Below are 47,782 nucleotides of genomic sequence, written 5' to 3'. Positions count from 1 at the left end.
CAATGCCAAAGCCTACCTGAGCTGGATGTTATTTGATGAGCAGTTCAACTATGTTTCGGCCGATGTTGATCCGGTGGGTGCCGGTAACAAGGAAGTGCACGATAAATTTTTCACCACCAGTCCGGTCAATATAACTAAGAGCGGATATTTGTATATTCATGTCAGCAATGAAAGCAACCTGAGTGTGTTCTTTGACAATCTCGCCGTTACCCATACTCCCGGACCCCTGCTAGAGGAAACGCATTATTATCCATTCGGACTCACCATGACGGGGATATCCAGCAAGGCTATGGGGAAGCTGGACAATAAAAAGAAGTATGTTGGCAATGAATTACAATCAAAAGAGTTCAGCGATGGATCAGGTCTCGAAGTATATGATTTTAATGCCAGGACATATGACCATCAAATTGGGAGGTTTATACAAATTGATCCTTTAAGTGAAGAAGGCGATCAGGAGGGATGGAGCCCATATCACTACTCTTATAATAATCCGGTAACATACAGTGATGCTGATGGGAAGATTCCGATTATACCGTTTATAATCATTGGAATAGGATTGCTACTTTCTTCGAAACCGGCAGTTGCTCCTACAAGAAATGTTTCTGATAATGCCAAGATACAGGAAGCACATAATAATTATTCAACATCAGCTGCGATAAGCTTAATGCCTGCTGCCAAAGAAGCAAAGGTTGCGGCTACGCTGTTTTCGAAAGTAGGCGTTAAGGAATTGGCGAAAACCACATTAACTAAAGAAGCTGCAAAAGTAGCAGGACAAGAAGTTAAAACCACGCTAAAAGAGCAGGCAGATAATGTAAAATCAACTTTAAATGATGGTAAAAACTCGGTCACAATTAAAACGCCTGACAAGCAAATTCGCTATGATCTAGCCGGAAAGGACCATGCTGGAGTTCCAACTCCTCATAAACAAGTTTATAATAAAAATATTTTCAACGGTCAAGTAAGAAGCATTTCCAGGGATTCAAAAGAAGCAATCCCAATGTCTCAAGCTGATCTTAGAATCGTAACAAAATTTTTAGAAAAGCTGAAATCGCAAGAGTAAAATGAATAAAATTGAATTAACCACTGCAGCATTATTTGAACCCTTAACAGAGATTGAATTTTCAGGAATTAATTTGGATTTGCATAATGAATACTCATGTAATAAGATAACAATTGATTACAATGAAGAAATTATAAAGTTTGATTTCAAAGCAGAAAATGCGCAACAAGCTTATCAAAGATTAACTATGGTATTTGAAACGTTTCAAATCGTTGAAATGGTTTCAAAGAAATTAGATTCGAAAACTGTACTTACCCCTGATAATTTCTATCGCGGTAGATTTGAATATGAAGGACAACATCATGAAACTACTCCATGGGGTGTTTTTTTTCATATTGAATTTTACGAAGAATTCTATTTAGATATTTTGTGTAAAAAGGCATACTTAAAGATTGAATAGCCAAAGCCAAAGTTTTCTTTATTCAAAGCAGATGATTTCAGTTATTAAGGAGCTTGATTTGAATCTCCGGATTTTTTCTTTTTCGATTGAAGGATCAATTGAAAAGATGAATCACTTTTTTGGGTGTAAGTTTTATTATTTCTCCAACCAATGCGTGAGCACGTTGTTACGGATCTGCTGGGTATTGATAAATAATCTGGATGATCTGCAAAATGAAGGCCTATCTTGGGCTGGTAGATAAGTTCTTTGACTGGTTTTAAAGCGGCTGCCAGCAAAAGGAGGCATAGCCGAAAACTGTGGTTGATTACTATCCGTTCGGACTCAACATGGCAGGGATCAGTTCCAGCGCCATGGGTCGATTAGATAATAAGTACGAATACAACGGCAAAGAAAAACAGGAGAAAGAATTTAGTAATGGAAGCGGCTTAGAGTGGTATGACTATGGAGCAAGAATGTATGACCCGCAGATTGGGAGATGGCATGTGATTGATCCTTTGGCAGAAATGGGAAGAAGGTGGTCGCCCTATAATTACGCATTTAACAATCCAAATAGATTTATTGACCCCGACGGGATGTGGGCGAGGGATGCAAATGGAAATACAAAAACCGATGACCCTGAAGAAATTGAAGAGTTCATGAAGCAACTTTGGGGTGAAGGCAATGGTGATAAGAAGAAAGAAAAAAGTAATGCACCCAATCAGAACGGAAAGAACAAAAATAAGCTCTTATATTTTATAGGAATTGCAAATGAAGCAGCCAATCTATATGTTCCAGGGTGGTATGCTTCTGGCCAGGCTATTGCTAAATTCAGAGAAGGATCCTATAGAGAAGCTGCTGCTCAAAGCTTAAATTTTGTTGGTGAGTGGGCCTTGGTTTTTATGACTGCGGGGGCAGCAGAAGAATATCTTGTTTCAAGTCATGCTGCAACATTTGCAGCTAATAAGGCCGCTAAGACGAGTGGCAAGTTTCTAAGGCAGTTGAATAGTGTCGAAAGTGTAATTGAAGCAGCTGCACCGACATTTGGCAAGCCATTAAAACACGGAGAATTACAAGGCTTTATCAAGGGTGATGCAAACGAAATTTTCAAAGCAATCACTCATGGTGGTAAAACTATGTCATCTGGTGCAGTCAAAATGCCAGATGGAACATTTATTAAATTATATCAATCTACATCAAGAGGAGTGCATGAATTACATATCAATATGCACTCCCAGATGTACAAAATCCGAGTAAACTAATGAAGGAGTATGATAAGCATTTATCCTTTTATAATGTGTATGCTCATATGCACTTTTCAAGGCTTGTTCCTGAAAATAATTGGGGCAATAAAGAACTTGCGGTGAAGTATTTACAAAAATATTGGTTATCCGAACATGAGTATTTGTGTGTTTGGAAGCCAATACAGGATAAAATTTTTGTTCAAGGCAAAAGTTTGCCAGACTTAGTCTATAATCCTGAATGTGAGGTGATAGCTTTAAGAGGTGGTTGTTTATTCATTGAAGAAGATTTTAGGCAACTGCAAAAAGCGATGGAAGCTTTAGGTGAAAAATATTTTGTAATTATTCAGCATTCACAAGATTTTACAAAAGGCGAGCCAATGTTTAGAATGAAATTTCCTGTAAACATAACGTGGGAAGAACTAACAAGCGGAAACTATATATCAGCTGTTCTTCTTGAAATGAGTTATAATGAATATTTTGTTTTTGGCGCAAAAGGTAATTGGGGCAAGTATTCTGCAAACGATTATGAATATCCTCTTGACATTATAGGCTTTAAACCAGAATTAGCACTTGTTTTTAAAGAAAATTTTTTTCAAACCAAAGAAGAACAAGAAGAAATACAAGAATGGTTGCCACAAAATTATATAGATCTCATAAAAATAGAAGGGAGTGTAAAATAAACTGTGTCAAATTTTGATTTCAAGGAGCTATTTCAAATAATGCAAGGCAAATAACTGTATTGACCCTCTATAAGTTGGAAAGTTTGGGTCCGTAGTTCATAAAGTTCTGGGTCTGACCCACCACACCGGTTTTCACTTCAGTTTGGGAAATATGCTGGCAAACGATTCAGCATTGTTTATGCATTTTCATGGACTAACACTAACCAAAGCTTTGTGCTGCAAAATGTGGCGTTGGTGTATATCATTTGCCTGTTTGTCCAGTTAGATTTGGAAACACCTGCCTTCATGTTGTATAGTTGTCCTATGAAAACGCCATTACTATGCAGATCCAAAGCCCATCAATAGCCGCTCCGAACCTCCTTCGAAGGATGCTCGAAGGACCCTCGAAGGATTGTCGAACCAATACGCACGAAAGGGCATTACCCCTTTCATCAGAACAAACTCGTCTGCCCCTTATCATCCTTCTCCGTCTGCTCCCATTCCATTTCTGTTGACTTGGAAAAATCTGCCAGCTTATTACCGACTGCTTTCCATCCCATAACTTCCACAAAACCGGCAATCTTTATCTTCTGCGTGCGGGCCTGGGTTCCTCTTCCGGTATGTAATAGCAGAACAGGCTTCTCATCAGTTGTAACTACCTCCAGCCTGTTGCCCGCTCCTTCTTTTATGAAAAGGAATCTGCTCTGTAACGTAGTGGTCTCTATCCTGAACCTTTTTACATTATACTGCAGCTTGTCATTATCGAGGTAAACAGCGGTGATCACTTTCTCCGGATTGAACTTCTCTACCAGCAATATCTTCTCCGGATCAAAACGTTGGGTAAGTTCCAGATCAGTAAGCTCATAATTTCCATCGTTATATACCACCAGCAGTTTTTCTGTTCCATCAAAATTACCGAGATAGGTTCCCTTCTGTTCTGTATTGAGCCTGCCGAATTTATCATCAAACCAAAGCTTGATAGCACTCAGTGTTGAGCGTCCGGCTTCCTTTAATTTTACATTCTTGATGGGATACTTTGTAACCTGGTTACCCTGTGCACTTCTTCCCTTGATCTCCAACTCTTCAAAATAGAAGTCAAACTGTTTGTTGCGGGCTGAGCAATTCGGACTCAGTACAATGGTTACACTCTCTGCCTCTCCATTTGCATTGGCAGTGAAATAGTGGATCTTGCTTTTATCATTGCCGCGCGACAGATCATATTCTTTATCGCGCGTGATTCCGGTCACATTGAATCGCTTGGCATAGCTGGTGCCCGTGCCACCATCCACATAGATCATATTATAGGTGGTGCGTTCATCATTCTTCTGGAACACGGCCACATGGATGATATCTTTTCCGATATATACCTTCTCTCCCACCCTCACCACTTTCATTATTCCCCGGCGGGTGAAAGCAATGATATCATCGAGGTCAGAACATTCAAAAGCCAGTTCATCTTTTTTGAGCGAAGTACCGATAAACCCATCTGCCCAGTTTACATATACCTTGGTATTGGCAATGGCTACATGCTTTGCCTGGATGGCTTCAAATGGCCGGATCTCTGTTTTGCGTTCTCTTCCTTTGCCGAATTTTTTCAGGAGGTTCTCATAATAGGCGATCGCAAATTCAACCAGGTTTGCCAGGTCGTGATGTACCTGCTTAATATCTGCTTCCAGGCCTTTGATCTGTGCGTTCAGCTCATCAATATCCAGTTTATATATTCTGCGTACAGGCTTCTCCGTTAATTTAACGATATCCTCCCTTGTAATGGGCCGCTTGAGTTGTTTCTTGAATGGTGTAAAGGCTTTATCAATTGCTTCCAGCACCTTCTCCCATGTTTCATGTTTCTTCTCGAGTTCCTTGTAAATCTTCTCTTCGAAGAATATTTTTTCCAGCGATGTATAATGCCATTTCTCCTGCAGCTCCGCCAGCCTGATCTCCAGTTCTTTTTTCAGCAGGTCGCGGGTATTGTCGGTTGCCGTTGCCAGCAATTCATGTACGCCAAGGAATCTTGGTTTCTGGTCTACGATCACACAGGCGTTGGGTGAAATGCTTACTTCACAATCAGTGAAAGCATAGAGTGCATCAATGGTGATATCGGGTGAAATGCCCGGCGCCAGGTCTACCTGGATCTCCACTTCCGCTGCGGTATTATCGGTAACCTTGCGGATCTTGATCTTACCCTGGTCATTGGCCTTAATTATGGAATCAATGAGTCCGCCCGTTGTTACGCCATAGGGTACATTTTTTATGAGAAGGGTTTTCTTGTCGAATTCCTCTATCAGCGCACGTACCCTAACCTTTCCCCCTCTTTTACCTTCATTGTAATTGGTGATATCCACCATGCCGCCTGTTTGAAAGTCGGGGTAGATCTCGTATTTCTTTCCTTTCAGGTATTTGATGGAAGCCTCAATAAGCTCACAGAAATTATGCGGGAGAATTTTTGTTGATAGTCCCACTGCAATACCCTCCACCCCCTGTGCAAGCAGTAAGGGGAACTTCATGGGAAGGGTAACCGGTTCATTCTTCCGGCCATCATAGCTGAGCTGCCAGTCGGTTGTTTTATTATTGAAGGCCACTTCAAGTGCGAACTTGCTGAGCCTTGCTTCAATATAACGGGGAGCAGCAGCCGCATCTCCGGTTCTCACATCACCCCAGTTTCCCTGGGTTTCGATGAGCAGGTCTTTCTGGCCGAGGTTTACCAGGGCATCTCCAATACTGGCATCTCCATGCGGATGGTACTGCATGCTTTGTCCAATGATATTGGCTACCTTATTGAAACGGCCATCATCCATTTCTTTCATCGCATGAAGGATGCGTCGCTGAACGGGTTTGCACCCATCCTCAATGGCTGGTACGGCTCGTTCCAGGATAACATAGGATGCATAATCAAGGAACCATGTTTTGTACTGTCCATGTACCCCGGTATCGTTATTATAGACTTGTTCGTTTGACTTCCCTTTCAACATTATCCACGCTTAATTTATAGTTCGTATAATTCCAATGGCAATCCATCCGGATCACTGAAAAAAGTAAATCTCTTCCCTGTATAAGGATCTGTCCTGATGGCTTCACAGCTAACACCTTTACTGCTTAAGGATGCAACTTCCTGTTCAAGGTCTGTCACAGAAAAAGCCAGGTGCCTCAGCCCGATGGCTTCCGGCCTCGAAGGCCTTGCTGGTGCGCCGGGAAATGAAAACAGCTCGATGATGTACTGTCCGTTGAGTGCAAGGTCCAGTTTCCAGGAATCCCTTTCCTCGCGGTAATCTTCTGCTATTATGTGAAGCCCAAGTATTTCGGTGTAAAACTTTTTACTCCGCTCATAATCCCCCGCAATGATTGCAATATGATGCACGCTGTTTAACATCTGCTTACCCTTCTGTTTCCACCGTTTGGTTACTATGTTGCTTTACTTCGAAATCTTTCATATTCTTCAATTCTCCCTGTACATCATAATTGCCGCCGGCTATCAGCAACTTCAAGCGCCATAGCATGTATGCATCGCCGGTAGTATGTTTGTTTTTGGAGAGAAACTGGTTAATGATCCTGCTCGCCTTCTGCCAATCGGTCGTAATGAACTTCTGCAAGTCTGCATCATAGAAATCATAATCGGCCTGCACCAGCTTCTTGCCCCCTTCCAGGATCCGCACACCTTTATTTTCATTGGAAAGCCTGGTCCATTCATCCGGATCAACTTCAAATTCAGATAAGGTGATAGGGCGACTTAGTTTTTTTGCTTTCAGGAATTCCTTTGGTGGGATGGTATGCAGCCAGGTAGGGTAAAACAACTGCCCCTTTTCATTCAGGAAAGGAAGGTTATTCAGGTAGAGGATATAGACCCTTCCCTGGAACTCCTTCATGAAATGAAGCAACCAGTAATATCCACTCACATCATGTTTATTCTGTGCAGCCCAGATCCAGATTACTTCATCGGCATCACGACGCATTTTGCCCACTATCTCCGCGGCTGTTTTCAGGTCATCCACTTCACTTGAATCGGCCTTGCCATCATAATCGCCGCCTGCCAGCACTTCGCGCCACCAGGCATTGCGGGCTTCCCTTCCTTCTCCGAGGTAAATATTTTCCAGTGGCCCCACGGCATAATCATCTTTGATCTGCACCACTTCACCCTGCAGACTTTCATCTAAAGCGATGGCCTGCTTCAACACTTCAATATCTGCTTCGTTGAAAACGATATGGATCATGTACTCGACTATTTCTTGTTTTAGATCTTTATTACTTCTTTATACTCTCTTCTGTTTCTTCCACCAGGTCAATCTCCACCTTCAGGTTATCGATGATAAAGTCCTGCCGCTGCGGAGTGTTCTTCCCCATATAATATTCCAGCAATTGCTGTACATGGGTTTCGGGAAGAACCAGCACAGGTTGCTTCTTCATATCAACGCCAATAAAACGGGCAAACTCATCGGGCGAGATCTCTCCCAGTCCCTTGAAGCGGGTGATCTCTGGTTTGCCGCCCAGCTTCTTTATAGCTGCCTGCTTTTCGGTTTCATCATAACAATAGATGGTCTCCTGTTTGTTTCTCACCCTGAACAATGGTGTTTCCAGAATATAGACATGGCCGTTCTTAACGAGGTCGGGAAAAAACTGCAGGAAGAAGGTCATCAGCAATAACCTGATATGCATACCGTCAACGTCTGCGTCGGTGGCGAAAACAATATTGTTATAGCGAAGGTTTTCGATTCCATCTTCTACATTAAGTGCATGCTGCAGGAGGTTGAATTCTTCGTTTTCATATACCACTTTCTTGGTGAGACCAAAACAGTTCAGAGGCTTTCCCCTCAAACTGAATACCGCCTGTGTTTCTACATTTCTTGCCTTAGTGATACTTCCGCTGGCCGAGTCACCTTCAGTAATGAAGATGGTGCTTTCCTGCTGTTTCTGAACGAGGGCCTCTTTGCCTTTGCCGGTAGGTTCTTCGTTATAATGATAGCGACAATCGCGGAGTTTCTTATTATGCAGGTTCGCTTTCTTGGCTCTTTCATTCGCCAGTTTTTTAATGCCTGCCAGTTCCTTTCTCTCGCGCTCACTCTGCTCGATACGTTTCTTAAGAGCTTCTGCCGTAGAGGGGTTTTTATGGAGATAGTTATCCAGCTCCTTTGAAAGGAATTCATAGATAAACACCTTCATACTTTGTCCGCCCTCTTCAACGTATTGTGATCCCAGCTTGGTTTTTGTCTGCGATTCAAATACCGGCTCTACCACTCGGACAGAGATGGCAGCGGTTATACTTGCCCGTATGTCGGAGGCTTCATAATCTTTCTTATAGAAATCGCGGATCACTTTCACGAAGCCTTCCCTGAATGCCTGGTGGTGGGTACCGCCCTGGGTGGTGAACTGCCCGTTTACAAAACTGAAGATCTCCTCGCCATAATCATTGTTATGAGTGATGGCTGCTTCAATATCATTACCCTTGAGATGGATGATGGGGTATCGGAGTTCATCTTCATTGGTCTTGCGCTGCAGGAGGTCGAGTAGTCCATTCTTGCTCACAAACTTCTTACCATTGAACAGGATGATAAGTCCGGCGTTGAGGTAACAGTAATTCCAGAGCAGGTTCTCGATATATTCTTCCTGGAAATGGAAGTTCCGGAATACGGTATCATCCGGAATAAAGTTCACCAGGGTACCGTTGTTTTCTTTGGAGGCTGCTTCCTTGAATTCCTTTACCAGCACTCCCCTTTCAAACTCAGCCGTTTTCTCTTTACCCTCACGGAAGGCTGTGACCTTGAAATAGGCACTCAGGGCATTTACCGCTTTGGTACCCACGCCGTTCAGTCCCACACTTTTCTGGAAGGCCTTGCTGTCATATTTCGCCCCGGTATTGATCTTGCTCACCACGTCAACCACTTTACCGAGCGGAATGCCGCGGCCATAGTCGCGGATGGTTACCGTTTTATCTTTTATATTCAGCTCAATCTGCCTGCCATAACCCATGGTATGTTCATCGATACAGTTGTCGAGCACTTCTTTAAGTAAAACATAGATACCATCATCGGCACTGCTGCCATCGCCGAGTTTACCGATATACATACCCGGGCGGAGGCGGATATGCTCCCGCCAGTCGAGGCTACGGATGGAGTCCTCAGTATATTCAACCTGCTTAATTAAATCTGCCATAATTGTCTTTTTTCAACTCCTTGCCTATCTCAAGCTGGCAAATATAAAGAAAGGACTGCCAGGTTTAAGTCAACTGTTTTTGCACTGTTGTGGATAATCGGGGTACATATGTATAATATTGATAATCAATCAGCTTTGGTTAAGGGTATTTTAAATTTGGGTGCTTTAACCCATCTTGTTTTGCAGCTCGGGGAATAATCTTATTTTTGATGTCCGCCTCGGTTTTTTAAGGAGGGCAACGACCAGATACTAACCCGCAAATGTTGTCCGCTTATGCCGAAGCTACTAACCCATTAAGTGCTGATTTACAACCCGTTATTAGTTTTTAATTGTTGAAAAATTGTAGAGTATGTATAGCTATTCCTTGTTGGAAACGAGTTGTTATTATCTGATCCAGGAGAATGTGGACGGACCGGTGTCATTGATCAAAGTGAACATGCATACAGATTATTGCATGTTTATCACACGATTTGGTGAAACCGAGGTCACGGAATGGAAGAAGAAGCAGGACCCCATCCATGAGATTCTCGAGCTGTTATCAGATGATAAGGTAAAAGAATTTCAGACCACTTATTATAGTGAGGATGCCTTTTACGAGGATGGAGAAGAGTAACAAATGATTTTCTAAAAATTCATATATGGCAACCTATTCCGAACTACAGCCGGGTAATTTTTACCTGGTGAAAGGAGATGCTGATACAGATATCGAAATGATCTCTGTACTGGCACTTACTGATAAATGTATTTTATTAAGAAGTTTCGGGCAGGTTGAAGAAGACTTCTGGAAGCTCCGCACCGATACCATTTTCGAGGTGATCGAGGAGCTGGATTATGACAGTGCCGCTGCTATCCTTTCCCTCTATGAAGAAGAGGAGGAAGAGGAAGTTGAGGAAGGGGTTGAGGAAGACTGGGAGGAAGAGGATGACTGATCTCCTGCCTTTGGTGAAAGATCTTGCTGTCATATCTCTTGCTGCCGACCAGCGGCTGCAGGAGAATGAAGCCTTCCGTGATTTTATCCGCAACTATCCCGGCGATGTGGATGGCATGGTGCAGGAGATCAATAAATCTGTTGAGCCCTTCATCGATTGTACCAGCTGTGGCAATTGCTGCCGTAGCCTGATGATCAATGTAAGCGAGGAAGAGATATTGCCCCTTGCGCAGCACCTGCAACGGAATCCTGAAGAAGTTAAAGCGGCTTACCTCGAAGAAAGCCAGGGAGGACAATTCGTTATCAATACGATCCCCTGTCATTTTCTGGAGGATAATAAATGTTCTGTATATGAATATCGCTTTGAAGGCTGCAGGGCATTCCCTCATTTAGATGAATCTGGTTTCAGCAAAAGGATGTTTGGGCTGCTGATGCATTATGGCCGTTGCCCGATAATCTTTAATGTGATGGAAGAACTGAAACATCGCACTAAATTTGTAATAGAAATCAATCAGCTACCACTATGACAAGGCTTGTATTTTTGCTTTTCGTTGCATTGATGACATGGAGTTGCCAAACAGCTGCGCAAACTGAATACCGCCTCAGCCCTGCTGCCTTTGAAGGAAGGCTGCAGGATAAAACCGTGCAGATTTTAGATGTGAGGACTGCAGGTGAATTTAAGTCGGGTTATATAGCCCAGGCCATGCAGGCCAACTGGCTTGATAAAAAAGAATTTGAAGAACGTACCCGTCATCTTGATAAAAGCAGGCCGGTGATGATCTATTGTGCATCTGGGGCAAGAAGTGGGGAGGCGGCTGAGCTAATGCGTTCAAACGGATACAAGGTTTATGAACTCACGGGTGGATTGAATAAATGGAAGCGGGATGGGAAAAAAGTAACGGGCGAAAAATCTACCAGCCAGATGAGTACCTCCGAATACCAGCAGCTTATTAATCAGCCGGGACTTGTACTGGTTGATTTCGGTGCTTCCTGGTGCCCTCCCTGCAGAAAGATGGAACCCGTGCTGGCTCAATTACAAACAGAGCTGGAAGGAAAATTCAGCCTGCAGAAGATTGATGGCGGCATCAATACAGATGTGATGAAATACATGAAGGTGGAAGGGCTCCCCCATTTTTTTGTGTATAAGGATGGAAAGCAGTTATGGCAGAAACAAGGACTTGTTAGTCTTGATGAATTGAAGCAGGTTCTTCAGTAACGGCGCTGCCATAAAGTTCCCTGATCACAACACTGGCGCACATGCAACCAAAAATGGCTGGCATATAACTGATGGTGCCGATCAGTGATTTTTTGGGGTAAGCTTTTTCTGTTTCAATGATCCTGCTTTGGTCAACTATTTCAGGGGAGAAAACAACCTTGATACCACTTCGGATACCGAGTTTGTTCAGTCTCTTTCGAACATACCTGGCAAGATTGCATTGATGGGTGTTTTCAATTTCCGTTATCGTTACCTGAAGCGGATCAACCTTTCCCCCTGCACCCAGTGAACTCACAACGGGAAGTGCCAGTTCAACACAGCATTGCAGAAACGCTACTTTGGGTGAGAGGGTGTCAATACAATCCACCACAAAATCATAGTCGCCTGCTGTGAGGATCTCGCGAATTCTTTCCCCTTCAATATGTTCACGAATTACGGTGAGGCTGATATCCGGATTGATATCCCTCAATCTTTCTGCCATGATATCCGCTTTGGGCTTGCCGGCAGTTGAATGAAGCGCAGGGATCTGCCGGTTACAATTGCTAAGATCTACTTTGTCGCCATCAACAATTGTCATCCGCCCTACTCCTGCCCTAGCGATCATTTCACTGCATATGCCTCCAACACCACCGAGTCCAACCACCAGCACATGTTTGTTCATAAGACTCTTTACCGGTTCATCACCCAGCAATAATTCTGTTCTTGAAAGCCAGTAAGGAATCATGGTTTGTAGTTTGAGGTGCAAATTTAAGGTTACATTTCCTGATCTCTTCATCTCTACGTAATTTGCCCTTCCTTCATGATCACACAGGCCACTATACAACAGATCCTCAGTCGCATTGATATTATTGATGTGGTGGGCAGTTTTGTTAAGCTTAAAAAGAGAGGAACAAATTACCTGGGCCTCTGTCCCTTTCATAACGAGAAGTCACCCAGTTTCACTGTGTCACCCAATAAGGAGATCTACAAGTGTTTTGGCTGTGGTAAAAGCGGCAATACCATCAGCTTCGTGATGGAGCATGAAAAGTATAGTTATGTGGAGGCCTTGAAGTGGCTGGCGCAACGCTATAATGTGGAGGTGGAAGAAACTGAGGTGAGTGCTGAGGTAAAAGCACAACAACAGGTTGCCGACAGTCTCTATATCCTGAATGGATTTGCGCAGAAGTATTTTTCGGAAGTGCTTTTGCATGATGAGGAGGGGCAGGATATCGGGCTCAGTTATCTTAAGGAGCGGGGTTTCAATGAAGCCATTATTGAGAAATTTCAATTGGGTTATTGCAAGGAATCGCGCAATGCATTTGTGACGGAGGCGCTATCCAAACAATATAACCGGGAGCTGCTGGTTAAATCGGGACTGGTGGCTTTACGCAATGAAGAGCTGGTAGACAATTACCGGGGAAGGATCATTTTTCCTATTCATAATACCACGGGTAAGGTCATTGGATTTGGTGCGCGGATCATTAAGAAAAATGATCGGGCACCAAAATATATCAACACACCGGAGAACGAGATCTATATCAAAAGCCGCATTCTTTACGGGATGTTTTTTGCAAGGCAGGTGATCGATAAGTTTGAGGAGTGCCTGTTGGTGGAAGGCTATACGGATGTGATATCACTGCACCAGGCCGGTATTGAAAATGTTGTTGCCAGTGGAGGAACATCTCTTACTACTGAGCAGATAAGGCTGGTGCGCAAGTACACCAATAATCTGACTATCATCTACGATGGCGATGCAGCGGGCATTAAAGCAGCTTTAAGGGGACTGGATATGGCCCTTGAAGAAGGGCTGAATGTAAAGCTGGTACTGATACCCGACAAGGAAGATCCCGACAGTTATGTAAACAAGGTAGGCGCTGAAGCATTCAGGAATTTTGTTGCAGAGAATAAGAAGGACTTTATCATTTTCCAGCTGGAGGTAGCGTTGAAAGATGCTGGCACCGACAGCCAGAAGAAGGCGGCGGTAGTGAACCAGATGGCAGAAACATTATCAAGGATCAATAAGGCGGAAGATTTCACGCGGCAGCAGGATTATATCCGTCAATGTTCGGAATTGCTGCAAATAGAAGAAAGTGGATTTACCAACCTGGTGAATAAATTTATCCGGGAAAAGGTGAATAAGTTTGAGAGCAAACAGTTTTCTGAACAGGCCTATTCCAATGATGAGATGCCGCCGCCGATGGATTTTGATGGTTCGGCATCTGATGAAGGATTTCAGTTGTTGCTGAAAGATGAATTACAGGAAAGGGCTGTTGTGCGTGCGCTCATTGAATTTGGAAGTATGCAATGGGATGATACAACTAAAGTGGCAGACCATATTTTCAGTGAATGCGTGGAGGATGATCTGTTTGATAATAAGAAATTGCTTGAGGTGATCAATACCTATAAGCTTTGGTATGATGCAGGCCTTGAGCCCACAGCAAAGAATTTTTTCTATCATGAGAACCAGGAGTTAAGTGCGGTGGTGGTTTCACTGCTGGAGTTCCCTTATGAGTTAAGTGATAAATGGAAAGACAAGTTTGAGATGGCGGTCAGTTCAAGAGAAGATTCCTATAAGCAGGAAGTGATCTCTACGCTGGGGTATTTAAAGTTGAGGAAGATCAAAAGAATGATCGATGAAAACCAAAAGGATCTGGGAGTGCCGCACTCACCCGAAGAGCAGCTCAATTTATTGGCTACCCACAAAGCATTGAAAGATATGGAGCGCGAATTACTCCGTCATCTGGGGACGGTTATTGTTCGGTAAGCTTCCTGTTTATTCATGGTCGATGAAGGGCAACGGCTCCTGACCGGTTGGCAGCAATAGAAGCACCACTAAGGCTGTTTTTTCTGTTGGGTGTTCTCTTAAGATTCGCTTTATAAGCCTCCTGCGCCGCTTCATTTTTACCTGCAGCCAGTAACATATCACCAAGTAATTCTCTTGCCGGGATCACCTCTCCTGGTGTGACGGGGTGCTTTCCTGTTTTCTCTTCGAGTTCTGCTGCAGCCTGCATGCCTGCTAAGGCATTTTCTTTATCACCTTCTGCAAATTGGATCCATGCATTTGCCATTTTAACCTGGATCAGTACCTGGTTGGCTTTATATTCATCCCCTGATTTCACCAGTCGGGCATGCTGTTTTTCCAATGAGGTAAGATCTTTTTTTGCAGCAACAATATTGCCTGTATGCACCGCTCCCAAAACCCGTGTGAAATGAAGTATGGCTTTACTCCATGGGTACTTATCCATATCAAATAAAGTTGTGGTAGTGTCAAGCGATGCGGCTTCTTTCCAGTTTCGAAGTTCCAGCACATAACGGGCCGGCATAGCCGCAATCGCATAGGTTGAGGTCTGGCCTTCGGGGAACATACTTTTCATGGAACGGAGATAATCGATTTGTTCTTTTGCCTTCTGTTCCTGTCCGGTTTGCAGATAGGCATAGACCAGGTAATCCATGGCATGAAGTTCCTGGTCATTGTGTGCATTGGCACCAAGTGCTTCTGCATAGCATTTTGCGGCCGCTGCAGAAGCAAGGTTCGATTGTATAGATTCATCCCACAAACCCATGCGGGTGAAAATATGGGAAGGCATATGCAGTGCATGGGCCGATGAAGGCGCTACGGATGCATATTTGCGGGCAGCCTCAAGTCCCAATGGTGCGAGCTCGGGATAATCATAATTATGAATGATATAATGAACAACTCCTGGGTGATCGGGCCTGCCAGGATATAGTTTATTGAGAATTGCACCAGCTTTTTTCTGGTTGGTATAAGTTTTATCACTAGGATCAGCTGTAGCATCAAGGGCTAGGGTGTATAAAATTGCTGCCTCTTTATCTTCAGGGTATTCGAGGTAGATCTTTTCCATTGCCTGTTCATACTGCTTTGCCCTTGCGGCATGTTTAAGCTCTTCATGCCCGTTGAAGAATGTATGGATGGCTTCTATATAGGCTTGTTCCCTTTTATTGCTTCCTTTCAGGTTAAGGGCGATAGAGCTAGCCCTGGCTCCTTTTTGTAATTCTTCTTTATTAGGAGCAGCCCAAAGCGGATGGAAATTGGCCATTGCAATTCCCCAGTAGGCCATAGCGCAGTCAGGGTCATTCTCCAGCACTTTTACAAAAGCTTTTTCTGCCTCACTATATTCAAAGGAGTGAAGTAGGGCAAGGCCCATATTGAAGGTATCGCGTGCCTTTTCAGAACAGGAGAAACTGAAGTCTGTTTTACCAAGCTGGCGTTGGTCGGGGCCGCATAGGACAATATCCCCTCTGCGTAAATTTTCTATACTATTGATTGCATTGGCAGATTCCTGATTCTTACCCTTGCAATAAACAAGCAATAGGCTGATAGATAGCAGCAACAGCCAGATGGACAAGATTGATTTTTTCATTTTTGAGAGATTAAGGTTTACAGTTATCCGGCAACTCTCTCAAAAATGCTTGCAATAAGGAAGAACCTGAGACCGGCTTATTTTTCTGCCGGATTCTTTTTTCCTGCCATTAATTTTTCAACCGTAGCAGAGAGTCGATTCTGTTTTGTTTCTTCTTTACGGGCGCTGGTGATCCATTCAACGTATTCCTTTTTGTTGGTAAAGGAAAGTTTCTCAAAATGTTCCAGGGCCTTTTTATGCTTCTTGAGAGTGAGTTGTTTCTGCAGGGCTTCAGGAATTTCAACAGTTCGATTTTTGAAATCAACACCTTCCGTTTCAGCTGGCAGTCCACCATTAGCGGAAGCCCTGGCCATAGCTTTGATCTGCTCACATTTTTTGAAACGGAGTGCGCTCCAAACTGAATCGAGGGCCACCTGGCGTACACCTTCATAGCCGGCGCTTACCACCATATTCCAGCTACAATCGCGGTTGAGATTAGAAACGATCTTGCTGGTGGTTTTGGGATAGGCGATCCAGAGTTTTGATTCTTCATGGAGAGCAGGGAGAACATCCTGGAGAATACCGTTCAACTGGTTTTCGTTGATGGCAAAAACCAAGGCAAAATCTATCCTCCTGCTCTTCAGGAGTGGGGTAACATTTTTTGCAAAGGTCAGCTTACTGAATTGCTTCTCGATGGATGATGGTAATCCCTGGATTAGCAGATTTTTTTCTTCTTTGTATTGGAGTTTCTCGAATAAAGTCTGCGTCATACCTGGTCTAAATTAACTGAAGAGATAATTATAGCGGGAGGCAAATTTACAAAAATTCGGGCGCTATGGCAATTAAAACCATGAAAAAATCCCACCGCCATGCGATGGGACCTTGTTATATAAGGGTAAATCATTAATTATCTGCCCATGGGCTTGTAATATTTCATCGCTTCAGGCATCATCTTCTGCAACTGCCTGATCCTTGTTTCTTCTGCCGGGTGAGTGCTGGCAAACTCAGGCGGACGCTGACCCTTGTTGAGTGCTGCCATACGCTGCCATAAAGGAACTGCTTCCTGTGGGTTGTAACCAGATAAGGCTGTAAAGATAAGTCCCAGCTTATCGGCCTCTAATTCATTGCTGCGGCTAAATGGTAACATCACACCATAGGTTGTTCCAATACCATAAGCATTCATGAACAGGTTCTGGGTTTCAGCCGGTTTACTACTCATGGCAACTGCAAGGGCAACGCCACCAAGCTGCTGTAATAGTCCCTGGCTCATACGCTCACTACCATGGTGTGCAAGTGCGTGTGCAACTTCGTGTCCAACAACCACTGCCAGAGCAGCTTCGTTTTGTGTAACAGGCAGAAGGCCGGTATACACTACTATTTTCCCGCCCGGCATACACCATGCGTTTACTTCTTTAGAATCAACCAGATTATATTCCCATTTGAAACCTGCCAGTTCTTCAGAAAGGCCTTTCTCGCTGTAAAATTTGGTAACGGAGTTGGCAATACGCTGTCCTACCCTTCTTACCATCTCGGCATCTTTGCTTGCGGAGGCGCTAACAACTTTATTCTGCGAGAGGAATGATTGGTATTGTTCTACTGCCATCGCCTGCACCTGTGATTCAGGTACCAGTGCTAACTGGTTTCTGCCAGTGATGGGATTTTTGCTACAGGATACGATGCTGGTAGCAAAAGCAGCGGCTATTAAAATCTTCTTCATGCTATTCGGGTTTACAGGTTATGTATTCAATTCTTATACCAACCACTGTAAAATTACAGAAGAAGACGTTAAACCACTCAAAAAGAAGAAGTTAAAGCCGGCGTTTGCGTCGGCGGTCGCGATATTTCAGGATGGGAACCTTGCTTTCACTACCCCTTAACAAACGGGTAATGTTTTTCTGGTGCGTGAGAATTACCAGTAATGCCACAACGATGGCGAATACACGATAGGCGTGATTATCAACATTGAAAATGATGAGAATAAAAACCGGGAAAGCAACACTGGCGAGAATAGAACTTAAGGACACGAAGCGCGTTAGATAAAGCACCAGTAAAAAAACTCCTGAACATCCAAGGGCCGTCCAGGGAGAGATCCCAATCACCAATCCAAAAAGGGTTGCTACACCTTTGCCCCCCTTGAAATCGGCCCAGAGCGGAAATACATGTCCAAGTACTGCCGCCATTCCTAATCCAAGCTGAAGATTGGTAAAGGCTATATCGTTTTCAAAATAATAGGGAACCAGTAAAGAGAGTTTAACAGCAAGAAATCCTTTGAGCACATCAATGACCATTACCAGCGTACCCCATTTTGAACCCAGAACCCTGAAGGTGTTGGTAGCACCAGCGTTACCACTTCCATAGTCGCGTATATCAATACCGAAATAATGTTTACTTACCCATACTGCGGTAGGTATAGAGCCGATACAATAGGCCAATAATATCAGCAAAGCCTCTTTCATGTAGTGTTTAAGTTGGATTTCAAAAATAGGGAAAACAGGCTATTAAAAATTCATCTGTTTGTTTCTTTAACAACAAGCTCCCAGCATAACCAGCTATTTCTTTCCAGCTTATTAATTAACGTAAGTGAATGCTCTTCTATTGCAGACAGGAGATCAGAACCATCAGATTGCAATAAGCCGCTGATCACTATGAAACTGCCTGCAGCACTGTGTTTCACCATTTCGCCCAACTGTGATAAAACAACATTCCTGTTTATATTTGCAAGAATAATATCATATGTTTCTGAAACAGGAATGCTATCTGTCAATTGTATTTCTATCTTAGAACAACCATTACGAGCAATATTTTCCCCGGTGTTTTCAATGCTCCACGCATCATTATCAATGGCCTTTACAGATGCTGCACCCATCTTTTCAGCAAGTATTGCGAGTATCCCTGTACCGGTTCCGAAATCAAGCACTTTTTTGCCATCAAAATCGATGGAACGCATTGCTTCCACCATCATATAAGTGGTTGCATGATGGCCTGTTCCGAAACTCATTTTTGGCGTGATGATAATGTCATGCGTAACACCGTTAACAGGTTCATGGAAATCGGCCCTGATGGCACAATATCCATCCACCACAACAGGTTCAAAACCTGCTTCCCATTCGGCATTCCAGTTGCGCTGTTCTATTGTTTCCGTTTCCCATTTTACTCCTAACGGCTGCAGGATCTCCTCTACCATCGCAGGTTCAAAATTGGTGGATGGAATAAAGGCTTTTAAAACAGAACGTTCATCCACGAATCCTTCAAAACCTGCGTCGGCCATCAGGGCCAGGACAATATCTTTCTGTTCTTCATTAGTAACAGCAATGGATACCTGCTGATAGCTATTGCTCATATGGCGCTAATTAAAAACCCCGACCAATGATCGGGGTTTTGGTTGTTAATCTTAAAATTTAATCGTTGCCATATTCCTGCCTTGAGTTGCCCTGGCCTTCCGGCTTGGGGAGCAGAATTTTACGGCTCAGTTTGAATTTACCAGATTTAGGATCGGTACCGGTCAGTTTAACCTTAACCATATCCCCTTCTTTCAGAACACCTTCCAGTGTTTCAAGTCGTTTCCAGCTTACTTCAGAAATGTGGAGCAAGCCCTGCTTGCCGGGAAGGAACTCTACAAAAGCGCCATAAGGCTGGATGCTCTTAACAGTTGCTTCATATACATCTCCAACAGTTGGCTGGGAGGCGATACCCTTGATCCAGTTGACTGCCTTATCAACATTTTCCTTCTTGGTACCAAAGATGCTTACTTCGCCCTGGTTATTCTTCTCTTCGATATTGATGGTAGTACCTGTTTCACGCTGCATTTCCTGGATCACTTTACCACCTGGTCCGATCACTGCACCGATGAATTCTTTATCGATAAAGAGTTTAACCATGCGTGGTGCATGAGGTTTAACATCTTCGCGAGCTTTGTCGATTGTTGCATACATGGCATCAAGGATGTGCATGCGACCACGGTTGGCCTGCATGAGAGCCTGGCGCATGATATCCATGCTAAGGCCATCAACCTTAATATCCATCTGTACACCACAGATACCATCGCGGGTACCGGTCACTTTAAAGTCCATATCACCTAGGTGATCTTCATCGCCCAGGATATCAGTAAGTACGGCAAACTTTCCTTCCTTGGTGATCAGTCCCATTGCAACACCAGATACGTGTTTAGGCATTGGGATACCGGCATCCATGAGGGCAAGTGAACCTGCGCATACAGTAGCCATGGAAGAAGAACCATTCGATTCCAGGATATCACTTACCACGCGAACGGTGTAAGGGAAATCATCACCCGGCATCATTTGCTTTAAGGAGCGCATGGCAAGGGCACCATGACCAACCTCGCGGCGGCCCGGACCTCTCATCATCTTCACTTCACCGGTTGAGAATGGAGGGAAGTTATAATGCAGGATGAATTTGGTATAGTCAGATGTGGCTGCGCTTTCAACGAGTAATTCGTCGAGCGGCGTACCGAGGGTAACAGTAGTAATTGATTGTGTTTCACCACGGGTAAAGAGGGCAGCTCCATGCGGAGAAGGCAATACATCAATTTCCATGGCCAGCGGACGAACATCTTCAAGGCCACGGCCATCAAGACGAACACGGTCGTTCAGGATCATATCACGAACAACATAGTATTGAAGGTCGGCATAGAAATTCTTTGCCTGCTTCTTGATGGTGTCATCAAGACTTCCACCTTCTTCAACATTATATTCAGCTTTCAGGTGTTCCATCAGTTCAACACCGATGGCATCAAACTTATCGCTGCGATCATGTTTTGCAAGGGCTGCTTTTGCAACTGCGTAAACCTTATCTTTTGCGAATGCTTCAACCTTAGCTTTCAATTCTTCATTGAGAACAGGTTTCGCATATTCACGCTTGGTAGTAACGCCCTTGAGTGCACGAAGTTCGAGTTGGGCTTTAACCTGCACCTGGATTGCTTCATGGGCGAGTTCAATAGCACGGATAAGATCTTCTTCCGAACACTCTTTAGAACCGCCTTCCACCATCATGATATTCTTTTCGGTGGCAGCGATGATGAAATCCATATCAGCTTTAGCGAGTTCAGAGCGGTAAGGATTCACGACGAACTCACCGTTGATCCTGGCGATACGAACTTCAGAAATACTTTCCTGGATGGGAATATCTGAAACAGCGAGTGCTGCAGATGCAGCGAGGCATGCAAGAGCATCGGGCATAACTTCAGGATCGCTCGACATGAGGGTAACGAGGATCTGAACATCGCAGAGATAGTCTTCGGGGAAAAGAGGGCGAAGCGCACGGTCAATCAACCGGCTGGTAAGCACTTCATAATCGTTGAGTTTGCTTTCGCGCTTGAAGAATGATCCGGGGATACGACCTGCAGAGGCAAATTTCTCCTGGTAATCTACTGTGAGGGGAAAGAAGCTCTGACCTTCTTTAGGTTCTTTGTTGGCGACGGCGGTAGCGAGGATAATACAATTTCCCTGGCGTACGGTAACTGAACCATCGGCCTGGCGAGCCAGCTTTCCAGTTTCAATAGTGACTGTGCGGCCACTGCTGATATCGAAGCTGACGTTAATAGGTTGTGATAACATAGAATGCTATGGTTTAAATGCTGTTAGACAAAAACAGATGGCATGCAAAAAAACTATTCCCAACCGTTCAAATTAGTTGGGAATAGTTATATCATATCATCAGCTCACTTACTTTCTGATACCGAGTTTCTCAATCAGCTGGCGATAACCAGTCAGGTTGTGCTTGCTCATATAAATGAGGAGGCGCTTACGCTTTCCTACCATTTGCATCAGTCCGCGGTGAGTAGAAAAATCTTTCTTGTTAGCCTGCAGGTGTTTAGAGATAGAGCTGATACGTTCTGTGAGAAGGGCGATCTGTCCTTCTATAGAACCTGTATTTGCAGCGTTGCCACCAAATTCAGTGAAAATGTTAGCTTTTTTTTCTTTAGTTAAATAAGACATCTTTTCTTTTTTTAAGAAACATCCAATAGTTAAATCTGCTTAAATTGGCGGCAAAGTTAAGGGAAATATCCAGATTTAGCTTTCAATATGCCATTTTTTTTGGATTTTGCCTCCTTATTCTACGCCCATGCCCTATCGTTATGCAATCATCGGATGTGGCCAGATCGGCCGGCGACACGCCAGCCTAGCTGCCGGCATGGGGCGGCTGGTGGCTTTATGCGATACCGACCCGGCAAAATTAACTGATCTCTGCTTACAATATGGTGTGCCCGGATATGGTCAGATGGATGAACTCCTGGCAGCGGAAAAGCCTGATATTGTTGTGATCTGCACGCCAACCGGGCTTCATGCATATCAGGCTATTGATGCCCTCAGGGCGGGCTGCCATGTACTTTGTGAGAAGCCGATGGCTATTTCGGGCCCGGATGCCAGGTTGATGGTTGAAGCAGCCAAAGAAGCCGGTAAGCGCCTTTTCGTTGTGAAGCAGAACCGTTTTAACCCACCGGTCACCTATATAAAAGGATTGCTGGATGAAGGGGCCCTTGGTGATATCCATGGTTTTCAGCTCAATTGTTTCTGGAACCGAAGCATCTCCTATTTTGCGTCTTCACCCTGGCGGGGTAGCCTTGATCTGGATGGCGGACCCCTCTACACCCAGTTCAGCCATTTTATTGACCTGCTCATCTGGTTCCTTGGTAAGCCAGGGCGGATCCTTCATGCATCGGGGAATAATTATTCGCATCCTGATATTTTATTTGAGGATGAGGGACAGGTAGTATTGGAAATGGAGAATGGGGCGACAGGAACCATCCAGTATAGTCTGAATGCATGGCGCGAAAATATGGAAGGATCGCTTGCCCTCTTTGGCAACAGGGGAACGGTAAGGATTGGTGGAACTTATTTGAATGAACTGACCCATTTTGCGGTGGAGGGCTTAGCGTTCCCTGAATTGCCACTGGCGGCCGCGGCCAATGATTATGGATCTTATCAGGGCAGTATGAGTAATCATAATCTTGTTTATAAAGCGATGATCGATTCACTCCAGGATGATTCCTACAAGTACATGGACCCGGCGGAAGGAATTCTATCGGTGGAGCTGATTGAAGATATCTATGGCATCATGCGGCAACCCGGAGGGAATATTAATGGGTAAGAAAAAACTCATCTTTTCAGTAACGAACGACCTTGTGTTTGACCAGCGAATGCAAAGGATCTGCACCAGTCTGCAACAGGCAGGTTATGATGTTATGCTGGTAGGTTTTTCAACAAAATCCTCTCCCCCCCTTTCTGCACAGGTATTCAAACAGAAAAGATTCCGGCTCTTTTTTTCAAAAGGGAAGTTGTTTTACCTGGAATATAATCTGCGGTTATTTATATGGTTGCTTTTTCAGTGGGCCGACCTGATGGGTGCTATCGACCTCGATACTATTATCCCCGTTTATTATGCGTCGCGCATCAGAAACAAAAAAAGGGTATATGACGCCCATGAGCTTTTTTGTGAGATGAAGGAGGTTGTGAGCAGGCCAACTATTTTCCGGATATGGAAATGGGTGGAAAAAAAATATGTACCGCGTTTCCCATTAGGATATACAGTGAATGCTCCGATAGCGCAGATTTTCAAAAATGATTATGGGGTTGTTTATGAGGTGATCCGGAATGTGCCGGTATTGGTGGAGAATAGTTTTTCATTGGAAAAGGAACCATACCTCTTATACCAGGGTGCTGTAAATGAGGGACGAAATTTTGAAACCCTTATACCGGCCATGCAGTGGGTTGATCTTCCTCTTTGGATTTGTGGGGATGGAAACTTTATGCCACAGGTAAAAATGCTGGTGGCAAAATATAATCTGCAGGATAAAGTAATTTTTAAGGGTAAATACTTACCTGAATACCTGAGAACAATTACAGCAAATGCATCACTCGGATTTACCTTATTTGAAAATAACGGGTTAAGCAACTATTTGTCGCTCGCAAATCGCTTCTTTGATTATCTCCATGGAGCCACTCCACAAATATGTGTAGACTTCCCTGTTTACCGCCAATTAAACAATATAGCCCCTGTTGCTGTTCTTGTGGATAGTAATGATCCTGTTGTGCTGGCTGATTTGATCAACAAAACCCTGGCAGATGGTTCATCCTATAGAAAATTGCAGGAGAACTGTTTGGTAATGCGTGAAAAATGGTGCTGGCAACAGGAAGAAATTATTCTTTCCCGATTTTATCAAAATATATTTTCAATTGGTGCCTGAACCTGGAATCATACATATAATTAGTCACGATGTTCCATATCCGCTTGATTATGGTGGCGTGATCGATATCTTCTCTTCTATTAAGGCACTGCATGAAGCGGGTGTTGGAATAATTCTCCATTGCTTTGATTATGGCAGGGGACGTCAGCCTGAATTAAACAAATACTGCAGGGAAGTACATTACTATGAAAGGCAGGAAGGGCATAAAGGTTTTTCATTCAGTTTACCCTATATGGTAGCGTCAAGGTCAAATCCGGAATTGCTAAACCGGCTGGCAGAAGACGACTACCCCATTTTGCTGCAGGGAGTTCATTGTACATTCCTTTTGCAGGATGAACGTTTCAGTAAAAGAAAAATGGTACTCCGATTATTCAATGTGGAAAGCAGGTATTATAAACAATTAAGTAAACACGAAAGGTCGCTGGCAAAAAAAGCCTATTACCTGAATGAAAGCAGACTGTTATGCTCATACGAAGCAAAAATTGCGGATAGGTTACCTATACTTTCACTTTCAGATAAGGATACCCGTTATTATAAGGAGAAGTTTAATGCCAGGCAGGTCATGACTGTTCCGGTATTCCTTCCCCACCAGCAAATAAGATCCTCTGAGGGGGCTGGTTCATTTTGTTTGTACCATGGAAACCTTGATGTTGCAGAGAATATCAAGGCGGTAGAATGGTTACTTAATAATGTATTTGACGAGATGAAGATACCGTTGGTGATAGCAGGAAAAAATCCTTCTTCCCGCATGGAAAGGCTGGCACATCTCCGCACCCATACCTGCCTTGTTGCAAATCCTGAAGAGCGTGAACTGGACGATCTTATAGCCAAGGCCCAGGTCAATATTCTTCCCTCATTTAATGAAACAGGGGTGAAGTTAAAACTTCTCAATGCACTTTATAATGGCAGGCATTGTGTGGTGAATGATGCTGCTGTTGATGGAACACCACTCGGGCCGCTTTGTCATATTGCAGAAACAGCGGCAGCCATGCAGCGCATTGTACAACAGTTATTCCATCTCCCATTTGGCGAGGAGGAAATAAACTTGCGAAAAAATGTATTGAATGAGCATTATAACAATGCCGGAAATGTAAAAAAGCTTATTGCATTCCTACAGTAGCATTGTCTTCCACCCGTCCACGTTCTGTTTTAAGTGTTCTTGCAGGGTATTTACGGATCACTACATAATCGTGGGTAGCCATTACAACTGCCGCACCGAAATCGCGACTGATATGAAACAGTAGTTGCATGATCTCATCAGATGTTTCCGGATCGAGGTTGCCGGTTGGTTCATCAGCAAGTATCAATTTTGGTGAATTAAGTAGTGCCCTTGCAATATCGACCCTTTGTTGTTCACCACCGCTCATTTCAAAAGGCATTTTGAAACCTTTTGATTTCAATCCCACTTTTTCCAGAACATCGGAAATCTTTTCATCCATGAGTTTATCATCTTTCCATCCTGTAGCGCGAAGAACAAATTTGAGATTCTCATTTACGTTGCGGTCGGTCAGTAATTGGAAATCCTGGAAAACCACGCCGAGATTACGTCGAAGGAAAGGAACTTTTTTCCAGTCCATTTCTTTGAGGTTGAATCCTACTACCGAGCCCTCTCCCTCTTTCAGGGTGAGGTCACCGTACAAAGTTTTGAGGAGGCTTGATTTTCCGGTACCTGTTTTTCCTACCAGGTAAACAAATTCACCTCTGTGGATACTGATATTAACATCCTGCAGGATGAGGTTATCACCCTGGTATATATTTGCATTCTGTAATTCGATGATCTTTTCTGCCATTGCCGGATTATTGATTCCGACAAAAATAAGGAAGGTGTCTGACACATGTTCGATATATGTTCGAACATGTGTCAGACACCTAAACTCGTTAGCTGATAAAACCAACCCCTACCGTGCTGTTGGAGCCTTCATCGATCAGGATGAACCTGCCGTTATGCCGGTTGTTGACATATTTGTCGGCACTAACCGGGCGGGCGGTTTTGATGGATACATACCCGATTTCATTCAGGCCTATTTCTTCGATGCCGTCAATGGTCTTATAATCGATCACATTTATACTGCTGAAGAGATTGGTGACTTTTGCTTTAACACGGTTACTTCCATGCTGAAGCAGATAGCTTCTGCCGGCTTTTAACGGTGTATGATCGAGCCAGCATACCTGGGCGGAAATTTCTTTCATTTGCTCGGGAACCTGGTCTTTCCGAACAATCATATCACCCCTGCTGATATCAATTTCGCTCGACATGGTAATGGTTACACTTTCGCCAGCCTCAATTGAGTCAACTTCTTTTTCAAATCGAAGAATACTTTCAATGGTAGATTCCTGTAGGGATGGCAAGGCAACAATGGTATCTCCTTTTTTCAGGGTGCCACAGGTAAGTTTACCGGCAAAGCCACGGAAGTCGTGCCACTGCTCAGATTTGGGCCGGATAACATATTGAACCTGGAACCTGGCAGGATAGCGGATCTCCTGTGAATGCCATTCAATGTTTTCCAGGTATTCGAGTAGCGCCGTACCATCATACCAGGGAAAGTTATCGGAACGTTTTGAGATATTATCGCCATAGAGTGAAGATGCAGGTATGAATTGCAACTGCTGCTCTTTAAAATTCGCTTTTGAGAATAGTGATTCGAATTGTTCACGGATATTATTAAAATGTTCTTCCGAATAATTCACAAGGTCCATTTTATTAACGCATACAACAACATAGGGTATGCGAAGCAATTGGGTGATATAGAAATGGCGATGGGTTTGCTCTACGATCCCGTTGCGTGCATCGATCAATATTATTGCGACCTGTGCGTTACTGGCCCCGGTGATCATGTTGCGGGTATATTCAAAGTGACCGGGAGTATCCGCAATTATGTATTTGCGGGAAGGTGTTGAGAAATAAATATGGGCAACATCTATCGTGATACCCTGCTCGCGTTCAGCTATAAGGCCGTCAGTAAGAAGGGACAGGTCGGTATAATCAACACCCCTGCGCTTACTTGCTTTTTCAATAGCTTCCAGTTTATCCTGGGTGATGCTGTTGGTTTCAAAAAGCAGCCGACCGATAAGGGTACTCTTTCCATCATCAACACTGCCTGCGGTTGCTATTCTAACAATATCCATATTAAGTTTTTATTCTTTTATACAAATGATTTTATGATCAGGCGTATACTCCAGATCATTACAATAATCCCCACCCCAATCATCATTGTTTTTGCGGGAAGTTTTCCTGCAAGTTTTGCTGAAATGGGCGCGGCAATAGTTCCACCAAGTAACAACCCTACCACCACGGGCCAGTGCCCGATACCGGCGGTGAAAAAGAAAGTTGCCGCACTTGCCATGGTGATAAAAAATTCGGTTAAACTTACGGTACCAATGGTAAATCTTGGACTTCTGCCTTTAGAGATCAGGGTACTGGTTACGATAGGACCCCATCCACCGCCGCCGAAAGAATCGAGGAAACCACCTGCGCCTGCAAGCCATCCAACGCGTTTTACTTTCACATTAATATTTGTTGGCTGGAAGGCCCTGCTGAATATTTTGAATCCAAGGAACATGGCATAAAACGCTATGATCGGCATCAGCCATTGACCTGCATGCTCACCTAAGAACACCAGCATTGCTGCGCCAAGGATTGCACCAAGTACGCCTGGAATAAGCAGGTGCTTGAATAGTTTCTTGTTCACATTACCAAAACGATAATGGCTGTATCCGCTTACGCCTGCGGAAAATATTTCTGAGGTGTGGATGGCCGCACTCACTGAAACAGGATTAACTCCAGCTGTGATCAAACAGGTTGCAGAGGTTACACCATAACCCATTCCCAGCAGTCCATCTACCAATTGTGCGAGGAAACCGGCAAGCATAAAAAGCAGGAATTGTTGGTTTACATATTCTTTGGCAACACCCCATAGTTCAGGAATGGGAGGAAGCGGAACAGAAGAAAGAAGTATATGCCCCACAATCATTGCGGCAAAAAGCCAGATCATGCGGGAGGCAATTAATTTCCATTTTCTTTCCTCGTTAACCCTTGCCGGTTGTTTATCAGCAACCAGCACTTTGGTGATGTCATTGAGTTGTTTAACCTTATCACTGAAACTACCGTTCATGCGCAGTCGCAGTTCCTGCATGTTGTTGAGTACCTGGTCCATCTCCGGCGGAATAGAATCATTGAACAATTCCTTCAGTCTCTTAGCAACAGTGGGAGATTTCCCATTGGTACTTATGGCGATTTTCAGGTCTCCTTTATTGACAATACTGCCCAGGTAAAAATCGCATAGATCGGGTGTGTCAGCAATATTCGCAAGCACCCCGGCTTCTGCCGCAGCCTGTTTCACCGAAGCATTAAGTTGCTTATCATTAGTAGCGGCAATAACAATATCTTTTTCAATAAGGTCACTGCTTTCAAAGGCTTTCTGCACCAATTGAAGTCCGGCATGCGTTTCTGCCATAGTTCTGATTGCCTCACTTATTTCAATAGCAACAAGGGTGATGGTGGCATCAGGAGATGTTCTCAGGAGGGAGTTTAGTTTTTCTTCTCCTACATATCCGCCACCTACCACCAACACACGAAGCTGATCGAGTTTAAGGAAAACCGGGTAAAGGTTATTGGTGCTTGTATTGGGCATTAGTAACAATTAAAAATAACCTTCTTTCTTACGCTGTTCCATTGCAGCTTCGCTCCTTTTGTCATCCATACGGGCGCCTCTTTCAGATATCTTGGCAGAGAGGATTTCGCGAATGATATCATCTATATTGTTAGCGCTCGAAGCAACAGCTGCGGTACAGGTCATATCACCAACAGTACGGAAACGGACTGTTTCTTCAAATGGAATTTCTTCCGCGGAGGTATTCAGGAACTCACTATGCGGCCAGATCATTCCATCTCTTTCAATTACCTGGCGCTGGTGGGTAAAATAAATTGATGGGATCTCCAGTTCTTCTTCTTTGATATAGGTCCACACATCTAATTCAGTCCAGTTACTAATGGGGAATACCCTTACGTTCTCTCCTATATTGATGCGACCATTCAGCATATCAAATAATTCCGGCCTTTGTTTCTTTGGATCCCATTGGCCAAAATCATCACGTACAGAAAAGATGCGCTCTTTTGCTCTTGCTTTTTCTTCATCACGCCGGGCACCGCCAATACATGCATCGAACTTAAATTCTTCAATTGCATCGAGGAGCGTGACGGTCTGCAATACGTTTCTGCTGGCATACTTACCCGACTCTTCTTTTACTTTACCAGCGTCTATACTGTCCTGCACATATCTCACGACAAGATCAGCTCCTGTTTCTTTAACAAGACGGTCGCGGAATTCAATTGTTTCAGGGAAGTTATGTCCTGTATCCACATGCAATAGTGGAAAAGGAATTTTGCCTGGCCAGAATGCTTTCTGGGCAAGGCGTACAAGTGTAATTGAGTCCTTTCCTCCGCTGAATAGAAGGGCTGGATTTTCAAATTGCGCCGCCACTTCCCGCAAAATATAGATGCTTTCATCTTCCAGCATCCTGGGAAAAGCGGGTATGGGTGATAATTTCGACATGTTGATGTTCTTACTGATGCTAAAATTTAATTAACCTGTTTATTGGCCGGGATCTTTTCCTGGTGTAGCCCGCATTCTTTTTGCGATGCTTCCCACCACCACCTGCCTGCCCTGATATCTTCTCCGGGTTCAATTGCCCTTGTACAGGGGGCACAGCCTATACTGGGAAAACCCTTATCATGCAATGGATTATAGGGAATATTATTTTCTGTGATGAATTGCAACATATCCTCGTAGGACCAGTCGAGCAATGGATTCAATTTCAACAGCTGCCTGTTTTCATCAAACTCCGCAAACTCCAGGTTATGTCTGTTCTCACTTTGTTCGGCCCTCAAGCCTGTTATCCAAACTTTGGCGCCAAGCAATGCACGATTAAGCGGTTCTACCTTTCTTAGGAAACAACATTCCTTTCTGTTTTCAACAGATTCATAAAAACTGTTTACACCTTTTTCATATACCATGGCCTCCACTTTTGCAGCATCAGGAAAGTATACCCTAACAGGTATCTTATAACGCGCAACAGTTCTGTCAAGAAGGTCATACGACTCCTGGTAAAGGCGGCCCGTATCGAGTGTAAAAATTTCGATAGGAAGCTTTTGTTTTGCGATAAGGAATGTAATAACCTGGTCTTCCTGGCCGAGTGAAGTGGAAAAAACCAATCCATCCGAAAAAAGCGGGCAAATGTATGCAAGCCTGTCTTCAGCAGAGAGAGATGAGAGTTCTTTATTTAATTGTATAAGATCCATTGAAAATATAAATACTATTGAGATGATATATTAATCAATACAGTCCATCGATCGACAAATAGCGTTCACCGGTATCATAGTTAAAAGTAAGGACGGTACTACCTTCAGGAATATCTGCGAGTTTCTTTGCAACTGCTGCCAGTGATGCACCACTTGATATTCCCATGAAAAGACCTTCTTCCTTAGAAGCACGCTGTGTATACTGGAATGCCTCTTCTTTACCAACGCCAATTATGCCATCAAGAATCTCAACATTGAGAATTGAAGGAACAAAGCCCGCTCCTATCCCTTGTAATGGATGGGGAGAAGGGGATCCACCGCTTAATACAGGTGACAATTCAGGTTCAACTGCGAACACCTTAAGGTTTGGGAATTTTTCTTTCAGTATTTCTGCACAACCGGTGATATGCCCGCCTGTACCCACACCAGTAATGAGATAATCAATACCGTTCGGGAAGTCGCGAATAATTTCCTGTGCGGTAGTCTGGCGATGTACTTCTGTATTAGCCGGATTATCAAATTGCTGCGGCATCCAGGCATGGGTAGTTTGTGCCACCAGTTCTTTTGCTCTTTCAATGGCACCCTTCATTCCTTTTTCGCGGGGTGTGAGTTCAAAACTTGCACCATAAAGACTCATGAGTCGTCTCCTTTCAATGCTCATACTTTCAGGCATTACAAGAATGAGTTTATAACCTTTCACCGCCGCCACCATTGCCAATCCTATTCCTGTATTACCGGATGTTGGTTCAATAATTACGCTGTCTTTATGCAGGATACCTTTCTCCTCTGCATCTTCAACCATAGCAAGTGCGATCCGGTCTTTTATACTTGCACCCGGGTTGCTTCTTTCGAGCTTGATATAAACATTGTGTTTGTCGCCAAACAGCCTGTTAATCCTAACATGTGGAGTATTTCCTATCGTTTCGAGAATGTTTTTTGCCAGCATAGTTTAATAGAGTTTGAGAGTTTATGTTTATATCACCCAGTTCAGGGGTTCTGTAAAATCTTTTTTATTCTTGACAGTTATGATAGGCTGGTGATAAACCATGCTTTGTGCAGGTACCGATTCTGTGACGAAACAGTTTCCTCCTATTATACTATCGCGCCCGATAATTGTTTTTCCACCAAGTATTGTACTGTTGGCATAAACAATAACATTGTCTTCAATGGTGGGATGTCTTTTTACTTCAGCCTCCTCCTTTTTCACTGCAAGCGCACCGATTGTTACGCCCTGGTAGATCTTTACATTCTTTCCAATGATTGACGTTTCTCCTATCACCACACCTGTTCCATGATCTATCATAAAAGGAACCCCAATGGTAGCGCCGGGATGGATATCGATACCTGTAATTGAATGCGCCCATTCGGATATCATCCTTGGCATTAGTGGAACCTGTAACCTGCAAAGAACATGGGCGATCCGGTAGGCAGTAACAGCCATAAATCCAGGATAGGTAAGTACCACTTCTTCAATGGAGTTTGCCGCCGGATCAAATTGAAGCAGGGCATTAGCATCTTCCAGCAGTTCTTCTTTTATCTTGGGAAGAGAATCAAAAAACTGGTTACTTATTGCTTCCTCCCCTTCCAGTTCATATGACTCACTGAAAGCAAACAGTATTTCCAGCAGTTGATTACTTAGGGCTGCCTGTTTTTTATTATGTCGTAGTTCATAGGTTTTTTCATTTTCCACCACGGGGAAAAGGAAATCAATAAGTTCCTGGGCAAAATCGATGACCTGTTTTTTTCTCGGAACTGATGAACTTAGTATATACCCGTGCGTTAGGCTCATAAAATTTTTTTAATCAGGCGATTTGTTGTTTAAATAATTGCTGTTGTGCTGCAAACCAGTTAAGCTCCTGGTGGTATTTTACTACCTCGCCCACAATTATGAGGGAAGGTGTACCAACTAAAGCCTCTGCAACCAATGCTTCGATGCCTGACAAATTTCCGGAAATTACCCGTTGGTTCAATAAAGTTCCATTTTCTATTACTGCAACCGGAGTTGAAGGGCTCTTCCCTTCCTCCATAAGTGCAGTTGCAATATTTCCAATATTTTTTACACCCATATAAAACACAATCGTTCCATCAAATGCCGCCAGCAAAGGCCAGTCAAAATTCAGTCCGGTCTTTTTACCCTTTTTTGTATGCCCGGTTACGAACATAACACTCTGGGAAGCATCCCGATGGGTTAAAGGGATGCCGGCATAGGCGCCGGCAGCAAGGCTGCTGGTAACGCCAGGAACAATTTCGAAATCAATACCATTAGCTTTTAGAAAGGAGGCTTCCTCTGCACCCCTTCCAAATATTAGCGGATCACCACCTTTAAGACGAACCACCTGCTTACCTTTCAATGCATGTTCTACCAACCATTCGTTGATAGTTTCCTGGCGGATTGCAGAACAATAGGGTAATTTTCCAACAAATATTTTTTCGCAACCTTCCGATGCCCACGATAATATTTCCATGTTGATCAGGTTGTCATATAAAATGACATCAGCAAGTTCAAGAACCGCTTTCGCACGAAGCGTCATCAACTGGGGATCACCGGGACCGGCGCCAGTGATGAATACTTTCCCTGGATGGTTGGTTATAGCTTTCATATTATATATGATGGAAATCTGCTTTACTAAACTGGTGTTTTATCACACCTTTTCTGACTATATAATCCCCAAAAAATTCCCCCGCTGATCTTTCTGAAGCATAGGACCCGATCAGTGGGTCAAGGGTGTTGAGAATCTCTTCTTCGGTCAATGCTTCCCGGTAGAGCACATTCATCCTGTCGCCATTAAATGCGGCACCAAGATATAAATTGTATTTGCCCGGCGCCCTGCCAACAAACCCGATTTCACCCAGGTAAGGCCTGCCACAACCATTGGGACAACCAGTCATTCTGATAGTGATAGGCTGGCTGCCGATTCCGTGATTATTCATCAGCACATAGATCTTATCTATCAGTGATGGAAGGTATCTCTCTGCCTCACTATTTGCCAGCGGACAAAGATTTAAGGCAACACATGCTATAGAATGCTGGTGCAGCGTACTTACCTGCTGATGTGCTTCAATACCGTATAATTCAAGAAGGTTTTCAACAGCGGGTTTCTGTTCATCAGAAACATTTCCAATTACCACATTCTGGTTGCCGGTAAGCCGGAAATCACCCCCATCAAGCATCTCAGCTATAGCCCTCAAACCTTTCCTAAGCTGGAATTTTTCTGAATCCTTCACCCTGCCACCTTCAATGTAGAGGGTGTTGAACCATTTCCCATTTTTGCCCTTAACCCAACCATAGCTATCGCCGTTAGTTGTAAAAACATATGGTCTTGCTGGTTCAAGATCATAGCCAAGCCTGCGATTAAGCTCGTCTTTAACGAAATCCAATCCAACCATGTCAATTGTATATTTAAACCTCGACAGTTTCCGGTTCTCACGGTTACCATAATCTCTCTGAATGGTCAATATTTTCTCACAAACATCCACTGCCTTTTCTACTGGCGCATATCCGATAACGTTTCCGAGGCGCGGGTAAGTATTGTCATCGCCAAAGGTCATTCCCATTCCACCTCCTACTGAGAAATTGAATCCGGCCAGTTTGCCGTTCTCTTCAATGGCGATCACCCCAACATCATGGGCAAAAACATCCGTATCATTATAGGGAGGGATGGCAAAAGTTATTTTGAACTTACGAGGCAGGTAAGTTTTACCATAAATAGGTTCATCAATTTCCTCATCATCTGATTGTCCGGCTACCAATTCATCATTCAACCATATTTTAAAATAAGAGGTGGTGCGTGGATTCAGATGATCGCTTACCGCCTGAGCAACCGCCTGTACATCATCGTGAATGGCAGATGTATAGGGGTTCACGGTGTTCATCACATTACGGTTAACATCACCGCAGGCGGCTATGGTACTCAATAATGAATCATTTATTTCACGTATGGTCTGCTTCAGATCATGCTTAAGGATATTATGCAATTCAAAAGCCTGCCGGGTGGTCAGTTTAAGAGAAGGCATTCCATATTTTGTGGCTATATCATCAAGGGCAATCCATTGGGCCGGACTTGCCACACCACCAGGAACCCGCACACGGATCATGAAAGAATAAAGAGGTTCCAGTTTTTGAGCTTTTCTTTCTTTATCAAGTTCGCGGTCACTCTGAACATAACTACCGTGAAATTTAATGAGCTGCTGGTCCTGTGAAAAAAGGTTGCCGGTAACTTCATCGCGGAGACTGTCGGGAATAGTGCCTTCCAGGTATTTGCTTTTTTCTTTTATATGTTCTACCTCACTGAGTTTTGAACGGTCTTCGTTAAGCGACATAAAATGCTTATGATTTGAAGTTTGTTTTTAATATACATCTTCCTGGTACCTGCCCTGGCGGATGAGTTGTTTCACATAATCTACTGCATCTTCTTCAGAAAGACTGCCTTTATCCTGTACAATATTGATAAGGGTTTGCTTTACATCTTTAGCCATACGTTTTGCATCACCACAAACATAGAAATGTGCACCTTCCTGAAGCCATGCATATAATTCATCAGCATTTTCGAGAAGGCGGTTTTGAACATATATCTTTTTGGAGGTATCGCGCGAAAAGGCAGTATTCATTCTTGTAAGTACTCCCTGCTTGAGGAAGCGTTGCCATTCGGTCTGGTAGAGAAAATCGGTTGTAAAATGCTGATCACCAAAAACCAGCCAGTTCTTTCCTTCTGCGCCTGTTTCAGCCCGCTCTTCAACAAATGCACGGAAAGGTGCAATACCTGTTCCTGGTCCGATCATGATTACCGGTGTTGAAGAGTCTTCGGGAAGCCGGAAAGATTCATTTGTTTCAATGAAAACACCAATTTCTTTACCTACTTCTAATTGATCAGCAATAAAATTAGAAGCAACTCCACGATGATGTCTTGCATGGTTATGATATTCCACCCGGCTTACAGTAATATGAACTTCTTCGGGATGAGCTGCATAGGAACTGGCGATGGAATACAGGCGAGGCTGCAGTGGCAGCAGGATCTCTGATAACTGCTGTGCACTGATGTTTGCCGGGTAGGCCTTGAGGATATCAAAAATATCTCTGCCATATACAAAGTTCAGCAAAGCCTGTTTATCGGTAAGGATTGATTTCAGGGAATGAGCCAATGCCGGATCGCCAATAAAAGGAAGATAGGCATTCAGAAAACTCCCACTAATAGTTGTGAGTTCAGCTTTCTTTTGCAGGTATGTTACCAGATCAATACTGATATCCTTTGAAGTGATTTGCTGTGTGGCGTCCCATTTTTTCAGGGACAAGATCTCGTCAACAAGTGTTTGTTCATTTTCAACCCATATTCCTACTGTGTCACCTGGCAGGTACTCTAAGCCACTGCCTTCGAGTGACAATTCAATATGATAAGTTTCTTTCGCTGATCCACGACCATTGAGTTGTATCTTTTCAAGAACTGTGGCCTTAAATGGATTTTTTCGGGTATAGCTAACTGGTTGTATCGTTTTAGCATGTCCGTTACCATTGGAATGGATGGACTGTGTGAGCACTGTACCAGGCCCCATACCGGCAAAAGATTCCTGTAATTTATTCAGGATAGCTTCCACCCATATTTCTGCTGTTTCCTCATAATCCACATCAGCTTCTACTCTATCCAAGAGACGGATACCTTTCAGCGCTTCAAAACGCTGGTCGAAATCGCGACCTGTCTGGCAGTAACTGGCATAGCTCCTATCACCCAGTGCCAGCACCGCATAGCGGGTGTTTTCGAGGGTGGCGGCTTTCCTGCTGTGGATGAAAGAGTGAAGATCTTCAGCAGCTGGTGGAGGATCACCTTCGCCATGCGTGCTCACGATCACCAGAAGGTATTTCTCCTCTTTCAACTTGTTACCCTGGTATTGGTTCATATCCTGCAATACAGCGGTGAAGCCTCTCGCAATTAATTTATCGTGCAGGGTTTTAGCAACTTTCTTGCTGTTTCCGCTTTTTGATCCATAAAGCACAGTGATCGAATCCTGTGCCTGAAGAGGTTCCGTTGATATTGATTCTGCCGGAACGGGAATACGATTGATCAGTTGGAGAAGTTGTTGGTTACCCTGCTGAAGTCCGGTCAGGTAGCCGGCCAGCCACTGAAGCTGGCGATCTGAAAATTGCTGAAGCAGATTTTGCACCTGTTCCTGTTCTCCCCTGGAGAAGAGATTGGCCGGAAGTGCTACGGTGGCAATACTCATAAGTGGTTTTTAGAGATAGATCCTTTATTAGGATGGAACAAAGATAATAGTAATTGATACAATTCCTATCGTTTTAGTAGGTAATATTGAAACCACCTAATTGAAAAATCGCAATCATTTGATTGTGAATAAATTATAGAAGAGTTAACTAAATTACAAAATCCGACTCATAGCTGTTTCCTGACTGCATAAGGTCCTGAAGTGACTTACCCTCTATCACTTCCAATGTAGCATCTCTAACTTCAAGAAAGATTTTCCGGATGCTGCAGGACGACTCGGGATATGGGCAAAGTCGGCATGGTTCATAGAACATTTTACTTACGCAGGGAAGAAGTGCTATGGGACCGTCCATCAACCGCATTATTTGAACAAGAGGGATCTCGCGGGGGTGACGAAGCAGATAATAACCTCCATTTTTTCCGGCCTTACTGCCAAGTATACCGGCTTTCCGGAGTTCCAGTAAAATGGCTTCAAGGAACTTCGCTGGAATTTTCCGGATCTCTGCTATCTGGTTAATAGGGATGAAGCCTTCCTGGTAATGTTCACCAAGAAAAGTTAGCGCATGGATGGCATATTGGGTTTTTGCTGAGAGCATAGTAGGAAGGCAAAATACTATTTCTTGCCTGAAACCGAATGTGTTCCATTGGAAAGATTGCATTTATAAGCCAGCGGCTCAATGCCGAAACGAGCTTTAAACGCAATGCTCATCCTCTCAATAACCTCATTGATGGAGGATTTTTTTACAATATTGATGGTGCAGCCGCCAAAGCCCCCTCCCATCATTCTGGCGCCGGCAATTGAATATTCTTCGCGGGCGAGATCAACCAGGTAATCCAATTCAGGACAGCTTACCTCATAGAGTTTGGAAAGTCCCATATGGGATGCATACATTTTCTTTCCAAAAGTTACAATATCATTTCTCCGCAAGGCTTCACAACCAACCTGGAGACGGAGGTTTTCTTCCACCACGTATTTACACCGGTTATAGATGGTCTCCGGAACAAGATCTTTAAGCGTATATTCTATCATGGCCCGGTTGGCATCCCTTAAACTTTCCACCTGGGGATAAACTTTCCGGAGCGCTGTTACACCCTGTTCACATTGCTTGCGGCGTACATTGTATTCGCCGGCAGCAAGAGAATGTTTAACCCGGGTATCCATTAAAAGTATTTCATGTTGATGAAGGTCGAGTGGCACATATTCATATTTCAGGCTCCTGCAATCAAGAAGGATGGCATGACCTTCTTTACCAAACATACTTGCAAACTGATCCATAATACCACATCTCACTCCAACAAATTCATTCTCTGCGGCCTGCGCCATTTTAACCAATTCAAATTTATCAAGGCTCAGTTCAAATAATTCATTGAGGCCAAAAGCAATCCCACATTCGAGTGCCGCAGAAGATGAGAGTCCGGCCCCGGCAGGAATATCTCCACCAATCACAATATTCAATCCCCCTATGGCGAAATTTTTCTTTCTGAATTGTTCCAGCACGCCATTGATATAATCGGGCCATAATTGGGGAGATCTGTCAAGTTTATCCAATTTGCCTTTGAATTGCTGATCAAAATCAACCGCAACAAAATGGAGTAGATTGTCTTTTCGCCTGCTGATAGCAATGGTTATCATTTTATCAATAGCGGCGGGCAGAACAAAACCATTGTTATAGTCTGTGTGTTCGCCTATCAGGTTGATCCTTCCCGGACAGGCCACTACAAGTTGAGGTGCAACTTTGAAAATGCTGGAAAATTTTTTGGCAATAATCTGGTGTTGAGACAACAGAATGGGTTGTTTCGGCAATTTGGAGGTTGGGGTCATTTATCGTTGAGTGCTGCTAATAAAGGCGACTAAATTAAGGAAAGAAGGTTAGATATAAAAAATCAACGTATTATCGGATTCTTGCAGTATTTTACCTTGATTTTTGATTTTTTATTAGACGGATTTCAACTACGGTGCCTGCTGCATGAAGATTATACAAACAGAAATTGCTCTGAAGCTAAACAGCCTCTTCACTGTAATGGAAAGGGAAGAATCCTATTTTAATTCCCCCCTGCATTTTCATCCTGAATATGAATTGGTATACATCAGGGAGAGCTCTGGAAAAAGAATAATTGGAAATCTTATCGAAAAGTTCGAACCGGGAGATATGGTCCTTATTGGTCCCAACCTGCCGCATATCTGGATGAATGATGAAATTTATATGCAAGGTCATACAGATATGAGGGCCAGGGCAATTGTGATATATTTTCATTCCAGTTTATTTGATAGTGGCCTGTTTTCACTTGCGGAAGCAAATCAGATAAACCATCTGTTAAAGATTTCTTCCAGTGGTTTAGCTATACAGAAAGAAACCCGCCATTTAATAGCGCAGAAGATGGAAAGACTGCTCCAGGTGCAGGGCTTTGAAAAAATAATGGGCTTGTTGGAAATCCTTCATTTGCTTTCTATTTCGCGGGATATAATTCCCATCAATTCAGAGGAATTACATAATAGGTCGAACACTGAAAAAGACAGGCTCTGTGATGTATACCGATATGTGAATGAAAATTTCAGGACCGATATACAACTTAAGGATGTTGCGAGACTTACCAATTTAACACCTCAAAGTTTTTGTCGTTTGTTTAAAAAGCGGAATAAGATCCATTTTGTTGAATACCTTAACCAGGTGAGGATCAGCAGCGCTTGCAGGTTATTACTTGACAGTGACTGGACCATCTCAGAGATCGCCTATAACTGCGGTTATAAAACCATTTCCAATTTCAATAAATTATTTAAGGAAACAACGGGCCATTCACCCAAGAAATACAGGGAGCAGGCATCAGTATCCATTCACTTAAAAGAAGAAGTTTAGCTCTTCACCTGGCAGAAGGAAAGCATATAATTGGCAACATCTTTCAATGCTCCCATATCATTTGGTTTCACTACATAATCAGATGCACCCATCCTAAGACAATCGGCTTTACAAGCCGGGGATTTTGACGTACTCCAGACTATTTTGGGAATAGCAGCATATCGTTCATGCTGGTTCAACAAATGTAGAATTTCTGCCCCATTCAGTAAAGGCAGGTTATAATCCAGAATAATCAGATCAGGCAAGCGGTCAGCAGGTAATGATTCGAGGAAACTAATAAGAAGTTTTCCATTCTCCAACGATTTGAAAATGTATGATTTATCTATAGATTGGAGTGCCTCGGCAAGAAACTCCTGATCATCAATATCATCCTCCCCAAGAAGTATGAATTTTGGATTAGTTGTGGGAAGGGTTTGGGGAAATTTCTCTACCATATTTTGTTGAAGTCTTCTGATAACCGAAGGTATAAATTTTTATCTAGCTTTCAGACCAAATAAATGCATTATTCATGCAGCAAAAAACAACCAAGGCAGTTGCAGCAAAAGCAACTGCCCTGAACCCGTCCGATGTCCAGAATGACCATGATGATTCTTTAAGTAACGCAGAACTTCTCAAAGTACTTACTGAAGTAAAAAATGGGAATTTTTCGATCCGCATGCCGTTTGATAAATTGGGTATAAGCGGCAAGATCTGTGACACCTTAAATGAGATCATCTCACTCAATGAGATACTGACCCAGGAACTTGAAACGGCAAAACATACTATTGGTAAGCAGGGTAAGCTTAACCATCGTGTAGAGTTGCCTAGATCTGCCCGTGGCTCCTGGAACAGTAGTGTTGAATCCATCAACACATTGATATCTGATCTGGTACATCCTACTATTGAAATAGCCCATGTAATAAGTTCCGTAGCAAATGGGAATCTTTCGCAGGAGATGCCTCAAAAGATCGGGGATCATCTGCTGCAGGGAGAATTTGCACGCATTGCAAAGGAAGTGAATGATATGGTGAAGCAGTTGAACCTCTTCTCCATGGAGGTAACACGTGTTGCAAGAGAAGTGGGATCAGAGGGTAAGCTTGGTGGACAGGCAAGAGTTAAAGGCGTTGCGGGTGTGTGGAAGGACCTGACAGATTCAGTAAACCAGATGGCCGGAAACCTGACTGCGCAGGTTCGAAATATTGCGGAGGTGACCACTGCCGTGGCAAAGGGTGACCTGTCAAAGAAAATCACGGTAGATGTAGAAGGTGAGATCCTCGAATTAAAGAATACCATCAACACGATGGTTGACCAGCTTAACTCTTTCTCCTCTGAAGTAACAAGGGTGGCCAGGGAGGTAGGTACGGATGGTAAACTTGGGGGACAAGCGGAAGTAAAAGGTGTTGCAGGTACATGGAAAGACCTGACTGATTCGGTGAACCAGATGGCTTCAAATTTAACTGACCAGGTAAGGAATATCGCACAGGTTACAACTGCTGTGGCAAAGGGAGATCTTAGCCGGAAGATCACCGTGGATGTGAAAGGAGAAATCCTGGAATTGAAGAATACCATCAATACGATGGTGGATCAGCTCAATTCTTTTTCGTCGGAGGTAACACGTGTGGCGGTAGAAGTGGGTTCAGAAGGTAAGCTTGGAGGACAGGCAACGGTTAAAGGAGTTGATGGGGTATGGAAAGACCTCACAGAATCAGTGAACCAGATGGGTTCAAACCTCACAGCGCAGGTAAGAAATATTGCGGAAGTAACAACCGCTGTGGCCAATGGAGATTTATCAAAAAAGATCACGGTTGATGTTCAGGGAGAGATCCTGGAACTAAAGAATACTTTCAATACGATGGTTGACCAGCTCAACTCCTTTGCGTCCGAGGTAACAAGGGTGGCATTGGAAGTGGGTACAGAAGGAAAGCTTGGAGGACAGGCAAAGGTTCAGGGTGTTGGTGGAACATGGAAAGATCTGACAGATTCTGTGAACCAGATGGCCTCAAACCTTACAGCCCAGGTACGGAATATTGCAGAGGTAACAACTGCGGTGGCCAATGGTGACCTTTCTAAAAAGATCACCGTGGATGTTGCCGGCGAGATACTAGAACTAAAAAAGACCATCAATACGATGGTGGATCAGCTCAACTCTTTTGCTTCGGAAGTAACACGTGTGGCACTAGAGGTGGGAACAGAAGGAAAGCTTGGAGGTCAGGCAAAAGTAAAAGGTGTTGGAGGAACCTGGAAAGATCTTACTGAATCGGTGAACCAAATGGGATCAAACCTCACCGCACAGGTAAGAAATATTGCAGAAGTAACAACAGCGGTGGCGAAAGGTGACCTGAGCCGGAAGATTACTGTGGATGTGAAAGGTGAGATACTTGAATTGAAGAATACCATCAATACGATGGTGGATCAGTTAAATTCTTTTGGATCGGAGGTTACGAGGGTAGCAAGGGAAGTTGGTTCGGAAGGACAGTTGGGTGGACAAGCAGATGTACCGGGTGTGGAAGGACTTTGGAAAGATCTGACAGACTCGGTAAATAAAATGGCATCCAACCTTACCTCGCAGGTGCGAAATATTGCAGAGGTTACAACGGCGGTGGCAAATGGAGACCTTTCGCGGAAAATTGAAGTGGATGTAAAGGGAGAGATCCTTGAGTTAAAGAACACCATTAATACGATGGTGGAGCAGCTCCGCTCCTTTGCATCTGAAGTAACAAGGGTGGCGCGAGAAGTAGGTACCGATGGAAAGCTCGGAGGCCAGGCTAACGTGCCGGGTGTGGGAGGAACATGGAAAGACCTTACCGATTCGGTTAATCAGATGGCAGGTAACCTTACTGACCAGGTGCGAAACATTGCCGATGTTGCCATTGCTGTTGCGAAAGGAGACATGAGTCGAAAGATCACAGTGGATGTTCGGGGAGAGATCCTTCAATTGAAAGAGACCCTTAACACCATGGTGGACCAGTTAAGGGCATTTGCATCAGAAGTAACGAGGGTGGCAAGGGAAGTGGGAACAGATGGAAAGTTAGGTGGACAGGCATTTGTGCCGGGTGTTGCAGGTATCTGGAAAGACCTTACTGACTCCGTGAACCACATGACAGGTAACCTGACCGACCAGGTGCGGAACATTGCAGAAGTAACAAAGGCAGTTGCATCGGGTGACCTTACGAAAAAAGTAACCATTGATGTAAAGGGTGAAATATTCGAGTTAAAGAATACCATTAACACGATGGTGGACCAGCTCACATCGTTTGCTTATGAAGTAACCCGTGTGGCCCGTGAAGTAGGAACGGAAGGAAAGCTGGGTGGACAGGCAGAAGTAAAGGGCGTTGCAGGAACCTGGAAAGACCTTACCGATTCAGTTAATATGATGGCATACAACCTTACCAATCAGGTAAGAGGCATTGCGAAAGTTGTAACTGCAGTAGCAACAGGTAATCTGAAGCAGAAGCTATCTATCGTATCAAGAGGAGAAGTAGCACAACTAACGGATACCATAAACGAAATGATCGATACCCTGGCCTTATTTGCCGACCAGGTTACCACGGTGGCACGTGAAGTGGGTGTGGAAGGAAGACTTGGCGGACAGGCAAGTGTTCCCGGTGCTTCAGGGATATGGAAAAATCTTACTGAAAACGTAAACCAGTTGGCGGAGAACCTTACCACCCAGGTAAGAGCTATTTCTGATGTGGCTTCGGCTGTAACGCAGGGAGATCTGACCCAGATGATTACGGTGGAGGCCAAAGGGGAAGTGGAAGAATTGAAGGATACCATCAACCAGATGATTGCGAACCTGAAACAAACCACCTTGCGAAACCAGGAGCAGGATTGGTTGAAATCGAACCTTGCAAAATTAACACAGATGTTGCAGGGGCAAAAAGATCTCAAAACAGTAACCAGGCATATCCTCTCAGAATTAGCGCAGGTGGTGAACGCACAAAAAGGTATGTTCTATATTCTGGAGCAGGATGAAAATCTTCAGAATAAAAAACTCAAGCTTTACGCAGCATATGCTTTTGATAAAGAGATAGCACTGAAAAAAGAATTCTCCCTGGGTGAAGGTTTGGTTGGTCAATGTGCACTGGAGAAGGAGCGCATACTGCTTACTAATATTCCAAGAAACTATTCAAAAATAGTTTCCGGATTAGGCAACTCCACTCCTGCCAACCTGATCGTTTTACCCGTATTATTTGAAACAGAAATCAAGGCCGTCATTGAATTGGCATCGTTTGATCATTTCAGTGAAACGCATCTGGACTTCCTTACCCAGCTTACAGAAAGTATTGGAATTGTATTGAATACTATTGAAGCGAATTCCAGAACGGAAAACCTACTTCAGCAATCCCAATCTCTTACTGATGAACTGAGAAGAGCAAATGAGGAACTACAGGATAAGGCACATCTGCTCGTAAAGCAAAAGGAAGAAGTAGAAGCCAAGAATAAAGAAGTTGAAGAGGCCAGGTTATCGCTTGAAGAAAAGGCAGAACAGCTGGAACTCACTTCCAAATATAAATCAGAGTTCCTTGCAAACATGTCGCATGAGTTGAGGACACCATTGAACTCATTGCTTATTCTCGCACAACAACTTTATGAAAATCACGAAGGCAACCTTAATGATAAACAGGTAAGGTATGCCAAAACCATTCATAGTTGCGGAGATGATCTGATACAACTGATCAATGATATTCTTGATCTTTCCAAGATCGAATCAGGTTATATCTCAACTGATTTTATCAATGTAAAATTCAACCAGATAACATCTTTTGTTGAAACAACATTTAAGCATGTTTCTGAAAGCAGAAATTTAAGATTCTCCATTGAAAAACAGGATGGATTACCGGAGGGATTTGAAACGGATTCACAGAGGCTAAATCAAATCCTCAAGAATTTATTATCCAATGCATTCAAATTTACGGAGAAGGGTGAAGTGAAGCTTCGCATCTATGAAGCAGATCGCGGATGGAAACATTCAAATCCGGAACTTGATAGTGCGCGCAGAGTGGTAGCTTTTGAAATAAGGGATACCGGAATAGGTATATCAAAGGATAAGCAGAACATAATATTTGAAGCATTCCAGCAGGCAGAGGGTTCTACTAGTAGAAAATATGGTGGAACAGGCCTTGGTTTATCGATAAGCAGAGGCCTGGCAGATCTTTTGGGAGGCACCATTGAACTTGAAAGCGAAGCAGGCAAGGGCAGTGTGTTTACACTGTACTTACCTATGGAATCTGCCACCCAGCCTGTACGTCGGGAGAAACCTGCTTCTAAAAAGAAAAGAGAGTATAAAATTTCAGAGATAAGTGAATTCATCAGTAAGGAAGTTACAAATAGTGAAAAACTGACTGAACATAATGAATTGGAAGGCTTGAATGAAATAATCAATGACATTGGAGATGACAGGAACAATATTATTCCTCCAGACAAAGTGGTACTGGTTATTGAAGATGATGAAAGGTTTGCAAGGATCATGATAGAGAAGGCTCATGAGAAGAATATGAAGGCAGTTGTGGCTACGCATTTTGCAGAAGTATTTGAACTTGCCAATAAATTTAATCCCGTAGCGATCACACTTGATGTAAAACTTCCTGATGCAAGTGGATGGAGAATTCTTGATCTTTTTAAGACGGATATAAACCTAAGGCATATTCCAGTACATCTCGTTTCGGGGGAGGAAAACAGGGTGCTTGCGATGCAAAGAGGCGCGAGAAGCTTTCATCAAAAACCATTGACAGCAGAGGGTTTGACGATGCTGTTCAATGATATGCAGGAATTTTCTTCGAGGAAGGAGAAAAAGCTACTGATAGTTGAAGATAATGAGACAGAATCTGCACAATTAGCAAAATTCCTTGATAACAATGATATAATTTCAATTGATATTGCTAATACCGGAAATGAAGCTTTGGAGTTGTTGCATAAAAATGCATATGATTGTGTGGTGGTGGATTATATGTTACCTGATATAGCAGGTCTTGATTTTGTTATAGAAGCAAGCGCTATAAACAAGTTGCGCATGACACCACTTCTTATTTATTCTGCAAGGGATTTTTCAATAAAAGAAAAAGGAAGGTTGAAACATTATGCCAATAAGATAATGTTGAAAAACATCAATTCCCTAGACCTTCTTCTTGAGGAAATCGTGACATTGTTACATATAGATCATCAGGACCTTACGCCTGAAAAACGCAGCTTAATTGAGGAACTCAGGTCATCAAAAGATATTCTTATCAATAAAACAGTTCTTGTAGTGGATGATGATGTTAGGAACCTGTTTGCACTTACTACATCATTTGAGCGATATCATATCAACACCATCACTGCTGAGAGCGGTCAGGAGGCAATGGATATTCTAAATGAGAATGATAAAATAGACATTGTTTTAATGGATATCATGATGCCGGAAATGGATGGCTATGAAACAACACAAAAAATAAGGCGTGAACATAAAAACACTACGTTACCCATTATTGCTGTTACGGCTAAGGCAATGAAAGGTGATAGGGAAAAATGTATTGAAGCCGGCGCTTCAGATTATATTACCAAGCCTGTGAAAATGGATCAGTTATTGTCACTGATGAGGGTATGGCTATATAAATAAAAAATAATGGACAATATCAATGATAGGAACCAGCTGACTAATTCCGATGTAAAGATCCTGGTGGTAGATGATCGGGAAGATAATCTGTTTTCAATTGAGACCATATTGGAGCCGAGCAGGTATACCATTGTTAAAGCAAGGTCTGGACGTGCTGCATTGAAAGCACTACTCCATCAGCATGATTTCTCACTCATTCTTATGGATGTCCAGATGCCTGACATGAACGGATTTGAAACTGCATCGCTCATTTACCAGCGTGAGAAACTCCGGAACATACCCATTATATTCATTACAGCCAATGATTATGGGGAGGAGCTTATTTTTGAAGGGTACAGGATGGGTGGTGTGGATTATATTTATAAGCCTGTAAATCCGGATCTCCTAAGGGCCAAGGTTAGCGTATTTGTGGAGCTATACAGGAAGACACAGGAACTGATGGCACAGGAAAAACGCCTGACAGAATCAAACGTTTCCTTACAGCGTGAAATACAGGAAAGAAAAGCCTCAGAAGAAAAAGTTAGATTATTAAATGAACAATTGCTGGAGAATAACAATTACCTGAAAGCGCTTAATGAGGACCTCGATCGCTTTGCCTATGTTGCTTCACATGATCTGCAGGAGCCATTGAGAAAGATCATGCTATTTAGTGATCGGATCCTTCAAAAGAACATTGTTGACAATGATGTTTCTCTTTACCTCCAAAAAATTGTGAGTTCATCAAAAAGAATGGAAAATCTCATTGACGACCTATTACGGTTTTCGCGACATAATACACACCCCACTGATTTTACCCGCATTGATCTGAATAAAGTTGTGTCAGATGTTCTTCAGGATGTTGAGGTAGACATCGAAAAGAAGAAGGCGATGGTCAAGTTTAATAGTTTGCCCGAAATATGGGGCATACCAATATTAATTCACCAGTTGTTTTTCAATCTCGTGAATAATGCCATAAAATTTTCAAAGCAGAATGTTCCGCCCGAAATCAATATTAATTCTGAGTTGGTAGTGGAGAATGATCCCTCATCCATTTCGAGAAAGCAACAAGGTCTGCGTTACCAGCGAATCACAATAAAAGATAATGGAATTGGTTTCGATGCAAGTTATTCTGAGGAAATTTTCCGTGTATTTAAGCGACTCAATAGTTATCATGAATATAATGGTAGTGGAATAGGCCTTTCCATTTGCAAGAAAATAGTTGAGACACATAACGGAAGTATTAGTGCCGAAAGTGTTCCGGGTCAGGGTTCAACATTTATGATTGAGCTCCCTGAGGAACAATTATTTCCACGATAACTTATCCATTTACGATCTCCCCTCCATTGGGGTGAATAACCTGTCCGGTAATATAAATACTGTCGTCTGTCGCCAGAAATAAATAGGCAGGGGCTACCTCCCGTGGCTCACCAGCTCTTTTCATGGGTGTATCACTACCATGGGTTTTGACCTTTTTGCTGTTTACACTTGATGGGATAAGAGGAGTCCAGATAGGGCCGGGTGCAACCGCATTCACCCTTATACCCTTTTCAGAGAGATTTGCAGCAAGACTTCTTGTGAACGACACTATAGCACCCTTGGTTGCGGCATAGTCCATCAAAGAGCTGCTACCACGATAAGCAGTAACCGAAGTTGAATTAATAATTGCACCACCTTTCTTAATATGTTTTAATGCAAGG

41 protein-coding genes (1 of these 41 running past the window's edge) are annotated in these 47,782 nt (G+C 43.4%); 15 read left to right on the top strand and 26 right to left on the bottom strand.

Translation table 11 applies throughout. The features are described from left to right. The 4 genes from V6M43_RS18265 to V6M43_RS18250 form a co-directional block, all read left to right on the top strand. Positions 1-1,060: RHS repeat-associated core domain-containing protein (locus V6M43_RS18265; protein WP_332737821.1), on the top strand; the 1,060-nt coding region annotated here is incomplete at its 5' end. 1 nt (position 1,061) lies between these two features. Continuing rightward, positions 1,062-1,460 (top strand): hypothetical protein, encoded by a 399-nt coding sequence (locus V6M43_RS18260; protein ID WP_332737819.1) that lies wholly within the window; start codon positions 1,062-1,064, stop codon positions 1,458-1,460. Positions 1,461-1,756: 296 nt separating this feature from the next. After that, complete coding sequence (locus tag V6M43_RS18255; RefSeq protein WP_332737817.1) at positions 1,757-2,698, top strand: RHS repeat domain-containing protein; 942 nt, start codon at positions 1,757-1,759, stop codon at positions 2,696-2,698. After that, positions 2,698-3,360: a hypothetical protein gene (locus tag V6M43_RS18250; RefSeq protein WP_332737815.1), complete on the top strand. Its 663-nt coding sequence runs from the start codon at positions 2,698-2,700 to the stop codon at positions 3,358-3,360. Before V6M43_RS18255 ends, V6M43_RS18250 begins: the two co-directional genes overlap by 1 nt. 431 nt (positions 3,361-3,791) lie before the next feature. Here V6M43_RS18250 and V6M43_RS18245 read toward each other — a convergent pair whose 3' ends face one another. Genes V6M43_RS18245 through V6M43_RS18230 form a run of 4 tightly spaced genes read right to left on the bottom strand, consistent with a single transcriptional unit; the run spans position 3,792 to position 9,480 of the window. After that, complete coding sequence (locus V6M43_RS18245) at positions 3,792-6,308, bottom strand: DNA gyrase/topoisomerase IV subunit A (RefSeq protein ID WP_332737814.1); 2,517 nt, start codon at positions 6,306-6,308, stop codon at positions 3,792-3,794. 14 nt (positions 6,309-6,322) lie between these two features. Next, the gene (locus V6M43_RS18240; protein WP_332737812.1) at positions 6,323-6,694 is read right to left on the bottom strand and encodes a VOC family protein; all 372 of its coding nucleotides are present in this window, start codon (positions 6,692-6,694) and stop codon (positions 6,323-6,325) included. A gap of 16 nt (positions 6,695-6,710) precedes the next feature. Continuing rightward, positions 6,711-7,544 carry a DUF1835 domain-containing protein gene (locus V6M43_RS18235; protein ID WP_332737810.1) on the bottom strand — a complete coding sequence of 278 codons (834 nt, stop codon included), beginning with the start codon at positions 7,542-7,544 and terminating at the stop codon, positions 6,711-6,713. A gap of 31 nt (positions 7,545-7,575) precedes the next feature. Continuing rightward, complete coding sequence (locus tag V6M43_RS18230) at positions 7,576-9,480, bottom strand: DNA topoisomerase IV subunit B (protein WP_332737808.1); 1,905 nt, start codon at positions 9,478-9,480, stop codon at positions 7,576-7,578. Between the two features lie 349 nt (positions 9,481-9,829). Between V6M43_RS18230 and V6M43_RS18225 the strand changes: the two genes are divergently transcribed. The 4 genes from V6M43_RS18225 to V6M43_RS18210 are packed head-to-tail and all read left to right on the top strand — an operon-like array spanning position 9,830 to position 11,624. Then, complete coding sequence (locus V6M43_RS18225) at positions 9,830-10,093, top strand: hypothetical protein (protein ID WP_039129137.1); 264 nt, start codon at positions 9,830-9,832, stop codon at positions 10,091-10,093. A gap of 25 nt (positions 10,094-10,118) precedes the next feature. After that, entirely contained in the window at positions 10,119-10,409 is a 291-nt protein-coding gene (locus V6M43_RS18220; protein ID WP_332737805.1) for a hypothetical protein, read from the top strand. Then, entirely contained in the window at positions 10,402-10,935 is a 534-nt protein-coding gene (locus tag V6M43_RS18215; RefSeq protein WP_332737803.1) for a YkgJ family cysteine cluster protein, read from the top strand. The genes V6M43_RS18220 and V6M43_RS18215 overlap by 8 nt, the downstream gene beginning before the upstream one ends. Continuing rightward, complete coding sequence (locus V6M43_RS18210; protein WP_332737801.1) at positions 10,932-11,624, top strand: thioredoxin domain-containing protein; 693 nt, start codon at positions 10,932-10,934, stop codon at positions 11,622-11,624. Before V6M43_RS18215 ends, V6M43_RS18210 begins: the two co-directional genes overlap by 4 nt. Here V6M43_RS18210 and V6M43_RS18205 read toward each other — a convergent pair. After that, positions 11,590-12,399, bottom strand: coding sequence for a tRNA threonylcarbamoyladenosine dehydratase (locus V6M43_RS18205; protein WP_332737799.1), 810 nt, complete (start codon positions 12,397-12,399; stop codon positions 11,590-11,592). The genes V6M43_RS18210 and V6M43_RS18205 overlap by 35 nt on opposite strands. 24 nt (positions 12,400-12,423) lie before the next feature. On the opposite strand from V6M43_RS18205, the gene dnaG reads away from it, so the two are divergent. Further along, the gene (gene dnaG / locus V6M43_RS18200; protein ID WP_332737797.1) at positions 12,424-14,367 is read left to right on the top strand and encodes a DNA primase; all 1,944 of its coding nucleotides are present in this window, start codon (positions 12,424-12,426) and stop codon (positions 14,365-14,367) included. Between the two features lie 13 nt (positions 14,368-14,380). On the opposite strand, the gene V6M43_RS18195 is transcribed toward dnaG, so the two are convergent. The 7 genes from V6M43_RS18195 to rpsO all read right to left on the bottom strand — a co-directional run bounded on the left by V6M43_RS18195 (position 14,381) and on the right by rpsO (position 21,918). Next, a complete protein-coding gene (locus V6M43_RS18195; protein WP_332737795.1) occupies positions 14,381-15,985 on the bottom strand; it encodes a hypothetical protein in 1,605 nt (534 codons plus the stop codon). A gap of 77 nt (positions 15,986-16,062) precedes the next feature. Beyond that, positions 16,063-16,734 (bottom strand): YdeI/OmpD-associated family protein, encoded by a 672-nt coding sequence (locus tag V6M43_RS18190; RefSeq protein ID WP_332737793.1) that lies wholly within the window; start codon positions 16,732-16,734, stop codon positions 16,063-16,065. Positions 16,735-16,871: 137 nt separating this feature from the next. After that, on the bottom strand, positions 16,872-17,681 hold the full coding sequence (locus V6M43_RS18185; RefSeq protein ID WP_332737791.1) for a M48 family metallopeptidase: 810 nt from the start codon (positions 17,679-17,681) through the stop codon (positions 16,872-16,874). A 91-nt stretch (positions 17,682-17,772) separates the two neighbouring features. Continuing rightward, complete coding sequence (gene plsY, locus V6M43_RS18180) at positions 17,773-18,420, bottom strand: glycerol-3-phosphate 1-O-acyltransferase PlsY (RefSeq protein ID WP_332737789.1); 648 nt, start codon at positions 18,418-18,420, stop codon at positions 17,773-17,775. A 50-nt stretch (positions 18,421-18,470) separates the two neighbouring features. Continuing rightward, positions 18,471-19,304 (bottom strand): 50S ribosomal protein L11 methyltransferase, encoded by an 834-nt coding sequence (gene prmA / locus V6M43_RS18175; RefSeq protein ID WP_332737787.1) that lies wholly within the window; start codon positions 19,302-19,304, stop codon positions 18,471-18,473. Positions 19,305-19,362: 58 nt separating this feature from the next. Then, complete coding sequence (locus tag V6M43_RS18170; RefSeq protein WP_332737785.1) at positions 19,363-21,537, bottom strand: polyribonucleotide nucleotidyltransferase; 2,175 nt, start codon at positions 21,535-21,537, stop codon at positions 19,363-19,365. Between the two features lie 108 nt (positions 21,538-21,645). Continuing rightward, positions 21,646-21,918, bottom strand: coding sequence for a 30S ribosomal protein S15 (gene rpsO / locus V6M43_RS18165; RefSeq protein WP_332737783.1), 273 nt, complete (start codon positions 21,916-21,918; stop codon positions 21,646-21,648). A gap of 127 nt (positions 21,919-22,045) precedes the next feature. Between rpsO and V6M43_RS18160 the strand changes: the two genes are divergently transcribed. Genes V6M43_RS18160 through V6M43_RS18150 form a run of 3 tightly spaced genes read left to right on the top strand, consistent with a single transcriptional unit; the run spans position 22,046 to position 25,287 of the window. Beyond that, positions 22,046-23,071 carry a Gfo/Idh/MocA family protein gene (locus tag V6M43_RS18160; RefSeq protein ID WP_332737781.1) on the top strand — a complete coding sequence of 342 codons (1,026 nt, stop codon included), beginning with the start codon at positions 22,046-22,048 and terminating at the stop codon, positions 23,069-23,071. After that, positions 23,064-24,167, top strand: a complete 1,104-nt coding sequence (locus tag V6M43_RS18155; RefSeq protein WP_332737779.1) for a glycosyltransferase — start codon at positions 23,064-23,066, stop codon at positions 24,165-24,167. The genes V6M43_RS18160 and V6M43_RS18155 overlap by 8 nt, the downstream gene beginning before the upstream one ends. Continuing rightward, positions 24,160-25,287 (top strand): glycosyltransferase family 4 protein, encoded by a 1,128-nt coding sequence (locus V6M43_RS18150; RefSeq protein ID WP_332737827.1) that lies wholly within the window; start codon positions 24,160-24,162, stop codon positions 25,285-25,287. The genes V6M43_RS18155 and V6M43_RS18150 overlap by 8 nt, the downstream gene beginning before the upstream one ends. Here V6M43_RS18150 and V6M43_RS18145 read toward each other — a convergent pair. The 12 genes from V6M43_RS18145 to V6M43_RS18090 form a co-directional block, all read right to left on the bottom strand. Next, entirely contained in the window at positions 25,268-26,002 is a 735-nt protein-coding gene (locus V6M43_RS18145) for a cell division ATP-binding protein FtsE (protein WP_332737777.1), read from the bottom strand. The two genes, V6M43_RS18150 and V6M43_RS18145, sit on opposite strands and share 20 nt — an antisense overlap. Before the next feature lie 43 nt (positions 26,003-26,045). Further along, positions 26,046-27,293, bottom strand: a complete 1,248-nt coding sequence (locus V6M43_RS18140; RefSeq protein WP_332737775.1) for a sulfate adenylyltransferase subunit 1 — start codon at positions 27,291-27,293, stop codon at positions 26,046-26,048. A gap of 17 nt (positions 27,294-27,310) precedes the next feature. Then, entirely contained in the window at positions 27,311-28,798 is a 1,488-nt protein-coding gene (locus V6M43_RS18135) for a TSUP family transporter (protein ID WP_332737773.1), read from the bottom strand. A gap of 9 nt (positions 28,799-28,807) precedes the next feature. Further along, a complete protein-coding gene (cysD, locus tag V6M43_RS18130; RefSeq protein ID WP_332737771.1) occupies positions 28,808-29,719 on the bottom strand; it encodes a sulfate adenylyltransferase subunit CysD in 912 nt (303 codons plus the stop codon). A gap of 26 nt (positions 29,720-29,745) precedes the next feature. Continuing rightward, positions 29,746-30,465, bottom strand: coding sequence for a phosphoadenylyl-sulfate reductase (locus V6M43_RS18125; RefSeq protein WP_332737769.1), 720 nt, complete (start codon positions 30,463-30,465; stop codon positions 29,746-29,748). Between the two features lie 34 nt (positions 30,466-30,499). Continuing rightward, positions 30,500-31,411 carry a cysteine synthase A gene (cysK, locus tag V6M43_RS18120; RefSeq protein ID WP_332737767.1) on the bottom strand — a complete coding sequence of 304 codons (912 nt, stop codon included), beginning with the start codon at positions 31,409-31,411 and terminating at the stop codon, positions 30,500-30,502. Between the two features lie 27 nt (positions 31,412-31,438). Further along, the gene (gene epsC / locus V6M43_RS18115) at positions 31,439-32,254 is read right to left on the bottom strand and encodes a serine O-acetyltransferase EpsC (protein ID WP_332737765.1); all 816 of its coding nucleotides are present in this window, start codon (positions 32,252-32,254) and stop codon (positions 31,439-31,441) included. 13 nt (positions 32,255-32,267) lie between these two features. Then, positions 32,268-33,065, bottom strand: a complete 798-nt coding sequence (gene cobA / locus V6M43_RS18110) for a uroporphyrinogen-III C-methyltransferase (RefSeq protein ID WP_332737763.1) — start codon at positions 33,063-33,065, stop codon at positions 32,268-32,270. Position 33,066: 1 nt separating this feature from the next. Further along, the gene (locus tag V6M43_RS18105; RefSeq protein WP_332737761.1) at positions 33,067-34,785 is read right to left on the bottom strand and encodes an NADPH-dependent assimilatory sulfite reductase hemoprotein subunit; all 1,719 of its coding nucleotides are present in this window, start codon (positions 34,783-34,785) and stop codon (positions 33,067-33,069) included. A 27-nt stretch (positions 34,786-34,812) separates the two neighbouring features. Continuing rightward, on the bottom strand, positions 34,813-36,678 hold the full coding sequence (locus V6M43_RS18100; protein ID WP_332737759.1) for an assimilatory sulfite reductase (NADPH) flavoprotein subunit: 1,866 nt from the start codon (positions 36,676-36,678) through the stop codon (positions 34,813-34,815). A 148-nt stretch (positions 36,679-36,826) separates the two neighbouring features. Beyond that, positions 36,827-37,273, bottom strand: a complete 447-nt coding sequence (locus tag V6M43_RS18095; RefSeq protein WP_039129085.1) for an RrF2 family transcriptional regulator — start codon at positions 37,271-37,273, stop codon at positions 36,827-36,829. A 17-nt stretch (positions 37,274-37,290) separates the two neighbouring features. Then, the gene (locus V6M43_RS18090) at positions 37,291-38,460 is read right to left on the bottom strand and encodes a galactokinase (RefSeq protein ID WP_332737757.1); all 1,170 of its coding nucleotides are present in this window, start codon (positions 38,458-38,460) and stop codon (positions 37,291-37,293) included. Between the two features lie 184 nt (positions 38,461-38,644). Here V6M43_RS18090 and V6M43_RS18085 point away from each other — a divergent pair, with 184 nt between their 5' ends. Beyond that, the gene (locus V6M43_RS18085; protein WP_332737755.1) at positions 38,645-39,532 is read left to right on the top strand and encodes an AraC family transcriptional regulator; all 888 of its coding nucleotides are present in this window, start codon (positions 38,645-38,647) and stop codon (positions 39,530-39,532) included. Here the strand turns inward: V6M43_RS18085 and V6M43_RS18080 are convergent. Continuing rightward, positions 39,529-39,966 carry a response regulator gene (locus V6M43_RS18080; RefSeq protein ID WP_332737753.1) on the bottom strand — a complete coding sequence of 146 codons (438 nt, stop codon included), beginning with the start codon at positions 39,964-39,966 and terminating at the stop codon, positions 39,529-39,531. The two genes, V6M43_RS18085 and V6M43_RS18080, sit on opposite strands and share 4 nt — an antisense overlap. A gap of 74 nt (positions 39,967-40,040) precedes the next feature. On the opposite strand from V6M43_RS18080, the gene V6M43_RS18075 reads away from it, so the two are divergent. Together V6M43_RS18075 and V6M43_RS18070 are read left to right on the top strand one after the other, a co-directional pair. Beyond that, positions 40,041-46,109, top strand: coding sequence for a HAMP domain-containing protein (locus tag V6M43_RS18075; RefSeq protein ID WP_332737751.1), 6,069 nt, complete (start codon positions 40,041-40,043; stop codon positions 46,107-46,109). Between the two features lie 6 nt (positions 46,110-46,115). Continuing rightward, positions 46,116-47,402: a sensor histidine kinase gene (locus V6M43_RS18070; RefSeq protein ID WP_332737749.1), complete on the top strand. Its 1,287-nt coding sequence runs from the start codon at positions 46,116-46,118 to the stop codon at positions 47,400-47,402. 1 nt (position 47,403) lies between these two features. Here the strand turns inward: V6M43_RS18070 and V6M43_RS18065 are convergent, their stop codons facing one another. Continuing rightward, a protein-coding gene (locus V6M43_RS18065; RefSeq protein ID WP_332737747.1) for an SDR family oxidoreductase crosses the window boundary here: on the bottom strand, positions 47,404-47,782 show its 3' portion. Its footprint extends 488 nt past the window's final position; the window shows 379 of its 867 coding nt (coding positions 489-867); the start codon falls outside the window, past its right edge; it ends in the stop codon at positions 47,404-47,406.

The organism is Flavihumibacter sp., from assembly GCF_036676075.1.
GTDB lineage: Bacteria > Bacteroidota > Bacteroidia > Chitinophagales > Chitinophagaceae > Flavihumibacter.
This window is presented reverse-complemented; position numbering and strand designations above follow the sequence as displayed.

What these genes read in the sequence shown, in the direction of transcription:
- V6M43_RS18260 (WP_332737819.1), top strand. Translation starts at nt 1,062, where the DNA reads ATGAATAAAATTGAATTAACCACTGCAGCATTATTTGAACCCTTAACA.
- V6M43_RS18250 (WP_332737815.1), top strand. Translation starts at nt 2,698, where the DNA reads ATGAAGGAGTATGATAAGCATTTATCCTTTTATAATGTGTATGCTCAT.
- V6M43_RS18245 (WP_332737814.1), bottom strand. Translation starts at nt 6,308, where the DNA reads ATGTTGAAAGGGAAGTCAAACGAACAAGTCTATAATAACGATACCGGG.
- V6M43_RS18235 (WP_332737810.1), bottom strand. Translation starts at nt 7,544, where the DNA reads ATGATCCATATCGTTTTCAACGAAGCAGATATTGAAGTGTTGAAGCAG.
- V6M43_RS18230 (WP_332737808.1), bottom strand. Translation starts at nt 9,480, where the DNA reads ATGGCAGATTTAATTAAGCAGGTTGAATATACTGAGGACTCCATCCGT.
- V6M43_RS18225 (WP_039129137.1), top strand. Translation starts at nt 9,830, where the DNA reads ATGTATAGCTATTCCTTGTTGGAAACGAGTTGTTATTATCTGATCCAG.
- V6M43_RS18220 (WP_332737805.1), top strand. Translation starts at nt 10,119, where the DNA reads ATGGCAACCTATTCCGAACTACAGCCGGGTAATTTTTACCTGGTGAAA.
- V6M43_RS18215 (WP_332737803.1), top strand. Translation starts at nt 10,402, where the DNA reads ATGACTGATCTCCTGCCTTTGGTGAAAGATCTTGCTGTCATATCTCTT.
- V6M43_RS18210 (WP_332737801.1), top strand. Translation starts at nt 10,932, where the DNA reads ATGACAAGGCTTGTATTTTTGCTTTTCGTTGCATTGATGACATGGAGT.
- V6M43_RS18205 (WP_332737799.1), bottom strand. Translation starts at nt 12,399, where the DNA reads ATGAAGAGATCAGGAAATGTAACCTTAAATTTGCACCTCAAACTACAA.
- dnaG (WP_332737797.1), top strand. Translation starts at nt 12,424, where the DNA reads ATGATCACACAGGCCACTATACAACAGATCCTCAGTCGCATTGATATT.
- V6M43_RS18195 (WP_332737795.1), bottom strand. Translation starts at nt 15,985, where the DNA reads ATGAAAAAATCAATCTTGTCCATCTGGCTGTTGCTGCTATCTATCAGC.
- V6M43_RS18190 (WP_332737793.1), bottom strand. Translation starts at nt 16,734, where the DNA reads ATGACGCAGACTTTATTCGAGAAACTCCAATACAAAGAAGAAAAAAAT.
- V6M43_RS18185 (WP_332737791.1), bottom strand. Translation starts at nt 17,681, where the DNA reads ATGAAGAAGATTTTAATAGCCGCTGCTTTTGCTACCAGCATCGTATCC.
- plsY (WP_332737789.1), bottom strand. Translation starts at nt 18,420, where the DNA reads ATGAAAGAGGCTTTGCTGATATTATTGGCCTATTGTATCGGCTCTATA.
- prmA (WP_332737787.1), bottom strand. Translation starts at nt 19,304, where the DNA reads ATGAGCAATAGCTATCAGCAGGTATCCATTGCTGTTACTAATGAAGAA.
- V6M43_RS18170 (WP_332737785.1), bottom strand. Translation starts at nt 21,537, where the DNA reads ATGTTATCACAACCTATTAACGTCAGCTTCGATATCAGCAGTGGCCGC.
- rpsO (WP_332737783.1), bottom strand. Translation starts at nt 21,918, where the DNA reads ATGTCTTATTTAACTAAAGAAAAAAAAGCTAACATTTTCACTGAATTT.
- V6M43_RS18160 (WP_332737781.1), top strand. Translation starts at nt 22,046, where the DNA reads ATGCCCTATCGTTATGCAATCATCGGATGTGGCCAGATCGGCCGGCGA.
- V6M43_RS18155 (WP_332737779.1), top strand. Translation starts at nt 23,064, where the DNA reads ATGGGTAAGAAAAAACTCATCTTTTCAGTAACGAACGACCTTGTGTTT.
- V6M43_RS18140 (WP_332737775.1), bottom strand. Translation starts at nt 27,293, where the DNA reads ATGGATATTGTTAGAATAGCAACCGCAGGCAGTGTTGATGATGGAAAG.
- V6M43_RS18135 (WP_332737773.1), bottom strand. Translation starts at nt 28,798, where the DNA reads ATGCCCAATACAAGCACCAATAACCTTTACCCGGTTTTCCTTAAACTC.
- cysD (WP_332737771.1), bottom strand. Translation starts at nt 29,719, where the DNA reads ATGTCGAAATTATCACCCATACCCGCTTTTCCCAGGATGCTGGAAGAT.
- V6M43_RS18125 (WP_332737769.1), bottom strand. Translation starts at nt 30,465, where the DNA reads ATGGATCTTATACAATTAAATAAAGAACTCTCATCTCTCTCTGCTGAA.
- cysK (WP_332737767.1), bottom strand. Translation starts at nt 31,411, where the DNA reads ATGCTGGCAAAAAACATTCTCGAAACGATAGGAAATACTCCACATGTT.
- epsC (WP_332737765.1), bottom strand. Translation starts at nt 32,254, where the DNA reads ATGAGCCTAACGCACGGGTATATACTAAGTTCATCAGTTCCGAGAAAA.
- cobA (WP_332737763.1), bottom strand. Translation starts at nt 33,065, where the DNA reads ATGAAAGCTATAACCAACCATCCAGGGAAAGTATTCATCACTGGCGCC.
- V6M43_RS18105 (WP_332737761.1), bottom strand. Translation starts at nt 34,785, where the DNA reads ATGTCGCTTAACGAAGACCGTTCAAAACTCAGTGAGGTAGAACATATA.
- V6M43_RS18100 (WP_332737759.1), bottom strand. Translation starts at nt 36,678, where the DNA reads ATGAGTATTGCCACCGTAGCACTTCCGGCCAATCTCTTCTCCAGGGGA.
- V6M43_RS18095 (WP_039129085.1), bottom strand. Translation starts at nt 37,273, where the DNA reads ATGCTCTCAGCAAAAACCCAATATGCCATCCATGCGCTAACTTTTCTT.
- V6M43_RS18085 (WP_332737755.1), top strand. Translation starts at nt 38,645, where the DNA reads ATGAAGATTATACAAACAGAAATTGCTCTGAAGCTAAACAGCCTCTTC.
- V6M43_RS18080 (WP_332737753.1), bottom strand. Translation starts at nt 39,966, where the DNA reads ATGGTAGAGAAATTTCCCCAAACCCTTCCCACAACTAATCCAAAATTC.
- V6M43_RS18075 (WP_332737751.1), top strand. Translation starts at nt 40,041, where the DNA reads ATGCAGCAAAAAACAACCAAGGCAGTTGCAGCAAAAGCAACTGCCCTG.
- V6M43_RS18070 (WP_332737749.1), top strand. Translation starts at nt 46,116, where the DNA reads ATGGACAATATCAATGATAGGAACCAGCTGACTAATTCCGATGTAAAG.